Here is a 57,671-nt window from a genome sequence, read left to right on the forward strand (position 1 = left end):
TGGGTAGCTATATGCGGAAAGGATAATCGCTGAAGGCATCTAAGCGAGAAGCCTCCTTTAAGATGAATTTTCCCATTCGTAAGATGTAAGATCCCATGTAGACCACATGGTTGATAGGATGGATGTGTAAGCGCTGCGAGGCGTTAAGCTAACCATTACTAATAGATCGAGAGAATTTTAGAATAAAATCTATTACTCAACGCACATTTATATAAAACAATAAATTTTTCAATCTAGTATTCAGTTTTCAAAGAACAATCAAAAAACCAAGATCTGGTGATAATAGCATAGAGGTCACACCTGTTCCCATACCGAACACAGAAGTTAAGCTCTATTACGGCGACAATATTGCATTTGTGAGAAGATAGCGAGTTGCCAGTTCTAAAAAAAAGAAACCGTTAGGTTTCTTTTTTTATAAATGAAATATATTAGTTTAATCCTTTGTCGAAGTTACCGCAAAGTGATATTATTAAATTAAAAGAGGTAAAAATGAAATATATTGAAGTTGAAGATATCATAAATAAAGAGGTTTTTGGAAATTCATTTTCCATTGAAACTATCGTTGATATTGCAAAAAATTATAAAAGATTTTTTTCTGAATACAGAATTGTATCTTTTAAAAATAAACTTATACAAAACAAAACTCAGTCAATTGAAATTAAATTTGGTTATGCAATGGAAAAAATAGTTGAATTTTTTTTGATTGAAAATGGTTTTGAAAAGATTAACAATAAATTTAAAGATTTGGATTCAAATAAGGATTATGCAATTGATCAGTTTTTTCAAAATGAAAACTCAATTTATATAGTTGAGCAAAAAATGAGAGATGACCATGATTCTAGTAAAAAAGTGGGTCAATTTATAAATTTTCAAAGTAAAGTTAAGTATTTGTCAGAATATAGAACTGAAAAAGCAAAATATGCATATATATACTTTATAGACGAACAACATAAAAAAAATAAGAAATACTATAATGAACAAATTGAGCTATTAAAAGAGCAATACAAAGGTGTAAATATAGACATATTTTATGGAATTACTTTTTTTCAAAAAATTAAAAAAAGTAAAGAGTGAGAAGACTTATTTCACCATATCAAAATGTATAAAATGAAGTTTGAGGATAGCGACATATATGGAGCTGATTATTTTAAGCATGTTTCTGATAGTGATATAAAATTGGCAGCGAATGATAAAAAGTTCATTAGAAGTTTAGAGAAGTTGTTAATAAACGAAATTTCTAGAAAGGAAATCTATGATACTTTTTTCATTAATAATTCTTTTTTAAGTAGACTTTTAAATTATATTAAAAGTGATATTATAGAAAATATCATTACGGAAGGGACAAGTAAAAATGAAGAAAAATAATATTTATTTGGGAGATAACTTAGAACTTTTCAAATGTCTTGAAGACGAATCAATAGATATGATTTTTGCTGACCCACCTTATTTTATGCAAACTGAGGGTAAACTAATAAGAGTTGATGGTTCTGAATTTGATGGTGTTAAAGATGAATGAGATAAATTTGCCAATTATGAAGAGTATGATAAATATTGTGAGCAATGAATTAGTGAATGCAAAAGGGTTTTAAAATCGGATGGTGTTTTTTGAGTTATAGGGTCTTTTCAAAATATTTATAGAATAGGAAAGCTACTTCAAGATTTAGATTTTTGAATTATTAACGATATTGTGTGATCTAAGAGCAATCCTGTACCTAATTTTATGGGGACAAGATTTGTAAATTCTCATGAGACATTGTTGTGTGTTACAAAAAGCAAAAAATCTAAGTTTGTTTTCAATTATCAAACCATGAAAAGAATTAATAGCAATAAGCAGATGAAATCTGTATGAAATATTCCGATAACAAGCTCGTCAGAAAGATTGAAGGATGAAAAAAATAACAAAATTCATTCTACTCAAAAGCCTGAAAAGTTAATGGAGTATATCATTTTGTCTACAACAAATTCTGGAGATACGGTTTTAGACCCTTTTTCAGGTAGTGGTACAACCGCAGCTGTCGCTAAAAAGTTGGGAAGATCTTTTATTGGTTTTGAACTTGACAAAAAATATTATGAAGCGTCAATTAAAAGAATTGATTCTGCTGAATATATTCCAAATATTTATACCGAGGCTATTTTGGATATAAAAGCACCATTGGTTCCGTTTAGCAAACTTATTAAAGATGGATATATTAGTCTTCAAGGAACGCTTTTAGATATTAATGATTGTGAATATCGTTACGATGCGAATGGAAATGTAGAATATAATCAAAACTTTTTTTCCATTCATAAATTAGCTGCCTTGCTGAACAATAAGGTAGCTTTTAATGGTTGAGATTATTGAAGAATTAAAGATGAAAAAGGAATAAAAAGTATAAAAGAAATAAGAGATTTGTATAGAAAAGAAGTGCTAAATTTCGAGTTATTGAAGTAAAACAAATGTATAATTTATTTAAGTCAGAAAGGATGAACTTATGAGTTATAAGGGAAAAGCAATTATATTTTCAGATTTGGATTCAACATTGTTAAGAGATAATCATTATTTTTCTAAAAAAACTAAACAAGTTGTGAAAGACCTCCATGAACAAGGAATCATGTTAATTCCCATTACTGCAAGAGCTACTAAAGATATTTTAGATCAAGCAAGACGCTTAGGATTACATGAAATTGGCGGAATTTGTGCAGGTAACAATGGTTCACAAATTTTTGACTTTAAAACTAACCAATGAATATTAAATGAGTTTTTATCAAAGAAATTAGTAAAAGCAGTTTTTGATACTTTTTATCAAACATATAAAGCGAAAGTTCATTTCTATGGAGATGAAACTACTTACGTTTTTAATGAAGGTAAAATGTCAATGTATTGAGCCCAAATGATGGCAACTGATTATGTTGTGGCTGAAAGTGCTGAGGAAATAACTGAGGCAATTTCGCACTTAACAATCGTGCTTAAAAAGGGAACAACAACAGCAGAATCAGAAGCTGCAATAAAAGATATTCGTGATAAATTTTCTCAAGATGCCGATATTCATGTATATACAGAAAGAGTTATTGAAATATGTCCGAAAAATATCAGTAAAGGGTATGCCGTTAAAAAAATCACTAAATATTTAGAGTTAGATGATACAGTGAAAACTTATGCCTTTGGGGATGGACCTAATGATATTCCAATGTTTGAAACTGTGGATGCTGGAGTAGCAGTTAACAATGCAATTGATTCCTTAAAGATGATTGCTCAAGATGTTACTGAAGATACCAATGATAATGACGGAGTTGCTAACTATATTTATAAAAACATATTAAAATAATAAAAAAGGAGACTATTATGTCAAATATTATTAAAATTACATCAAAAGAACAATTTGATCAAATTATTGCAAGGGAAAAAAATGTCTTTGTTGACTTTAATGCTCAATGATGTGGGCCATGTAAAATGTTAGCCCCATTTGTGCATCAATTAGCTGAAGAAACTCAAGGAGTAACATTTTTAGATGTTGATGTTGATTCTAATTCAGATCTAGCATTGGAATACCAAATTATGTCAATTCCAGCTTTAATGATGTTTAAAGATGGAAAAATTGCTAATAAACATACAGGATTTATGGCTAAAAATCAATTAACTGAATTTGTTAAATAATATATACGTCAAAAACTTTGTAGCAATTTGCTACAAAGTTTTTTTTCTAAAAAAATGCATGTTAATATTTGCACTAGTACTGGAGCTTGCTCTTTGCACTATCCTAAAATAACTGTTTTTTTAAATGAATAATGCACTAAAATAAAACTTGTTCAAAATATTTTACAAGCGCAAAAAATGTGATATATTATTAGTGTGTTTATTTTATATTCTTATCGCCTACGGGCAGTCCCTTGGGGAAATAGATAAGTCTATATCCGACAAAGAGCTTATTTGGCTCTTTTTTTACGTCTAGTTTGGTATACTTAATTGTATAGAAGGGGCGTTGATTATTTAAAAATTTAATATTTTAATATTTTAATATTTTGATATCTCCTTTTATGTAGAAAGGAACAGTCATTATATGTTAAAAGAAAAAGTATTTATTATTGTTTCAGAAGATGGCAAATTTTCTTTAAAAGTCGAAGAAGGACTAAGTAAGCTTGTTAACTCTTCAGATGAAGAAAAGAAATTTGCTTCTAAGTCAATTAAACGTGAAACTAAAAAAGTAATCGATATGCTAAAGGTTGATAAAAATATGAATAACAAAAATTCAGATGAAATTTTGAGTATTTTAAAATCAATTCAGGCTGACATGGTTCAAGTTAAAGATGACATTGTTGAAATTAAAGCTGACATTGTTGAAATTAAAGATGACATTGTTGAAATTAAAGATGACATTGTTCAACTTAAAGCAGATGTTAAAGATTTGAAAGAACGTGTAACTATTATCGAAGAAAAATTAGAGCGTAACAATATTCAATAGTCAAACATCTGTCTACGGACAACTTCGGGAAATAACCTACGGGTTATTTTTTTATGTTCAATTTAGCAAAATTAAAATATAGGAAAAATATGAATTAAATATATAAATCTTAAACTTACAGAACTTTTGCGATAAACATATAAGAAATGTATATACCGTATATAATATGACAGGTAAAAAATATGAATGAGCAAAGTTTAATTGCGATCACAAAGATTTTGGTCAGAAAAAATTTGCTTATCAGAGAACTAAGTTCAAGGCTGTGTTTAGTAGATAATGTAATAATTGGGAGTATGCTGCGGCAAATGATTTAGACTATACAACACGAAATCTAATATCACAAGTATACAAATAAAATGCTAAGTAACAATGCTAAAAATTAAAAATAATTTTCACTATATCCTAAATGGCAAAATAAAGTTTTATTAATAAGAATTTTCAAGTAATTTACATAGCCTTATAGCTGCAAAATGCTTTTATAAAGAAAAGAGTACATTGATTGTTATTTCGCAGCGTAAAGCAAACAACCAGGAAAAAAAGCCTTTATTAGAATATGAAAGAGACTACTAAAAAACATAATTTTTTCAAAAAACTCTAAAGTTTTTTAAAGCTATTAAAACAATGTTTTACAAGCGCAAAAAATGTGATATATTATTAATGTGTATTTATTTTATATTCTTATCGCCTACGGGCTGCCCCTTGGGGAAATAGATAAGTCTATATCCGACAAAGAGCTTATTTGGCTCTTTTTTATTTAATTTGATATAATTGCTTTTATAGGAGGGAACGGTAACTATATGTTAAAAGAAAATGTATTTAGTATTGTTTTAAAAGATGGCAAATTTTCTTTAAAAGTTGAAGAAGGATTAAGTAGGCTTCTTAATGCTTCAGATGAGGAAAAGGAATTTGCCTTTAAGTCAATTGAGCGTGAAACTAAAAAAATAATTGATATGTTAGAGTCTGATAAAAATAATTAATAAATATAAAATAAACAAAATTTTAGAGGCTATCAAGAGCATGAATACGGCATTTGGTGTTATCCAAAAAAGAACGTGACAATACTCAATAATAAAGTATTTGTTTACGAACAACTTTGAAAAATAACCTTTAGGTTATTTTTTTATATTCACTTCGATTTAATCAGGGTAAATAATTAAAGTATTAATGCAATAAGCATAGATAATAGAGAAATATTATTTGACCTATATTTTTAAAGTAAATATTAATATAATTAAAATATAGGATAAACGAGTTTATGAAAGAAAGGAGAGACGAATGAAAAAAATACTTACACTGATTGGAGCGTTGAGTATAACTGCAGTCTCTTCTATTTCTGTAGTTAGTTGTACTCCCAAAAAAGAAAAATTTATAGTTGACGCTTCAAAATTTAAGCAAGAAGTTGATTATATTGTATATAAGCAAAAGTGAAAGTAAGTTTGTTACACCTAGAGTTGTAGCAACTAAAATGACACTAAGTGAAACTGAAATTGAAAATGAAATTGAAACTATGATTGAAAAAGGTTTGGTTAAAATTGTTGCCAAAAATATTGATTTTTCCCCATTGTTTATAAAATTAGCAATATCTTCAGAACAAGAATATTTAGCTCTTGAGGATAAAACTTTTATTGCAACAATTCAAGAACAATTATCATTTGAGCTTGAAGAAGAACAAATCAAAGAGTTAGAATCTGTTATAAATAAAATTGGTGAAATTAAAGATTTGCCTGATTTAAGCAGTGTTAACAAAAAATTGGAAAGCTTTAAAATTGAAGGAATTGAATCTCTAGTAGCTTCTCTTAAAGAATCAGAAGTTGATGTTACTGTTACCGTTAAAACTAAAGAAAACTACAAGTTAATTGGGGGAAACCAATTTGACATTATGGGCGCTATTATAAGTCTTCATAGTTTATTTTCTGAAAACGACTTAGGATACATATCTAAAAATACTGAAGACGTTATCAAGAAAGCCTTATGAATTAAAAACCAAGATGTTGATGAAGAATACATAAAAAGCTTAAATTATGATATCAAAGAATCAGAAGCAATAATCACTGATCCAACAGGTGAAAGAAAAGGTAACTTTAAAGTTTTATTTGATAATTCATTTGAAGAGGAATGACAAATTGACAAAAGCAGAATAATTAGCTCTCAAGATTTAGGATTAAATTCTTTAAATGGAGAGTTAAAACCAAAAGGAACTACTGGTTTAACTTTATTAAATAAAAAAGATAATCCTATTTTGGATTTAGATAATAAAGCAAGTTATAAAATAAATTCAATTCCTAAAGATTTCGCTTGAGTTAGAGAAGACTTGTATTTGGGTATTGATAATAATACTGATCAACTTAATTTATTTAAGTTTGTAGAAAAAGACCAAATTGAAATTGTAGATAGTGTGTCTTTATCGTACAATACTGAAAAGCCATCTTATAATTTTAAGTGAGACTTAATTGATAGAATTGATGAAAACAATTATTCACTAGTTAACGCAACAGAATGAAATGGAACAGCTGGAAGAACATCCACAAATGTGGTTACTAGAGTTAAAGTTGATTGAGATAAGTTAACTGGGAAAGCAAATATTGAAAAAACTATAGGAACTTTGCAGTATGGAGTTTATAAATCTTTTACTAGACCTGATCAGACTGTTAATAAAAATGCTTCTTACTATGGTACTTTGAGTACTGCTATTTTAAAGGGACAAAGAATTAGTGTTGGACAAAGTTTTATTTCAAATCCTTCGCCTTTGCCAAAAGACTTAATCTCAATAGCTGAAGCTAAAATGTACCGTGGTGAAAACACAATAACAGGGAAAAATAAGGGTGCTGGTTGGCAGGAAGATATTCATGCGTGTTTAAAACCCTGAAATGAACATTATTTGATAACTTTTGTACGAACAGGACAACTTGATGATGTATTAAATCCATTTGAAGGGGGAATTAAATCACCACCGTCTTCTCTTGTATGAAAAAGAATTAGGTAATCCCTTGTCTGTTGCACAATTAAAAAACGGGCAAATATGAGTAAACACAAGTGATAAAATGTACCCATTGGTATATTTTACAGAATAAAAAAGAGCAGACGGTTGTCTGCTCTTATAGAATCTTTTAACTTAACATTTTTATCTTTGATTTAGGTTTTGAAATCTATTGCATTTTTTTAAAAAAGTGATTAAATAAAAGTAAGAAGAGGTACTCTTCGAAAGGAGTTGATAGTATGACAAAAGTCTTATTATTAATGACAAGATTACGGGAACTTAAAGATTTAACTTAAAATGAAATTCTTTAGGAGAAAAGACCAATGTACACTTTAAAGCCTTAGTGCTTAACTTTTAAAACTGAATATTATTATTTGACCACAGAAATGAGGTTGATAGGATGGTACTAGTTACAAAAAATTTAATTATTAAAAATATGTTAATTGCCTTAATTGCCCAATGGAGTGATCCAACGATTTAATAGAGACTCATATAAAATAAGTCTCTATTAATTGATAAAATATTTTAGTTGTCTGCTACGGCATAGTTTGAAAGCTAATCATGGTAATCAGTCCAAAAATAGCTTCGTACCCTATTTATTAGTTATTCAATACTTCTAAAATATTTATCTAGAAAGCGTAGGTAATAATTATGAGAAAACTTATAATAACTTTATTACCACTGTGAAATCGAACACGGTAAAGATAGTATTTAATAAATATAATAAAATGTTATACTTATTCAAAAATTCTTAATACTTTAATACCGAAAGGAAAATAGCGAAATTTAATTAAAACTTAATATTTAAATAACGGTTCAAACCGTATCAAAACCATGAGTATGGTTTAAAAAAAGAGGAATTAATCCTCTTTTTTATTTTCTTAATTATTCGACTTCATCAAAAAAGCTGGTAAAAAATTCTAAAACTTGAAATCTAAAACTTTTAATGTCATCAACTGTTTCAGTTTCGACACCTTCTTCAAGTTCATAAACAGTTTCAAACTCGATGTAGTCATAAACTAATTTACTAGCGCTAAATCATAATGTGTCAATTGATTCTTCTTGTTTGTCTAGCTCTACTAAGAAAGTTTTAAATAGAGTTGCTAAATGTTGAACGTCTTCAATCGCCAATTCTTTAAATTCAGCATCACTTTCTTGGTCACTATTAATAATTTCAATTATATTAGTTTCACAGCTTTGAGCTGCAGCAATTAACTCTTTAAATTCCATAATTGTTCTCCTAGTCATATATAAATGATACTAAATAATACTTAAATTGTATATTTTTAATTTGTTATAATTAATTATGTAAAAGAATCGAGGTAGCTCAATGTACAAACTAATTGCAATCGATGTAGATGGAACTGTTTATCGTCATGGACGGGGAATTCACCCCTTGACAAAAGCAGCAATTGCTAAAGCTAAAGAATTAAAGATTCCAGTAGTAATTGCAACTGGAAGAAATATTTCAACAATAATTCCAATTGCCAAAGAATTAGAAATTATGGATCAAGCAATTCCTTTTGTAGCTCAAAATGGGGGGCAAGTTTTTAAATTTGAACCTAATGGAAAAATTAGTATTGAATATACTCGAAAGTTTAATGACCAAGAGTCCCACTGAGTTTTTGAAATGGCTAAAAAGTATAAAGCGAAAGTTTTTGCTTATACAGAAAATGAAAAAGTAGCTTATAAAAATGTTAGATTTTCTACTTTCAATATATTTATGTGATTTCGTAGTCATCGTAAGATGTATATCTATAAAACTAACCAAGCGCTAATATCTCCAATTACGAAATTTATTGCTTTTGGCAAGAAGGCGAACATGATTAAAATGCGTGCTGAAGCAGAGAATCAAGGATATCCAGTTTTTGCTTTTAGTTATGTGAGCGATGCTAAACAAAATATTGAAATTAATCCGATTGGAGTTAATAAAGCCGAAGGGTTAAAAACTGTAATTTCTCAACTTGGAATAACTTCTGAAGAAGTAATTTACTTTGGAGATGGTGAAAATGATCTTGAGGCAATTAAATGGGCTGGGCATGGAGTAGCTATGGGAAATGCCAACCAACATATTAAAGCATGTGCTGATGCGACAACATTACATTGTAATGAAGGTGGTGTTGGGCAATATTTATTTGATAATGTATTTAATTTAAAGGAGTCAAACAATGACAAAAACTAAAGAATTTGAAACTGACATCGAAAAATTGGAAAAAGAAATCAGAGAAGTATTACTAACTTGTAATTGTGCTGGAGAAGGTGTTACCGAAATCAACTCATTTAATTTAATGGGACCAACCGAAAATGAATTTATTCATGCGATGGCAAATGTGACATTGGAATCTAAAACAACAAATTTATTGTTAATTTATTCAACTGTTTTTAAAAAACTAATTTATGTAAAACATATTGATTAAAAGTAATGAAAGAAACAAGGTTTTCACAAAACCTTGTTTTTTTTTTTTTTTTGAGAAAATATAAATATTCGAAAGAGGTAAACATGTCAGAAAGAAATACAACGTATAACATAAGAAATATTTTAGGATATCAAAGAGCAAATAACAATGAATTTTACACTCCAGCAGAGCCAATCCAGGAGTTAATAAAAATGCTAAAAATCCCAAAAAATAAGATCATATGATGTCCTTTCGATACATCAGAAAGTGAATTCGTAAAAGAATTTCAAAAAAATGGATACAAGGTTATTTATTCCCATTTAGATTTTAATCAAGATTTTTATTTATATGAGCCAAGTGAAAAATGAGACTTAATAATTTCTAACCCGCCGTTTACAGCGAAAAGATTACTAATTGAGAGATGTGAAAGTTTTAAAAAGCCCTTTTGTTTATTATATGGAGCAACAATCTTTTCTCAATCAATGGGAAATACTTTAAATAGATGTGAATTTTATTTTTTGCAAAAAAATATCAAATTTATTCTTAAAGATGGAGGAACAAAATCTTTTCAATGTGCTTGAATATTTAGTAAGGAGTTTCCATGAAAATAGGTACTATAGTAGAGAAAAAGTGAAAATACGATACAAGTTATCAACGAAACATTGCTTGAGTTAAGAAGATTAGAAATATGCTGATTGATTCAATAATGAATGATTATCATATACCAGGAATAATTATTGCAAATAATGAAGTAGTTGATGGAAAACAACGACTAACAACAATTGAGGACTTTTTAAAAAATAAGTTTAAATGAAAAGATTCAACAACTAATGTAGAAAAATACTATAAAGACTTTGTTTGAAAAGAGCAGGAAAAATTTAATAATAAAGAAATTGTAGTTACAGACCTTGGAAATATTTCAAAAGAAAAAATATTGGAAACTTTTTTAAGAATTAACGAAGGAAGTATTAAATTGAATAAGGCTGAACTTAGACTAGCTAAAGCAGACCCAGACAATCGAATGATGGTTAAAGATATTGCAATGAATGAAAATATAAAAAAGATATCAAACAATAAAAAAAATGATAGCAGATTTAAAATTGAAGATTTGATAATACGATGTATAGCCATTTTAAATATGCCATTCAATAAAAAAGACGTAAGACAATTTATGAATGAAATTTTAACAAAACCATTAAATGTTGAAGAAATTAAAAAAACTGCAAATGAAACTATTGATACAATGTTTGCAATACTTGGAATTGAAACCATTCCAATTAAATCGTTTAATACCATTTTTGAAGCTATTTTTTGTGCCATTTATGTAAATATAAGCTCTAAATCAAATTTTTTGTACAATCGAAATGAAATAAAATCGCAAATTATTCAAAAAATTGAAGAAATTTCTGCTGATCAAATGGGTGGAGGAATTAAATTTGATAGCAAAGAACATATATACAAAAGGGTAGAAAAAATTGCGGTAATATTAAGCAAATTTTTAGTTTCTAAAAAAAGAATCTTTAGCTATGATGAAAGAGTAAAACTTTGAAATTCAAGTCCTCATATTTGTGGCATATGCAAAAAGAATATTCAATCTATAAATGATTTCGAAGCAGATCATGTTGAAGCATATGCTCTAGGGGGCGTAACTTCTTTACATAATGCTAGAATTTTATGTAAAAAATGCAATATTTATGAAGGAAGCAAAGTTAAAGAAAAAATTAAATTTGGTGTAAGTTAAATTAGTAGTACATTATTGTACTATTTTTTTATTTTTAAGTAAAAAATAATATAAAATAAATTAGATACAAAAAGGAGTCGGTTACTATGAAAAATTTAATTAAATCACAACAATTATCTAACTCAGAACAATACTTAATTTTAGAATGATTAGACGTAGTAATCACTCGTACTGAAAGACATGAAATTGTTTTAGAGACTGAAAGTCTCTCCCTTAAGTAGAAGTCAATTTAATAGGACTTCTATTTTGTCGTGCTTAAGCGATTTTAAATAATATAAATATGTTTTTTAAAAGGGAGAGAATAAAATGGAAAAAAATAATATTTTAGAGATAAGAAATATCACTAAAGATTATGATGGAAAAGTTGTATTAAGAGGAATTAACTTCAACGTTCATGAAGGAGAGTTTATTACTCTGTTAGGACCATCAGGGTGTGGTAAAACAACAACTTTAAGAATTATTGGGGGATTTGAAAAACCCAACAGTGGACAAATTCTGTTCGAAGGAAAAGATTTGTTAGCAATACCAATTAATAAACGTCAATTTAATACAATTTTTCAATCATATGCTTTATTTCCACATTTAGATGTATTTGAAAATATTGCGTTTGGATTACGCAACAAAAAAACTAAAAATGACATGGTTGAGCGTGAAGTTATGAAACAAATTCGCCAAGTTGGTTTAGAAGGTTTTGAAAATAAAAAAATTATGGATTTATCTGGAGGTCAAAAACAACGTGTGGCAATTGCGCGTGCGTTAGTGATGAAACCAAGAGTTTTACTTTTAGATGAACCAATGGCAGCATTAGATGTTCAATTGCGTAAAACAATGCAAGAAGAATTAAAACGTTTACAACGTGAAATTGGAATTACTTTCATCATGGTTTCACATGATCAAGAAGAAGCTTTATCAATGAGTGATCGTATTGTTGTTTTAAATAATGGAAGTATCCAACAAATTGGAACTCCAGAAGAAATCTACAATGAGCCTGAAAACTTATGAGTTGCCAAATTTGTTGGTTCATCAAATGTTATTCAAGATGGAAAATTTTTAGAAGACCGTAAAGTTAAATTTGATAGCAAAGTTTTTGAGTGTGTGGATACTAACTTTGGAGAAGACGAAGAAAATATTGACATTGTAATTCGTTCAGAAGATATTAAAATTAAAAAACCTAATAATGGGTTTTTCAATGGAACAGTTACAAATACAACTTTTAAAGGAGTTTATTCAGAAGTTATTGTTGAAACCAAAAAAGGACGTTTATGAAAAGTTCATACAACTGCTAGTCATGAAGTTGGAGAAGAAGTTTCAATCAAATGAGGAATTCAAGATATTCACGTAATGTGAAAAGAAATTGATAACTAATACGTTAACTAGATAGGAGAATTTTAATGAAACAAGATAAAAATCTTGACCTTGATGTTGCTACTGAAATAACTGCTTTTAATCAAGATGATTTAGATGAAGCAATTGATGATCAAATTGTTGCAGCTAAACGTAGTAAGTTAAAATCAAAGGTAACTGAAATTAACAAAACTTTAAGTAAAACTAAGTTATTTAATTTTGGAAAAGGAAAAGTTTGACCGATATTATTACCATTCTTTATTGTCATTACTGCTTTGGTAATTTTACCGTTAATTTCAATTGTAATTTATGCGATTGTTCAGCCAACTGGCGATGCAATTATGTTTAAGTTAACGATTGAAAAATTTATCAAAATGTTTACTGATAGTAATATTATGGTTGCCCTGCTGTTATCAATTGCTTACGCATTAGTAGCAGCATTATTATGTGTTTTAATCGGATATCCAATTGCTTTAATGATGGCACAAATTCGTTCAAAAATTTTAGCAAAAAATATGTGAGTTTTAATCACAATGCCAATTTGAATTTCAATGTTATTAAAAGTTTTAGGACTACAAACATTGTTTTACTTATTAATGCCAAATGCAATTGGAACTCCAATTGCCATTATTGTAGGTATGGTTTATATGTTTTTACCATTTGCGGTCACTCCAATTTATGATGCTTTAGAATCACGTGAAATTGATCTAGAAGAAGCATCATTGGATTTAGGAGCAACTCCAATGAAAACATTCTGAACAATTACTGTGAGATCATCAATGCCAGGAGTATTGACTGGATTTTCTTTAGTAATTGTTCAAGCAGCAACTTCACTAATTATTGTGCATTATATTGGAGATGGAAAAATCCAATTGATTTCTTCAGTAATTGAATCATATTTCTTAAAGGGAAATGATTTTGGTTATGGGGCTGCTATCTCAGTTGTTCTAGCAATTATGATTTTTGCTTTAATGCTGATTATTCGTGGAATTAGTAATAAATTTGAAATGAAAGGGAAGAAAAAATGAAAAGATTCTTCAAAAGTAGCTACTTTGCAATAGTAATCGCTTTCATCTATGTTCCGATTTTAGTAATGATTGCTTTTTCATTTAACAGTGGAGAAACAACAGCTTCATGAGTTGACTTTAGTTTTGACTGATACTTGAAGTTCTTTAATAATTCACCGTTTATTAAATCAATCGTTACTTCATTATTTGTTGCTGTTGTCTCAACAGTAATTTCAGTAATAATTGGAACAATGGCAGCTATTGGTTTAAGTAGAACTAAAAAAGTTACCCAAAGAAGTTGATTCGGAGTTGCAAATCTTCCGCTAATTAACGCTGATGTGGTAACTGCTGTATCATTAATGATCGTATTTTTAATGGCCGGACTAAAGTTTGGAATTTTGACTTTAATTTTAGCCCACGTTTCATTTAACGTGCCGTATGTTTTAATTACAGTTATGCCCCGTTTGCGTAAAATTGATAAATCGTTAATTGAAGCTTCATATGATTTAGGAGCAAAAAATACTCAAGTATTATTTAAAGTAATTTTGCCGATTTTAAAACCTGCAATTATTACAGCAACAGCAATTGCTTTTGCAATGAGTTTTGATGACTTTATTATCTCTTACTTTACTGGAGGAGATCAAACAAACGTTTCATCATTTATTTATACTGCTAAGAAAATTAAACCTTACATTTTTGCTTTTGGAACAATTTTGGTTTTAGTAATTGTTTTAGCAATTATTGGATGAAACGCCGTGACTATGACTAAACAACATCGTTTAGAAGTCCAAGAAAAAATTAAAAATGGATCATACAAAAATTCAAAAGTTCAAAGATTAACTCGTGAATTAAATAAGTTAGAAACTAACTTAAAAACTCAAAGTGAGATTACTCGAACATGGCGAATATCATTATGATGTCGTTATTACTTTTTAAGACTTAAAATTTGAATTGCCTCAACACAACAATACGATAAACGAATTTCTCGCTTGGAGTGGAAACAATATAAATTAAGATCAGAAATTAGTAAAGAAAAACGCTACTACTCACGTTTGAGCAAAGCTGAGAAAAAAATGCAGTCGTTATCTAATCAATTGTCATCAACTAAAGTTGATGTTAAGAAAGCTGCAAGGTTATCAATTCAGATTGAAAAGCTAGATTTAAAAATCGAATTTTTACGTGATGAAATTGAATGAATTGAGCATCGTGATGAAGTAGCTGAAAAGAAAGCTGCCAAAATTACCAAAGAAATTATGACTTATCAACAGGATTTAAAAGCTGAAGTTAATCCAAGTAAAAAAACTTTAGCATGATATGCTAAAAAAATTAAAGAATTAGAAGACTGAAAAATTGAAGTTGAAGAAGGTAAAAACCATTATCGTTTACGCATGGTTGTTGAGCAACTTAAAGAGTTGAAACAGAGAAATGCTTCATATATTTTAGAGTTAAATGAAAAATTAAAACTTTTAGAAGCAGCTGTTTTCACTAGAAAATCAATGACTTGAAAAATCGATAAACAACTTAAAAGAGCAAATTCTGCAGATAAAGCAGCATTTTTGACTGAAAAACGTGCAAATTACTTAGAAATGACAACTGCTAAATATGAGCAATTAATTTTAAACAAACAAAATTATATTGAAAAAGTTAAAGCTCATATTGAAGAAGTTCGTGAAAAACTATTCCCATCAAATCCTGATACAGTTTCGCACTCAAAAGGATTTTTAGCACGCAGCTGAAAAGTTATTTTGGTAGCATTTATTGGGACTTCAGCTTTTGCTGGATTAACAGTAGCTTATGTAATGAATAACATTTATGATTTAGTAGTTGCCAATTGAGGAGAATATATTGATCCAGCATTAATTGGAGAATTTGAAAAAGTAAATAATGTTAAAATTAATTATCAAGAATATGATTCTAATGAGACTTTATATAACAAACTGTACACCTTCAATTATGATGTAATGGTTCCAAGTGATTATATGGTTCAAAAAATGGCTGAAGAAGGTCGTTTATTAAAACTGGATTATTCAAAACTAAATGTTAGTGGTAAAGTTAATGGAAAAAATTTAAATCCAACACCAGTTGAAACAGATCAAACTTCAGAACGTAAAGAAATTGAAAGTTCATTATTGGATGTTATGTATCAGTCAAAAGTGGTTGAAACAGAATTTAATGAAGAAATCGTTTCAACAAACGAAAATGTTAAAGGCTCAATCTTAGAATATGCTTTGCCTTATTTCTGAGGAGATTTAGTAATTGTTGTTAACCCAACTTTAGAAAATATTAAATTCTTAGAAGACAATGGTGTTGAATTAGATCCAGAAACTAAACAAATCGATAATAATTCTTTGTCATGAGACATTTTATGAAAAGCTGCTAACGCCAATAAACGTGTTGCTTTAAATAGCGATCCAAAAAATATTTTTGCAGCAGCTGCACAAGTTGAATTTCAGAAAGTCAACTTAGATTCAAAAGAAGAAATTGACCAAGTTGCAGGAAAAGTTAAAGATTTAGTTCAAGCAAAATCAGTTTCATTAAATGGAGATGATCTAATTAATAAAGTTGCCTTAGGATTCTTTGACTTTGCAATGATGTACAATGGAGATGCCTCATTTGCTAATGCGGTTTATAATGGGGATGCTGAAATTGATGAAGATGACGACGCTGTTTTTGGAATCAATAACAGAGCCAATGATAACAAATTTGTAAGCTTTATTTATGGTCGTCCCAACGCTGAAACTAATGGTCGTAAAGAAGGAACTAACGTCTTTTCTGATAATGTTGTAATTTCAGCTGATACTAGAAATGTTGAATTATCTTACAAATTCTTGAACTTTTTGTTTGAAAACTCAACAAAACTGACAGATTATGCTGGAATCACTTCTCCGTTTGTAGAGTCAATGGAAGAAATGGTGAGTGAAGAAGGAACATATCAAAACTATGAAAATCTATATAAACCGATTACAGTTCAAACTGATGCTGGTTATGATCCAACCGATAAAAAATTAGCGTTCCAATATCATGGTCGCGTTGATGATTATTTAATTGATCGTTATAACAGCATTGTTGCCGGAAAAAGATAAAAAGAGTTATTAAAAACTGAATAAATGCCTAAATATTAAAAACAAGGGGTTTTACTTCGTGAAGTACAAACCTTGTTTTTTTTTTTTTTTGTTAATATTATTTTTGAACCTTAATTCGTATTCTGAATTTAAAACCAGAATTCACAATAACAGGGTATCAAAAACATGGAAAGTATTGAAAGGTTTTATTAAGTTATGAAGCAGAAGCAAAATGCTAAAAAGTATGCGGACAAGTATGCGGAACATATTAAACTTAAATGGTTTTACAGATTTAAAATTTTGAAGCCAAAAATCAAACGGGTTAAAGTAAAGACTGACTATGTAAAAAATGATATAAAAAATGATCGCAAAACTAGAAAATATTTTATTCTATTGTTACTAATATTTTTTATTGGAACGACATCAATAGCTGGTGTGACTGTTTATACTACTGTAGGGATTAAACAAGAAGAGCTTACAATTGCTAATTTAGTAGATCTTGAAAATAGAGTAAGTCGATTTGATAATCAAACTTATGCTTATAATGAATATTTTGAAAATGAATTTAAAAAAGAATTTCAAAATGATGAAAGTTTAAAAGAAATGCAACTACTGGTTATTAATGAATCACCAATTAAAGCTGAATCAGAAATCACTACAATTACTTATCAAGCAACGTTTACTTTAAATAAAGGTTATAAATGGTCTGATAATACTAAAGAAAATAAGGTGTTTAATATCACTATTTTAATAGATACGAAACTAATTATTGATAGTGACCAAGTTTTACAAGGTATTAAATCTAATTTAATTGACAAAACTTTTGAATCAACCGAAGATGTCATTAAGGAAATTTCTTTAGTAGTTCTTCCAGTAACTGGAGTTGCAATTCAAACAATTAAGTACAATGAAAAAATAGATGCTATTGAAGTTGAAATCATTAAAGAAACAAATTACTTCTGATCAGATAACTATGATAGTGATAGTAGAACTTTAACCTTAAATAATATAGATGATATGTTGATTAAATTTGTTAACTTCAATGATGTCAAAAATGAAATTGAAAAAGCGATAGCCAAGGCAAATTCAGAAGATCCAATTAAAAATGCAGAAGATTTGAAAGAACGTTTAAATGCAGCAAAAAAAGATTTTGAGGCTGTTGAGGCATTAACTGTAAATGATATGGGTAGTGATGAAAGTGAATTCTATTTCGAAATAAAAATACATTTAAAGTCAAACTACAAATTTGCCAATGAAATTTCACAAGATACGTTTGAAATATTTATTGAGAATAAAAATTAAAAAATAGAAAAACAAGAGGATAAAAAAATGGAAAAATGTTCAAAATGTTCAGTAGATAGTAAAGGATTAACAACTATCGCTGTTGGGACCGAAGATTTATATGTAAAAACTACAATGCTAGTTTGTTGAAAATGTTTTAGAAAAGAATTTAATAAGCATGAAAATAAAAACGTTTTTGTTTTTAAACGTGAATTGCCAAAAGCTAATGCTAAAAAATTAGATTCATCAAATGTCAAAGAAAAAAATAAAAAAGTAGATGTATCTACTAAAGAAATTGTTAAAGAAAAAAATAAAAAAGTTAAGGCTGAAATAAAAGTTAATGTTGAAAAAGAAACTAAAGCTGAGCAAAAAGCTAAAGCTAAAGAATTGGAAAAGAAAGCTAAAGCTGAAAAGAAATCTAAATCTGAAAAAAAATTCAAAGTGGGTAAAAAATCTAAGGTTAAAAAACCTGAAGTAATTGAAGTAAATAGTGACAGCAACAATTAGAAATTACTTTTGAAAGTTGCTTATCAGAATAGAAAACAAAAATTGCACGAATAAGTTTATTTGCAAAATATAAAGAGGATTAAAAATGAAAAAGATAGCTGCAGTATTAGGTGTGACTTCAATTGTTGGAATAGCAGCAGCTACTCCACAAGCAGTTAAAGTTGTTAATAAAAATGTTAACAACAAAGAATCTAATAGTATAAATCAAGATCAAAAAATTATTATCAAGTTTTCGGATGTTAGAAATGAAATTAGCAAAATATCAAAACATGTTTATGAAAACTTTGATCAAGCAAAACAAGCATTTGATGAATTAAAAAGTGATTTATATACTGTCAAAACAGAAATAAACCAAGCATCACTAGTAGAAAATACCAAAGCCAACGGTTATTACGTATGTGATATTAGCTTAACTCCTACAATTCAAGCCACTTGAGAAGATGGAACTTCTGAAGCAATTAAATTCACAACAACTGTCAATGTTGATGAACGTAGTTCTTTTAGTGAAGAAGAAGTAAAAGCAATCATCACTCAGCACTTAGGTCAGAGTTTCTTGAAAGAAGCTCCTAAAACAATTGCCGAAACTAAAAAGGCGATTTTAAAAACTTCAAGTCAGCTGCAAAACTATGAGTTATCTCAAGGACTAATTATCAATAAAGTTTCTAATAAAGAGTTAACAGAACAAGATCAAAATTTACCAGTTAATGAAATTGTTGAATTCGAAATTGCTGTTTCTTTAAAAAATGGCTACAAATGAAGTGACACTCAAGATGGTTCTTTAAAAATAATTGCCATTGAACAAAGAGTTGATGGAAGAGCAAATATTGATTTCAATAGTGAAGTTGAAACTATTAAGCAAATGATTCTTGAAAAGTCTTATATGTCTGTTGAAGAATTTGAACAATGAGTTCCTACTTTCAAAAATCAAGAAGCTAATGGAATATCTTTTGCAGTTGATAAGACTTCTGAAAATAACACTTCGGAACCAATCTGACTTGTTGATTCAACTATTACTGCTTCAATTGATAGCAAGAAATATCGATGATTAAATGAACCCGACAATAATGAAGCCAAGAGTTTTAACTTAAACTCGATAAAAATTGATAATCGTGAAGAAACTTCTTACAAGGAAGTTAAGGAAAGCTTAGACAAGTTTATTTTAGAAAATGCTAATAAGTATAATTCTTTAGCTGAAATGTATAAAGCGCTTAATGAAGAGTTATCTCTAGCAGATAAAGGAGCAGTAATTACTTCATTAGAATATGATCAACAAACTCATCAATTAAATGTTTCTGTTGCATTAGACAGAATGTTTAAGTGATCAGAGGCTGAAGAAAACTTAAATGGTAAAACTAAAATTGCTAAATTTACTATAAGTGATGTGAGTTTTATTAATAAAATTTTAGACCTTGAGCAATTAAATGAAGAATTTAAAAATTATATGCAAGACATGACAAACATTAATACTAATGCTGATATTGAAAACAAAGCTAAAGCATTTTTAGATTCATCGGAGCTTAAGGACAAAGTTGAAATAGTTGAAAACAGCATAACTATTGATGGAGATATTGAAACAGAGTCTGGGGTAATTGTAATTATTGAGTTTGTCTTAAAAGAAGGTTACACATGAGCAAATGGAACTGCTTCTAATACGCATGTACCACTTTCTGTAATTTTAGAAAAATAGAAAAAGGAGTTTATATGAAAAACCTATTAAGAATTTTATATTCAGGGATAGTGATAGCACCAGCATCTTTGGCATTAGTTTCAGTTAAGTATGATAATACAACTGTTGCTAATCCAAAAGAAACTAGTCAGGAAGTAAATTTTAATACTATTAGATCAGAGTTTATTGACAATTTCAATAATGATACCAAATTTGCCAATCTTGATGAAGCAATGAAAAGTATTGAAAATTTCCCTAATACAACAAACATGAAAAACAACATTTATGTAAAGCAAGTTACGGTTAATTCCAATGTAGCATCATCAACAAATATTAATAATTACGTTGCCTTTGACGTTAAAATAAGTTTAGTAGATGAAATTAATACAAGTTGAAATATTCCTGGAGTGGATCAAATATTCACTTTAACAACATATGTTGATAATCGCAACTTAATTGAAAAGAGCGCCTACCAAAAAAGTTTGGAAGAATACATTGTTGCTGATGATAATGACTTTTTCAAAAATCCTTTAGAAGTCAAAAAACGCATTTTGAAATATAATCAAATTCGTTCAGCTGATACTGTAATTACAAGTGTTATTGAGGGTGATATTGTTTCTAAAGAATCAGAAAAAGTTTATGAACAAAAGTATCAAGTTAATGTAATTGCGCTTGATACTTACAAATGATCAACTGATACAACAACTGAAGTAATAGAAGTTATTGTTCAAATTGATGGTAGAGGATATGTCAATTCACAAGAGGTTCTTGAAAACCTTCAAAGCAATGTTGCAAACACTTACTTCAATTCTGTTGCAAATGCACAACAAGCTATTGAAACTGCTGAAAAAGCTGATGGTGTCAAAGAAATTAAAGCTGTATTTGATAAAGAAGTTAAAACTGCTATTAATGGAAAAGTTTTATTCAATGTTACTGTTTCTATTGAAGAAAACTTTAAGTGAAAAGATGGAACAATAGCAGACAAAACATATTCAGTTGAAGCTTTTGTCGATGAAAGAAATGAAATTAATAAAAATGATATTGAAGTTGCAATGAAAAAATATATTAATGCTAAAGGTCATTTTGAAAATCCTCAAGCAATTATTGCAGCGATTAATGAATTTAAGTTTACAGGAATTAGCAATGTTAAGGGAGAACTTTCAAATAAACAACAAAGAGATTTAGCAACAGCTTCATTCAAAGTCACTTTTGATGTTGATGTTGATTACAAATTAAAAGATAGTTTAGAACCTGTTTTCTACTTTGACTATGAATATGCAGCATCATTGAATATCGAAGATGTTAAAAAACAATTAAGCGAGAGTCTAAAAGAAGTCGAAACTTATCAATCACCAGAAGAAGTAATTGCTAAATTGGAAAGTACAGAAATTTTGGGAATTAAAGAAATTAAGGTTCAAAATTCTACAAAAACAAGAGCAGCGATTAATGGAACTTTTGAAGTATCATTAGTAGCTGATGAAGGTTACCTATTTGAAGGACTTAAAAATACTGCGGAAATTAAAGTTTCTCAAAATTATGCAAAAATTATTAAGAATAATAGAGTTCAAGATGAACTTCAAAATTTCTTAGATCAAGCACATTATGAAAGTCCAAAAGACATTATTACAGCAATTGAAACTAAATTTGTTTTTGAAGGATTAAAAAACTTCAAGGTTGTAAATACTCGTGAAGCGATTATGGAATCATTTAATGTTTCATTTGAAACAGAAGCCGGATATGAAATGGCTAAAAATAATTCAACACAAGTTGTTGTTAAAAAAGAATATGCGATTCTTTTAAGAACTGCTGAAATTAAATCTGATTTGGAAAAACACTTAAAAGATATGCATTTTGATACTTCTGAAGCAATCGTTAAAGAAATTCAAACAAACTTTAAATATACTGGAATTAAAAATGTTTCAGTTGCTGAATCAAGAGCACCAATTACTAAACAATATGTCATAAGTTTTGAAACAGAACTTGGGTATGCTCTTGAAAAAGACAACGATTTTAAATTTGTTATTGAAAAAGATCACTCAATTATTTTAAAAACAGCGCCAATTCAAACAGAATTAAATAAATATTTAGGAGACAAGACTTTTGAAACAGCAGAGCAAATTGTTGATGCAATTCAAACTAATTTTTCTTATAAGGGAATTAAAAATATCAAAGCTAGTTATCCAAAGGGAAATGCAAGGGGAATTGCAAACAAAACCTTTACAATAACTTTTGACACAGCGGATGGTTATGATTTGGCTTCAGGAGAAATTAATAGCTTCACTGTTCAAAAATCTTATGTTAAATATATCAAAACTCAAGAAGTTATTGATTCAGTTAAAGGACATATCGGAACTCAAGAGTTTGGAAGTCAAAAAGAATTTATCGACTTCCTTGTTGAATTGGGTGATCCAATGTATAACATTTCTAGTGTAAAACAAAAATCAGAAGGTGGAGATGTCTACACTATAACATTTACTGCCGGAGATGGTTTTCAATTATTTGCCAATGAGAAGTATTCATTTGAATTAAATACAAGCATTCGTTACACATACGATGACATTATAGATAACGAATATTCAAATGACTTTTCAACTAATTTTAATGATTTACTTTACATTTTTTCTAATCAAGGAAGCAAGACTATTGTACACACATTAAATGCCAACAGGGATTATGTAAAAGTTACTGAATTAGATGAAGCAACAACTGCTTTGGAAATTTACAATAATAAAATTTACGTTGGGACAGCATTAGGAAATATCATAACCATTGATAGTAATAATAATGTTAAAAAGATTGAACTTAAAAATAATGGTAAGCCAATTGCCGCAATAGCAAAATATAATAATAGGCTATTTGTTTTAGGATTAAATCAAAAATTATATCGCTCTGACGGAAACGATGAGTTTAGAAATCCCGTTTACAGTACAAGTGGTTCAGGAACAGTATACAATATTTTACCTACTCATAGATTTTTTTACTACAGAATAGATAATAATGCTATTAGATATATGGCTCTTGATCGAACTATGGGTGCCTATGAAACAACAAATATTAGTGGTCTATCTGCAACAACAAATATTAGAGACCAGTTTGCAGCATTTGCAAGATATGGAAATTATACTATTTATTCTACGGGATTTAATGACGAAAAAATGCGATATATAAATACTAATGGTTATTATGATGATCCAAACTTACAAACGGCCTATGCTATGACTAATAGTCCTGATGGGACAGTTTCAAAATTTGCTGAGATGGGATCAAGTTTATTCTTTACAATGATAAATTCTGGTAAAGTTTACAGAATTGATAAAGGTGCTGAAAAAATTGTTCAGAGTGACTTCTTTGAGACAAATAAAAATCTTAAGTCAGTTGATAAGCTAAATGGTGAATTATACTTTACTGGTAATAAATTTATTGGAATCAGAAATTCAAATATTAAATTAAAGTAATAAGTTTAACTAAAACTATAAAATAAAAAACAAAATGCAAAATTTTTAAAAGTCTAGTTGGCATGAAGATATAATTACTATTTAAATTGGAATCGAATTGGAATCGAAGTTTTCAATTAAAACACAGATGCCAATAAATTATAGATATTTCCAAAAAAATAGCAATATAAAGCCTAAATATTTTGGTTTTAAACATGAACATGAATCATCAAAAACAAATGCTAAAAAAGTTGGTGCTTGCTCAAATAAAACTTAATGTTAAACTTAAACAAGTTTATTTTAGAAAATGTAATGAGTATAGTTTTTTAGCTGAAATATGTAAAGGAATTAGTAAATAATTATTTCCAGCAAATAAAAGAATGGTAATTACTTCACTAAAATATGGTCGGCAAGCTCAACAATTAAATATTTTTATTGCACTAGATAGAATGTTCAAGTGATCAGAGGTTGAAGAAAATCTAAATGGCAAAACTAAAATTGCCAAATTTACTATAAGTAATGTGAGTTTTGTTAATAGAATTTTAGACCTTGAGCAATTAGAGCAAGAGTTTAGAAATTATATGCAGGACATAGCAAACATTAATACTAATATTGATATTGAAAATAAGGTCAAAGCGCTTTTAGATTTATCGGAGTTTAACGAAAAAGTCGAAATAGTCGAAAACAGTGTAATTGTTGATGGAAATATTGAAACAGAATCTGGACTAGTTGTAATAATTGAGCTTGTCTTAAAAGAAGGTTATACATAAGCAAATGGAATTGCTTTTAATACTTGTGTACCACTTTTAGTAATTTTAGAAAAGTAGAAAAAGGAGTTTATATGAAAAACCTATTAAGAATTCTATATTCGGGGATAGTGATAGCGCCAGCATCTTTGGCATTGGTTTCAGTTAAGTATGATAATACAACTGTTGCTAATCCGAAAGAAACTACTCAGGAAGTGAATTTCAATAATATTAGATCAGAGTTTATTAATAATTTTAATGACGAAAGTTTTGCCAATCTTGATGAGGCAATGAAAAGTATTAGGGTTTTCCCTAACAAAACTAACATGAAAAGTATTTATGTAAAGCAAGTTACGGTTAATTCTAATGTATCAGCATCAACAAATATCAATAATTACGTTGCCTTTGATGTTAAATTAAGTTTAGTGGATGAAATTAATACAACCTGAAATATTCCTGGAGTGGATCAAATATTCACTTTAACAACATATATTGATAATCGTAACTTAATTGAAAAGAGCGCCTACCAACAAAACTTGGAAGAATACATTGTCGCAGATGGTAATGAATTTTTTAAAAATTCATTAGAAGTTAAAAAACGTATTTTAAAATATAATCAAATTCGTTCAAATGATACAGTAATTACAAGTGTTACTGAAAGTGATATTGTTTCTAAAGAATCAGATAAAGTTTATAAACAAAAGTATCAAGTTAATGTAATTGCACTTGACACTTACAAGTGATCAACTGATAAAACATCTGAAGTCATAGAAGTTATTGTTCAAATTGATAATAGAGGATATGTAGACCCACAAGAGGTTGCTGAAAGCATTCAAAGCAGCGTGGCAAATATGCAATTTAATTCTGTTGCCAATGCACAAAAAGCTATCGAAACTGCCGAAAAAGTTGATGGTATCAAAGAAATTAAAGCAGTATTTGATAAAGAGGCTAAAACTACTATTAATGGAAAAGTTTTGTTTAATGTTACTGTTTCTGTTGAAGAAGACTTCAAATGAAAAGATGGAACAGCAGCTGACAAAAGTTTTTCAGTTGAAGCGTTTGTAGATGCAAGAAATGAAATTAATAAAAATGATATTGAAGTTGCAATGAATAAGCATATTGAAGCTAAAGGTCATTTTGAAAATCCTCAAGCAATTATTGCAGCGATTAATGAATTTAAGTTTACAGGAATTAGTAATGTTAAGGGAGAACTTGCAAATAAACAACAGAAAGATTTAGTAACAACTTCATTTAAAGTCAGTTTTGATGTTGATATTGATTACAAGCTAAAAGATAACGTAGAACCGGCGTTTTATTTTGATTATGAATATGCAGCTCTACTAAATATTAAAGATGTTGAAACTCAACTGAATAATAGTTTAAAAGAAGTTGAAATTTACCAAAAACCCGAAGAAGTAATTGCTAAATTAGAAAGAACTGAAATTTTAGGAATTAAAGAAATTAAGGTTCAAGAATTAGCAAAAACGAGAACTGCAATTAATGGAACTTTTGAAGTATCTCTAGTGGCTGATGAAGGTTATTTATTTGAAGATCTTAAAAACACAACCCAAATTAATATATCTCAAAACTATGCCAAAATAATTAAGAATAGTGACGTTCAAACTGAACTACAAAGTTTCTTGAACGAAGCTCACTACGAAAGTGAAAAAGATATTGTCACAGCCATTGAAACCAAATTTGTCTTCAGTGGATTAAAAAACTTTAAGGTTATAAGCAGTCGTAGTTCTATTATGAAAGCATTTACTGTTTCATTTGATACAGAACCAGGTTATGAAATGGCTAAAAATGATCCGACACAAGTTGTCGTTCAAAAAGATTATGCTATTTTACTAAAAACTGCCGAAATTAAGGCTAATTTAGAAGCATATTTAGAAGATAAGCATTTTGAATCATCGCAAGCGATTATCAATGATATTCAGTCAAACTTTGAATACGAAGGAATTGAAAAAATTACAGTGGCTGAAGCAAAATCTCCAATCACTAAACAGTATATTGTAACGTTTGAGACAAGAACTGGATATGCTCTTGAAAAAGATGATGATAATAAATTTAGTATTCAAAAGGATTACGCGATTCTTTTAAAAACTGCCCTAATTCAAACTGAATTGAACAAATACTTAGGCAACAAATCTTTTGAAACAGCAGATGAAATTGTTAATACAATCGAGACTAAATTTTCATATACGGGAGTTAAAAATATTAAAGTAACTTATCCAAAAGGAAATGCAAAAGGAATTGTAACTAAAACTTTCACAGTAACTTTTGATACAGCAGATGGATATGCTTTAGCTCCAGGAGAAAGTAACAGTTTTACTGTTCAAAAATCATATGTAAAATATATTAAAACACAGTTGGTTATTGATTCAATTAAAGCCCATATTGGAACTCAAGAATTTGATAGCCAAAAAGAATTTATTGATTTCATTGTTCAACTTGATGATCCAATGTATCAAGTAACAAATGTAAGTTTAAAAGTTGAAGGTGGAAATGTCTTTATTATCGACTTTGAAGTAAAAGATGGCTTTGAACTTAATGCTAATGAGAAAAAAACTTTTGAGCTAAATACTGAAGTTCGCTATTCATATGGTGAAGTTATGACAACTGAGCATTCAAATGATTTTTCAGTAAGCTTTAACAACTTGCTTTATCTATTCACAAATGAAGGAACTAAAACTATTGTGCATACTTTAAATGCTGATAGAGAATATACCAAAGTATTAGAATTAGATGAGAATATTTCAACAGTATACACGTATGAAGATTGAATTTATGTAGGAACCATGAAAGGGAATATTATAATTATCCACAAAGACAATAAAGTTGAAAAAGTGACTCTTGCAAGTAATGGAAAACCGATTGGTACAATTACTTCATATGCAAGAAGAATATATATTCTAGGTTTAAATTTAAAAGTATACAGAGCGACAACAACAGGTTCTAACCAGTACACTTATAACAAGTTTGACACTTATCAACCTACAATTAGTGGTGCTGGTAAAGCATATACAATGTTTCAAAGTGGTAGATTCTTATTTTACTCTATAGATAATATAAATGTACCGTTCATTGGTATAGATCCATCCCATTCTTATAGCACACTTTACAATATGCCGGGTGTATCTAATAATGATCTTAAACAACCAATGTCTGCTTTTATAACCTTTGGTCAATATGACAGATATGGAGTTTATTCAACAGGATATAGTGATGATCTAATCAGATACGTAGATGGTGAAGAATATACTAACGTTCAAAATCAACAATCAATGTCTATTCCAAATGCTCCTAGTGGAACAGCAACAAAATTCGTTAAGATGGGTGAAAATGTATTCTTTACAATGAAAAGTTCTGGAAAAGTTTACTCAATGAGCTCTAGCGCTCGACCTTCAGTAAAGTCAGGAAACTTTGACACTAAAAAAGATTTAAAATCATTTGATAAACTGAATGGTGAATTATACTTCACTGGTAACAATTTTATTGGAATTAGAAACTCACATATCAAACTAAAATAATTAATTTTTAGGTAAAACCAAAAAAATAGAAACGAGAAAATAAAATGCAAAAATGTTCAAAATGTTCAGTCGATGATAAAGGTTTAACTACTGTATCAATTGGAACTGAAGACTTATATGTAAAAACAACAATGTTAGTATGTACTAAATGCTTCAAAAAAGAGTTTCAAAAACATGAAACTAAAAATGTTTATATCTTTAAACGTGACGAACCAAAAACTTCTGTTAAAAAGAAAGATTAGTAGTATTGCAAAGTTTACTGCTTATTAATCAAAACAATCAAAACAATTTAACAAAGTTTTTTAAAAAAAATTAAAAAATTTTATCAGACAGCTGATAAAATTTTGCTTATCAAAATATATCTTTAAAAGATATTATTACCTCATTAGTGTCAGCTCATTAATAAGAAATATCAAAAAGCAAGTTCAAAACTGGCTTTAAATAGAAAAGAGAATCTAAGTTATGCAAAAATGTTCAAAATGTTCAGCAGAAGATAAAGGATTGACAAATATCGCAATTGGTACTGAAGATTTATATGTCAAAATATCAATGCTGTTATGCTGAAAATGCTTCAGAAAAGAGTTTCAAAAACATGAAACTAAAAATGTTTATATTTTTAAACGTGAAGAGCCAAAAGTGACTGTAAAAAAGATTAATTCAAAAAAATAATTTGGATATAAGTAGCAAAACTACTTAGTAAAGGAAAATAAAGATGAAAAAGAAAAGAACCTGATTTCTATTAATAATAATTTTTATTTTATTGTTTAGTGTTACGCTTTTTTATGGTTTACAAAATCGACCAGATATTAAAATTAATCTTGAACAATTTCAAGCTAAATTAGAAACCAATTTTGGTGAAAAAATTTATAAGTCTAAAGAAGGAGAAAGCTCTCCAGTTAATGAAATTGAAAGAGCTAATTGAAAAGAAGTTACAATGACAGCTAAATATGATGATCAACTTATTGGTAAGTTTGAAAATTCTTTAGAACCAGATTTATCACAAGTTGTAATTGTTAAAGCAACTCCTAAAGAAAATTATGCTTGAGAAAAAAGTGACAATGTTCATGAAACACTGGCTTTTAAAATAACTACTACAATTGATGAACGTGAAGTTTTATCAAAAGTAGAGTTTATAAATAGTTTTAAAAATGAAGCAAGCATTAAGGAATTTAATGATACTGATTCATTTGATAACTTTATTGAAAATCAAAATAACCTTGCTGATAAAGTAAGTTATCAGTATGAAACTTTAGTTCCAGCTAATAACGCAACACTAACAAGCAAAGTTAAGGTTTCAATTGAAATTAAAGATATCAAAAAATATGTTTGAGATGATGGTAAAACAGGAAGCATTAGTTTTGAAATGGAAATTACTGTCGATAATCGATCAATCATTACTGTAGACGAAGTACACCAAGCACTACTTGATTCAAATGAATCAGAGTACGAAAATGTGGCAACAGCAGTTAAACATTACACTCAAGAAATTACTTTATTAGACAATAAAGCAAATGTAACAACAGTCAGTTCAAACAAAGAACAAACAAAACTTAAAATAAGCGTTGTTTTGGCTGTGGATTACAAATGAGATCAAGACCCTAAAGTTAGAATCAAGGAATTTGAAGTTGATGTAAAAATTAATACTTTAACATTCTCACTTGAGGCTTTAGATAACATGATAGAAGATATTATTAACAAACAATTGTCAGAAGAACAAACAATTAACGAGCTTGAAATATTATTAAAATCTCAAACTTATCTAGACCAAAGTTCAATCGCCGTTCAAGAACAAGAGGAAGGTATTTTATTGATTAAGTTTAAATTACAAGACCAATTTAAATGATCAAATCGAGAAGAAAACGAAGTTGAGTTAGAAAAAGCTTTATAAAAAGTTTAAATATCTGAGCTTATAACAAGAAAGTATTTGCAGCCATTAAATTAGAAAATATTAAATTAGAAATAGCAAAATGTTTATATAAGAAAACAAATAAAAGGATTTAGAATGAAAAAATTAATAGCCCTATTAGGGATTGCTTCAATTGCTGGAGCAGCAGCAGTAACCCCGATTGTAATTAAAAGCGTAAATGCCCCAATCAATAACAAGGACAATAATTCTGAAAATGAAGTAGGAGACAAAACTCTTATTAAGTTTTTAGAAGTTAAAGAGAAAATTAAAGAAATTTCTCAACCAACTTATGCTAATTTTGATAAAGCTGTCAAAGCTTTTGAAGAATTAAATAATGATTTATACAAAGTCAAAACAGAAATTAACCAAGAATCACTAACAGAAAACACTAAAGCTAATGGATACTATATTTGTGACATTAGTGTAACACCATCTTCACAAGCAGCTTGAGAAGATGAAACTATTGAAACAATTAAATTTACCACAACAGTAAGTGTTGATGAACGTGAAAGTTTTTCTGAACAAGAAGTTAAACAAATCATTGAAGCTCATTTAAAAACAAGCTTTACTAAAGAAGCACCTAAAACAATTTTAGAAACAAAAAAAACAATTTTAGCAACTGCTAACCAACCGCAAAACTTTGCAGTTTCTGAAGGAATTTTAATTAACAAAGTTGCTAATGAAGAGTTAACTCAAAAAGATCAAACTGTTAATGAAGTTGTTAAATTTACAGTGTCAGTATCACTAAAAAACAATTACAAATGAGGTGATACTAATGATGGTTCAGTTAAAACAATTACGATTGAACAAAGAGTTGATGGAAGACAAGATATTGATTTTGATAAAGAAGTTGCAGCTATTAAAAAAGCTTTAACTAAAAAGAATTATGATACAGTTAAAGAATTTGAAAGCGAAGTTAATAAATTTAAAAGTTTGGGAGATGACGGAATCAAATTCACTGTTGAGGAAAGTTCAAAAAACGATGAAGGAGTTCCAATTTTCAAAATTGACTCAAAAGTAGTTGCTTCAATTGACAGCAAAAACTATCGTTGATTAGGTCAACCAGATGATAATGCTGATAAAACTTTTGATATTAGTTCAATTAGTATCGATAACCGTACCGAAATTTCTTATGAAGAAGTTGAAGACTTCGTAAAAGACTTCATTTCAAAAAGCGCTAATAACTCAGAAAACTCAGCACAATTATTTAAAATCATCAACGATGAATTAGACTTAAGTGCTTTTGGTGCAGTAGTTACAACATTGGAATATAATGAAAAAACAAATGTTTTAAAAATCTATATCGGTTTAGAACGTATGTACAAATGAACAGATGCTAGAGAAGAGCATCTAAATGGAACTACTCAAATTGCCGCATTTACAATCGGTGATGTAGCGTTTGTCAATAAAACTATTAATTACGATCGTTTCTACAGTGAATTTAAAGAATATATGTCTGATATGTCAGAAATTACAACAAATGCTGAGATTGAATCTAAAGCAAATGCCTTTTTAGAGTCATCAGACTTTAAAGATAAAGTTGAAATTATTGAAAACAGCTTATTAATTCAAGGAGATCTAGTAGCAGACGGTGAAGTATTGTTCAACATTGCCTTTAAAGCAAAAGAAGGTTATAAATGATCAAATGGTACTTCAGCAAATGGTGAAATACCAATTATGTTAGTGTTAACAAAATAAGCTATATAACCTGCTTATTTAATATTTAAAAACAAGAGAGAAAATTCAAATTTTCAATCTTGTTTTTTTTGCTGTATTACTGGAGTTATAACAAATATAAGGAAAAATAAAATAACGAAAGGATTAAATAGCTATTTAGTCTCAATGGTTTTGACATCAAGAAAAACGTTAAATCTTAGAAATTCTTTATAATATTATAAAGATATAAAATTTGCTTACTTTTTAAAGTCAAAATTTGGTCCTAAAATGCAAAATAATGGTAAATTTTAAAGTTTTATTAAGCTAGACGCTTGGAATATGCCGATTATTTAATTATACTTATATAGTAAATATATATGGCACCATGGCCAAGTGGCTAAGGCATGGGTCTGCAACACCCTGATCGTCGGTTCGAATCCGACTGGTGCCTCCAAATTGATAAAAATATTAAATAGCAGTAAAGAGCTATTTTCTTTTTTATTAATGAAAAAAAATTCAATATTTTGTAAAAAAACTATTGTATTTATTCGAAATGTTTTGCTATAATATAAAAGTCGCTAATAGTGGAATTAGTGACCAATAACAATTAAAGGCTTGTATATGCGCCCGTAGATCAATTGGATAGATCGTTTGACTACGGATCAAAAGGTTAGGGGTTCGAGTCCCTTCGGGCGCACCATTTTATTAGAAACGCCAATTGATGTTGTTATTGTACATTTAAATATTTATGATAACACCATTGTTATCGGGAAGTGGCTCAGCTTGGTAGAGCATTCGGTTTGGGACCGAAGGGTCGCAGGTTCGAATCCTGTCTTCCCGACCATTTAAATGGGCCCTTAGCTCAGCTGGGAGAGCACCTGCCTTGCACGCAGGGGGTCGACGGTTCGATCCCGTTAGGGTCCACCATTTTTATTATTATTTTTGGCGGGATAGCTCAGTTGGTTAGAGCGTTCGGTTCATACCCGAAAGGTCCCGAGTTCAAGTCTCGGTCCCGCTACCATTAATTTATAAGGACCTTTAGCTCAGTTGGTTAGAGCATCCGGCTCATAACCGGACGGTCATTGGTTCAAGTCCAATAAGGTCCACCATCATTGAATACAAATATGTTGGTGATGTGGATACCGGACAAAATAATCACGGAAGATTACCCAAGTCCGGCTGAAGGGATCGGTCTTGAAAACCGAGAGTCGGGGAAACCCGAGCGGGGGTTCGAATCCCTCATCTTCCGCCATTTTAAAAACAAACAAAGGTAACGCGGGGTGGAGCAGTTGGTAGCTCGTCGGGCTCATAACCCGAAGGTCGCAGGTTCAAGTCCTGTCCCCGCAACCATTTGGCCCCATAGCGAAGTTGGTTATCGCGCCTCCCTGTCACGGAGGAGATCACGAGTTCGAGTCTCGTTGGGGTCGCCATTATTGGTCGTGTAGCTCAGTTGGTAGAGCAGCAGATTGAAGCTCTGCGTGTCGGCGGTTCAACTCCGTCCACGACCACCATCGAAAATAAAACTAGTAGTGACTTAGGTCACTTTTTATTTACAAAGAAGATATTTTAAAACGTCCTTTTTTAAGGACGTTTTTTAATTTACAGTTAAGGAGTTTTGTTTTCACGATATCTTTTAATACTAGCTGCTAATAAAATAACCGGATTTAAACTTACAACTCCAAGAATAAACAACTGCTTACTAGTTTTTAAAAAGCATGCAATTGAAAAACAAAGCATTTGATAAATTCCTAATATAATCATTGCCGACATAACTAAAAGGTTATGTCAAACATAGCCATTAAAGATTAGTAAGTTCTCAGCTATTACATAATCACTTAGGTTATATTTGAAAAGAATTCAAATTGACGAACAAACTAAAGCGACTGTAGCAATCATTGCTAAAAAGCTTAAGTATTTCATAAGACTACAACTATTAAATTTTGTCATAAATTCTTCAAAACTGAGGCTTAGCTTTTTAAAAGAAAAGTAAATAATTATGGTATCAATAATCAAAGCCAAAGTTATTTGAATTATTAAGGCATAATTAAACTTTATTAATGAATAATTAATATCAGCAATGATCTTTAGACAAGTCAGGGTAAGCACTAAAAGAATAAGTAAATCAAAAATAATTATGTATTTAATCGTCTTTTTAGAGTTAAATTGTGATGGGTTACGTTTATAAAAATAGTTCATAATCTTTAAGATCACTAAATTAAATCCAAAAGACATTAAACCTACTAAAAAAGGTAAAACGATTTTTAGCCAAACCGCTGAATCATAAACCATAGTTGATATTAATAGACTCAAAAAGTTCAGTCCTGCCAAGCAGGTAATAACAAACATTTGTTTTGATATATATCTATTGTTCATAGCAACCTTTCATTACACTAATTTGAAGTACTATAATCATACGCGATCTTATTTTCGCAAGCTTTTTGGTGAACAGACATCTAGCATTTCGGCAATAAAAGCCTTTATAGAAAAACTGTTAAAAACATTACTCCCTCCCGACCACCCAGTTTTAAGTAATGTATCTATAAATATTATTTATTCTTAGCAATTGAATTAAAAACTTTTTAAAGAATATAAAACTTATTTAAAAACTTAAAATTAGGATAGATAATCATTTTTCTATTTTTGAATTTAAAAAATGGAAAAAATTACTTATCTTGATATGATATATACATAGATAAAAAAATGGAGAAAATACATGAACATTATTATTGTTAAAGACAACCAAGAAGCGGGAGAAATAGCAGCTGAAATGATAGCTGAAAAGATTTCGAAAAATCCTAAACTTGTTTTAGGATTAGCAACTGGTTCGACGCCAGTTTCAACTTATGAAACTTTAATTAAAATGTATAAGAATAAGAAAGTTGATTTTAGCCAAGTTAAAAGTTTTAACTTGGATGAGTACAAAGATTTGCAACCAACTCATGAACAGTCATATCGATATTTTATGAATACTAAATTGTTTGATCACATAAATATTAATCACAACTGAACATTTGTACCATCAGGGACTGACACCAAAAACCCTGAAACATATGATTTAGAGATTGAAAAAGCCGGAGGAATTGACTTGCAACTATTAGGGCTAGGAGTTAATGGGCATATCGGCTTTAATGAACCAGGAACAAAATTTGATTCAAAAACTGCAGTTGTTGATTTAACACCATCAACAATTCAAATTAATGCAAGATTTTTTGATAGTCCAGCTGAAGTACCCACACAAGCAGTTTCAATGGGACTTGCTTCAATTATGAATTCTAAAGAAATTATTTTGATTGCAACAGGAGCAAATAAGGCTGAAGCAATTTATCATTTAGTTCATGGAAAAGTATCAGAACAATGACCTTGTTCAATTTTACAAAACCATGAGAATGTGACAATTATTGTTGATCAAGAAGCTGCAAAGCTTTTGGAAAGTAATTAAAATTGCAACAATTTTAAAAAGGGTTAATCACGATGGCATTAAGTAAGCGAAAAGAACAATTATATCTTAATTATTTTGCAACACCATTAGGGAAGATGGCAAGTCTTAGTGACCATCATCATTTATATTTCTTAAAATTTATTGATAATGATTTTGAGGGTAATGAGCTTATCAAAGTTCAATCTAAGTATCAAAACAAATTTCTTAAGCAACCGACCAAAATTTCCGAGTTAATTGAAACAGAAGTTCACAGTTACTTTTTGAATAGCAAATTTATTTTTACCACTCCAACAAAATTTTTTGGAACATCTTTTCAAGAACAAATTTGAAAAGAACTAGTATCAGTTAATTCTGGACAAACAACTACTTACCAAAAACTAGCGTTAAAAGTTAACCGCTTAAAATCACAAAGAGCAATTGGCAATTGTGTAGGACAAAATTGCTTAGCAATTATTATTCCATGTCATCGGGTAATTCTTAGTAACGGCCAACTTGGTGGTTATAATGGAGGAATTGTTCGGAAACAATGATTGCTTAAACATGAACAAATAAAATAAAGAAAGACGAATTATCAGGTTCGTCTTTCTTTTGCCTAATTGATTTCCAAAACACTGCTATAAGTTATATAATCATTAAGAAAGTCAAAATATAGAGGGAAGATATTATGAGAAAAAAAGTTATTTTTGGAAATTGAAAAATGAATGGAACAAATGCTGCAGTTAAAGAATTTTTAGCAGCAGTTGATGCTAATGCAAATAACTCTGAAGTTGTTGCAGGATTAGGATTACCCTTTACAGCTTTAGCTACAGGAATCGCTAATGCTAAAAATGTAAAGATTGCTGCACAAAATGTTCACTTTGAAAAAAATGGAGCATTTACTGGAGAAGTTTCAATTGCAATGTTACAAGAAATTGGAGTAGAATATGTAATTATTGGGCACTCAGAAAGACGCGAAATGTTTAATGAAACTGATGCAACAGTTAACGCAAAAGCAAAAGCAATTTTAGCCGCTAATATGACACCATTAGTATGTTGTGGAGAAACACTAGCAACTAAAGAAGCTGGGAAAACAATTGAATGAGTTAATGGGCAAATCAAAGCTGCTTACGAAGGAATCTCAGCTGTTGATGCAATTAAAACAATTATTGCTTATGAGCCAATTTGAGCAATCGGAACAGGGAAAACTGCAACTAGTCAAGATGCTGAAGAAGTATGTAAAGCAATTCGTGAAAATTTAGCAAAAATTTATGATCAAGCAACAGCTGATGAAATTACAATTCAATATGGGGGATCAGTAAAACCTGACAACATTAAAGAATTAATGTCAATGCCAAACATTGATGGAGCTTTAGTTGGTGGAGCATCATTATTAGCAAACGATTATTTAGCATTAGTTAACTACAATAAATAATCTAGTTAGGAAAACTTTAATGAATGATATTAAATTACTAGTATTAGATATGGACGGAACTAGTTACTTCAAAATGGGAGAAATTGTTCCTGATAATATTAATCCAATTAAAAAGGCTCAAGACCAAGGAGTTGGGGTAATGTTTGTAACTGGCCGTCCAGTATTAGCAAAACAAAATAATTTAGAAGGTCATGGTTTAGTGCGCAATCATGCAATTATTGCCGGATGTAATGGAGCATGTATTTATGATTTGCAAACACAAAAAGTTTTAGCTTCTAATCCAATTGATACTGAAGCAGCAAAGTTTGTTTATGAATTAGCTAGTCAACCAGAATTTGAGGGAACTCAAATTTGGGGTTACATTGATGATTTGCAAACAGTTGTAGTTAAGCATCGTAATGACAAAATGTATTTTGGTGAAGCAGAATTTTTTGATGGGACAATTCATCAATATGATGAAGTTGCTGATAACTTTAATTTTAAATTTTTTAAGTTGTTAGCATTAGGAGCTAAACCAGGATTTATTCAAGCCTTAAGAGAACAAACTAATTTGGAAATTGCTTCAGGAGATGAAATTGTTGCTGAAATCAATGCTCCAGGGATTAATAAACGTTTTGCTTTAGATTGATTTAGTGAATATTTAAATATTCCAGTGGACAACATGATGGCAGTTGGAGATGGAATGAATGATTATTCAATGATTAAACATGCCGGAATTGGAGTTGCAATGTCAAATTCAGTTTCAGCTGTTAAAGAAATTGCCGATGTATATGTTGATGTTCATGGGCATGATGGTGCAGTTAAACATATTATTGAAAAATATATTTTAAAATAGAAGAGAGAAATACAATGCAAGTAAAAAAACCCGTAATCTTAGCAATCTTAGATGGATGAGGAATTGAATCTCAAACACCGGGAAATGCTATTGCCAATGCTGATATGAAATTTGTTAAAGAAATGTTAGCAAAATATCCGCATGTTCAAGCTCATGCTTCAGGAGAATGAGTTGGACTACCAGAAGGTCAAATGGGAAATTCTGAAGTCGGACACATTCATTTAGGAGCAGGAAGAATCAATTTTGAATCACTAGCAAAATTAAATAATGAAGTAAAAACTAATAACATTGCTGCAAATCCAGAATTTGTTGCAGCCTTTAAATATGCTCAAACTAATAATGGAGCATTACACTTAATGGGATTATTTTCAGATGGTGGAGTTCATGCACACATGAATCACATGATTGCAATATACCAAGCAGCAGTTGCTTTTGGATTAACTAATATTAAATTTGATTTAATTACTGATGGGCGCGATACTGCTCCAACAGTTGTTAAAGAATATGTTGGAAAATTATTAAATGTAATTAAAGCAAATAATGGGATTGGAGTAATTTCTTCAATCAATGGACGTTATTACGCAATGGACCGTGATAAACGTTTCGAACGTAGTGCTGAAGCTTATAAAGCAATCGTAACTCGTGATAATATTAAATCATTTACTGACCCAATCGCTTATATTGAATCACAATATGCATTAGGTAAAGATGATGAAATGATTGATCCCGCATTTAACAGTAATGATATTGATGGACAGTTGAAAGCAGGAGATGCGATGATCTTTACTAACTTCCGTCCTGATCGTGCAATTCAAATGGCATCAATTATGACAAATCCTGGATATGATGCTTGAAATGATGAAGCATTTGCAGCATTACCATTTATTGGTAATTCAATTCACTTTGTTTCAACAATGAAATATGCTGATTCAGTTATATCACCGTTTATTGCTTATCCACCACATCCATTAGATAATACTTTAGGACAATATATTTCTAAATTGGGATTAAAACAATTACGTATTGCTGAAACTGAAAAAATTGCTCATGTTACATTCTTTTTTGATGGGGGAAATGATTACTTTAAAAATGGAATTGCTGCTCCAGAAGAAGTGACTTTGCCAGGAGCAAGTATTGATTTAATTGCTTCTCCAAAAGTAGCAACTTATGATTTAAAACCAGAAATGGCGGCAGTTGAAATTACTGATAAGTTATTAGAAGAAGTGGCAACAAATGAATTTGATTTAATTGTTTTAAACTTTGCCAACTGTGACATGGTAGGACATACCGGAAACAATGAAGCTACTGTTGAAGCAGTTAAAGTTTTAGATACTCAACTAAAACGTATTCATGATGAATTTGTTTTAAAACATAATGGAGTAATGGTAATTACAGCTGACCATGGTAATGCTGAAATCATGTTAGACGCTCAAGGTGGACCTAACAAAAAACATACAACATCTTTAGTACCAATTATTGTAACTGATTCAACAATTGAATTAATTCAAGAAGATGCTGCAATTGCAAAAGTTGCACCGACAATTTTAGAAATTATGGGATTAGAAATTCCAGTCGAAATGACACAACCGTCAATGATTAAAAAATAAAATTAACTAATAAAAATACTCATGATCTTTCATGAGTATTTTTATTGCAAAATCCTAAAGATTATTCAGGAATTAGGTTATCACAAGTACCGGTCTCAACTAATTGTTGAAGATTAGCAAAAGAAACTTCTGCCATATTTTTGACAGCTTCATCAGTTAAGTATGCAATATGAGGAGTTATTAAAATACGTGGATAAAGATCAATAACCTCATCTAAAACTGGACTTATTTCTTTTAACTGGTCACTGCTGAAATTTTTATGAATTAGACGTTCTTCATAATCAAAGACGTCAGCGGCATATCCTCACAATTTATTGGTTTTTATACTTTCGCAAATAGCTTCAAGATCAACTAAATTTTTACGAGCAACGTTAATTAAAGTTGCCCCATCTTTCATTTTACTGATTAGTTTGTTATCAACAAATTTATCATTTTGGCCTTTGATATAAGGAATATGAATTGACACCAAATCTGACTTTGCTAGTAGCGTATCTAAATCGGTATAAATTAAATATTCTTTAGATTTATCATTTTCATAGATATCGTATCCTAAAACATTGGCTCCAACACTAGATCAATATTTTGCAGTTTCATAACCAATTTTTCCAGTTCCAATAATTCCGATTGTTGAATTTTTAAATTCTTTTGCCAACATTGCTTTATCAATTTTAAAGTTTCGATTAGCAGTTTGATTGCAAATATAAGCAGTCTTTCTTAACATTGAAACTCCAGTTGCAAATCCAAGGGAAGCAACAGCTGTTGGTGAATAAGCTGGAACTCGACCAATTGTATAGCCAAGATTTTTAGCCGCTTCCAAATCAATATGGTCAAATCCCGCTGTTCGAGTAACAATATATTTAACGCCTTTGTCTTTAAATATTTGTAAGTTTCTAGCACTAGCATCACAATTTACAAATAAAATAATTGCGTCAAGACCTTCAGGAAGATCATTAGCATTTTCGTCAGTTAATAATTCCGATCTAAAGATTAATTCATTGTTGTAAGGCTTATTAGCTTTTGTAAAAATTGGAATTTCTGATTCAATGATTCCATAACATAGTATTTTCATATTATCTCCTTTGTTTGTACATTAAAATATTACTTCCAAATAATTAATCAAGGATTAAGGACAATAGTTTTTGAATTTCAAACACTAAATAGTTTTTAAAATAAGATTTTTAGTAAATAAAATATTATTTAAGGTTAAAAAAGCATAAGATATTAATAACCAAGGAAGGTGAAAAACAATGAAAAATTTTCAATTATTAACTAATCAACAAAAAACAGTAACATTAAAAGAACTTACAGGAGATAAGGGAATTGTGATTTTCTTTTACCCAAAAGCAAAAACTGGATTATGTTCTTTAGAAGTTCAACAGTATCAAAAACATCTAGCTGTTTTTGAAAGTTTAGGGTTTAATGTTATCGGTGTTAGCCAAGATGAAGCAAATTACAACAATGAATTTTGTGGAGAATTTGCCCTAGAATATCCATTAATTTCTGATCAAAATCAAGAGCTAATTAAAGCCTTTAATTTATCAAGTGAAGTTATTGATTTAAATGGTGAACCATTTGAAAAATTTGAACGTTCATCATTTGTGTTAAATAATAAATTAGAAATTATTAAAGAGTTTAGAAATGTTGAACCGACCCAACATGTTCGTGAAATTATTGAGTTTATTGAAACTTTGTAATTAATAATAAAGATTTAACTTAACCAACTTGTTTGGTTATTTTTTGTTTAAAAATTTTTTAGTGGTTTTTTAAGCAATTTCCAAGTTATAATAAATTAAGAAAGAAAGAGGTGATATTTTATGGCATCAAGTCCTTTACCGGTTTCCGATAGTCCGGAGTCCCGTACCAGTCTAAATAAATTATTGAGTGAAGCTATAAATTATCTATTGTCTTTCATAACTCTAAATAATTTTTAATTTCGTTCAATTCTTAATAAATACAAGGAGAGAAAATGATTAAAAATAAATCAAAAAGAACTCCCGATAAAATCAAAAATGTTTTTCCAAATGAGAAAGTATTACACAACTTTTCAACTCTAGATCAAACTCAAATTTTAAAAGAGTTTAATTTAGTTAACTTTGGATTAACTAATGAAGAGTATAAAAATCGCTTGGAAAAATATGGTAAGAATGAATTAGATAAATCACGTTTCAGCTGATTTTCAGAATTTATGAAAGCTTTTTTTGGACCATTCAACATTATCTTAATGCTAATTTTGGCATTTAATGTTGTTAGTTTTTCAACTGGAAATTTTGGAACTGAAGAAGGTGGACCAGAAATTTTTGATTATATCGGAGTAGTTATTATTGCTACAATGATTATTAGTAGTGGGACTATGTCACTAGTCCAATCAGCAAAAAGTTTTTTTATTACTAAAAAACTAGGAAATATTGTCAATAATAAGGCAACTATTATTCGTCATCAAAACGATGATGATTTACTAACTTATACAACTGTTAGTCAAACAAACCAATTAGGATTAATTAAATTGGGAGAAGAAATTGATGTTCGTGAATTAGTTCCCGGAGATTTAATTTATTTATCAAGTGGAGATATGGTACCAGCTGATGTGCGAATTGTTCGTTCAACAGACTTATTTATTAACCAGTCTTCGTTAACTGGAGAATCAATGCCAGTTGAAAAACATGCAAATAATTCTATTGATACAGAAAACATTTTAGATTTAGAAAATATCTGCTTTACAGGAACTAGTGTGATTTCAGGATCAGCAATTGCAATTGTAGTTGGAACTGGATCAAATACTTATTTCTCAACAATTAGTAAATCAATTATGGAAAAACGCCCGGTATCTTCTTTTGAAAAAGGGGTAAAAAATGTTACTAGAATGTTAATCATTTTTATGTTGATTATGATTCCAATTGTTTTAACAATTAATGGAATTACTTGAACTTTAAATGGAAAAGACGCTAGTGATGCGTGAGTTACTGCAACTTTATTTGCTGCTTCAGTAGCAGTTGGATTGACTCCAGAAATGTTACCAATGATTGTAACTACTAACTTGGCAAGCGGGGCGGCACGTATGGCCAAAAACAAAGTTGTTGTTAAAAAACTTGAATCAATTCAGTCATTAGGATCAATTGATATTTTATGTACTGATAAAACTGGAACTTTAACAAACGATAAAATTGAGTTAATTGATTTTGTCACTACTGATAAAAAACGTGATGAACGTTTATTGAAACTGTTATACATCAATAGTTATTTCCAAACAGGATTAAAAAATCCGATGGATAAAGCGGTTATTGATTACATTTCTAACAATAGTCAAATTAGTTCAAACTTTTTAGATTCAGTAACTAAAATTGATGAAATTCCATTTGACTTTAACCGTCGTAAGTTAACAATTGTTTTTAAAACTGATGAAGTTGGAACTACAATGGTAACTAAAGGATCAGTTGAAGAAGTAATTGATTCATGTACAAAGGTTTATTATCAAGGAAAAGTTGTTGAATTAGATGATGATTTAAAACGCCAAATGTTAGCTTATAATGATTCAATAAATGAAGAAGGAAAACGTTTATTAGGAATAGCTTATAAAGATATTACTGATGGTAAATCTACTTTTAAAGTTGAAGATGAAGCAGACCTAATTTTCTTTGGATTTGCGTCATTCTTAGATACTCCAAAACCATCAGCTAAAAAAATGATCAAGTTACTTGATAAATATGGAGTTCAGCTAAAAATCTTAACTGGAGATAATGAACACATTACTCGTTCAATTTGTAAAATGGTTGATTTAAAAATTACTGGATTAGTAACTGGAAAAGAAATTGACGAAGCTAATGAAGTTCAATTACGTCGAATGGTTGAAGAGAATAATATTTTTGTTAAATTAAATCCACTACAAAAAGTTAAGATCATTAAAGTTCTAAAACAAAATGATCATATTGTAGGATTTATGGGAGATGGAATTAACGATGCTCCAGTACTTCGTCAATCAGATGTTGCTATTTCAGTAAACAACGCAACAGATATTGCCAAAGATGCTTCTGATATTATTTTGTTAGAAAAGTCATTATTAGTTTTAGAAAAAGGAATTGTTCAAGGACGTACAATCTTTGGAAACATTCTTAAATATATGAAGATTACAACTGCTTCAAATTTTGGAAATGTATTATCAATGTTAATTGTAGCGCCATTGCTAGCCTTTTCACCAATGGAACCAATTCAGTTATTGTTCCAAAACTTATTGTATGACCTATCACAATTTGCGATTGCATTAGATAGAGTTGATGATACTTTTGTGGCAAAACCTCAACGCTGGAATGCCAAATCATTAGTACCATTTACTTTAATTAATGGACCAGTAAGCTCTGTTTTTGACTTACTAACATTCGTAATTGCTGGATTCGGATTAGGATATATTCCAGATTACAACAATGCTGCTAATGCTGCTAATTCAGAATTAATGGCTCAAGCAAAAGCACAATTTAATGCTTCATGATTCGTAGTTGGATTGTTAACACAAGCATGAGTAGTTCAAATTATGCGTACTGAAAAAATTCCGTTTATTCAATCACGTGCGCCATGACCAGTGATGCTATCAACAGGAGTTGTTACTGGTTGTGCATTTATATTTGCCTTTACTCCAGCAGCAACATTACTGAAAATGCAATCACCACCACTATGATACGCACCAATCGTTTTAGGTATCTTATTAGGATATGTAGGACTAGCACAAGCTGTCAAAGTAGGGTATATCAAAATTTATCACAGCTGATTATAAAATAGAAAGCAGGTTTCACACCTTGCTTTTTTGCTTTATAATATAACTAACTATGGAGGTAGTAAAATGAGATTGAATAATATTATTATCAAATCTACTCCGTTGTATTATTTTTTTGACTGTGTGGATTATCTAGCAAAAAAACTTTGATTGGAAGGTAACACTGGAAGTGTTACAGCAATCTTAGATTATGAAGATATCTATCCTTATTTTGAAGATCATTACAATAGCAAAGAGTATAAGTTAGGTTATGAGGTACCTAATTTAAGTGACCAGTATATTTTGGTTACCGGGAACAATATTCCTTTAAGAAATTTACAAAAGTTTAAATTTAAAATTCATAAAATGATTGGAATTATTCGTATTAATTATAAAGGAGATGGCTATAAAATTTTATGAGGGTTTAAAGACAATGAAGTTGAACCAACTCGTTATTTAGAATTACATTTGAAAGCACATAATCATGCCATTTCTAAAAATGAAATGCATCGAATTGTTACACATGCGCATCCAACTAACTTAATTATGAAAACAATGACTGATCATATGAATGATGAAAAAGTTTTGTCTTATGATTTTTGAGATGCAATGCCACACATTATGGAATTTATGCCACAAGGTGTAGGTTTAGTTGACAAGTATTTTTCAAAAGAATCATGAGATAGTGTGGCTGAACAATTTTTAACTAAGGATTTAATAGTTTTAAAACACCATGGATTAATGGCAGCAGCAAAAGACTTTGATGAAATTATTGGAGTTTATGAAATTATTGACAAAGCTGCAAATATTTCAATGAAAGTTCGTAAAGAACCATGAGCCTACACACCAGAATTTTTAGCCGAACGAGCAAAAAACTCTAACTGAGATATAAGTCCAGAAATTCTTGCTGTTGGTCATCAACCAAAACCTAAAGAGTAGGAAAAAAATATGGAAACAATTATTCTTAAAGATTTATTGGCAACAAAAACTTTTGCTGCTAAGATTGCCCAAGAATTTAAAGACTCTAAAAGATTTGAATATCTTTTATTGAGCGGAGGTTTGGGGGCTGGTAAAACAACTTTTTCAAAATTTTTGTTAGCTGAGTTAGGCGTTACTGAAAGAGTTACTTCACCAACTTTTGTGATCATGAATCAGTATCAAGGCAATAATAATTTGAAAATTAATCATGTGGATGCTTATCGTCTAACTAACGATGCTGAATTAGAAATGTATTTAGAAGAATTTGAGGATGCTTTGAATATTATTGAATGATATGAAAACTTAAGTTTAGATTTGAATGCTGTAAAGTATTTAAAAATTGATATTCAAATGATTGATGAAAATAGCCGTAAAGTTATTTTAGAAAGGAATTAGATTATGAATTTGTTTATAGATACAACAAATTGAAGTTTAATTTATTTATTAGAAAAAGATAATCAAATCATTGCAAGTTACGAAAAACGTGAAATTAAAAAAATTTCTGATATTGCTGTTGAAGAACTAAAACTTTTTTTAGCAAATCAAAAGTTAAATATTCGTGATATTAAGAATATTTATGTAACTACAGGGCCAGGAAGTTATACTGGGGTAAGAATTGGTTTGGCAGTAGCTAAAACGCTAAAAGCGTTAAATAATGATTATAATGTTTTTGTGGCGAACTCTTTGATGTTTCAAGCAGGCGATCAAGCCGCAATTTCGTTATTGGATGCTCGAGGGAATAAAAGTTATTTAGGAGTTTATGAAAACTCTCAACCTTTAATTTCTGAAACAGTGATCGAAAATGACCAAATACCATTATTGGTTCAACAATATCCAAATATGAAGATTATCAAAGATTATGAAGATATTTCATTTAGCGAAAACTATTTGAAGTTGAAAACTAAATTTAAAGAAATTAAAAATCTTGCTGACTTAAACCCAGTATATATTAAAAGTTTTATTTAAGTAGAAAAGGGGAATAAGCATGGAACTAACAACTAATAAACATCAAAAACTATGAGCTTATTTACCCGTAGCAATTCTTTTTATATTTTCTTTAACAGTATTCATAGGTGCAACTTTTTTTGACCAAATAATTAGTGCTTTTTTTGCTAAAGGAATTGAATATGAAGCTGTTAAATGATGAATCGGAGTTTTTGATGAATTTGGATTATTTCAACCAATTGTCTTAATGTTTATTCCAATTTCAGTAATCTTAGAAACAAGAGTCTATTACAAAAAAATGCGTAGCAAGAAAAAACAACAATCGTATCAATCTTGAATTGGTATTTGATATGGATGTTTTTTTCTAATTTGATTTAGCGTTTCTGCAATAGCTTTATGATTAATTTATGGTACTAACATGGATATGGGTGCTGGTCCAGGAATTGATCCTAAAATTATGGGAACATGAATCTATCGATTTACAGGACGAGCAATTGCTTTGGGAACAATCTCAATTGTAATGATTAGTGTAATGATTTATTTACGAGTAGGTTTTAGTAAACGTCGAGATGTTTTAGCAGGAGAATATTGAGTTGATAGTATTAAAATTATTGTGATAGTTGTAACTCTTTTTGTTCTAACTTTTTTGATTAAACAAACTACAGGAAGACCATTTTATTACAATACAATATTTGATAATGAAGTTAAAGATAAGTTAATAGAATTAATGCAAGAAAATGGAATTGGTAATGCTCAAGAAATTTTAGAAAAAAATTCTGATCGCTGATCGCAAGCAACTTACTTGCCATGATACAAAATTAATGGAAACTTTTTCAAAAACTTTAAATATTGAGGACCTTGAGGAAATCATCTAGCAGGACCAAATCATTGAGGAGATCGAGATTTTCCTTCGGGACATACGGTTTCAATGTTTTCTCTAATTTCATTAATGGTCTATTTTGTTGGAAAAAATAAACCGAAAATGAGTTTAATAAAATACTTTTTTATAAGTTTTTGACTCTTAAATTTAGTAGCAATGAATTTTATGTTAGTTGTTTATCGTTTTCATTGAGTCACTGATACAACATTTTCAGTAATGTTAGGAATTGTTGTATTGTTTACAGTTAATAAACTTATTGATAAGTCAATTCGTAAGCCAATTGTGAAACATGGACATAAGAATGATAATTTGGTCTCATCAATTTTAGTAGAATTTAAAAAAGATAAAGCTTATTTATATGTAATAACTTATGGGAAACCACATTTAGTTAAACGATTTAAGCCACATTTGAAAGTACGTCGTGGAGCACCGCGAGTAATTATGGCAAAGATTGTTAAATACTCAAATGATAAATACAAATTAGGTCACGATAAAATTCAGTTCACATATTTTAATGAGACTTTTAAGGACCATCAATATAAAGAATGAATTAACGAATTTAAGAAAATTACGTTTGTCTAATGAGGGATAATTAGTTTTAATAAAAAATTAGATTAAAGACAGAATATGATAAAATAAAATTGCTTATATATTAAGCAATTTTTTTAAATATCGAGGTGTCTATGAAGACAATTATTATAGGTGGAGCTGCTACCGGAATGGGAGTTGCAGCAAAGTTGAGACGCTTGGATCCAGCAATGGAGATAGTCGTAATTCAAAAAGAAGATTATGTATCATTAGGAGCTTGTGGAATTCCATATTATATTGGGAATCATTTTGAAAATGCACAAACTTTAATTGCTCGAACTGTTGAAAAATTTAAGGAACAAAAAGTTGAAGTTATAATTAATACTGTTGTTGAATCAGTTGATTTTAAAAATAAGAAAGTTCAATATAATGGAAGTTTTCAAACTTATGATAACTTGGTTATTGCCACAGGAGCAAAACCAATTATTCCGCCAATTAAAAACATTAACGGTAAGAATATTTTTACAGTAAGTACTAAACAAGATGGTGAAATCATCAAAGATAAATTGCAGTCAACAAAAAACGTGTTGGTAGTTGGTTCAGGATTAATTGGTTTAGAAATGATTGAGAATATCAAACATGCTAGCAAAGAAATTAATATTTCAGTAATTGAAAAAGCTGAACGAGTTGTGAAAAATTTATTTGATAAGGAATTTACTGATGCTATTGAATCTAAAATGGTTGAAAAAGGTATCAACTTAATTAAAGACAATGAAGTAGTTGAATTTGTATTAAACGAAAATAACGAAGTCCAACAAGCTATTTTAAAATCTGGAGAAACAATCACTTGTGATTTGGTAGTTTTAGCAATTGGATTTACTCCGAACACAGGTTTTTTAGAAAACTCTGGGTTAGAAATGAATTCTCGTGGATCAATTATTGTTGATGAATATTGCCAAACAAACTTTGCAAATGTTTATGCTGGTGGAGATTGTGCACAAACTTTTGGTTTTTTATACAACGACCCAAAAATTTTATATTTAGCAACAATTGCTAATAAGCATGCGAAGATTATTGCTAATAATATTTATCAACCAAAGTCAGCAAAATTTGTAGGTTCTTTGGGAACAGCAATCGTTCGTTTTTTTGATTTAGAATTAGCTCGAAGTGGGGAAACTAAAGAGTTTTTAGAGGCTAATAAAATTTTAACAAAGAGTGTATTAATAAGTGACAAAGATCATACTAACTATGTTGAGAATCAAAATGATTTAGTCTTAAAAATTATGGTTGATCAAGAAACTAACCAAATTGTTAATGTGCAAATTTTAGGTAAGGATAAATCTGTGATGAGAATTTATGGGTTGATTGGATTAATGTGAGCAAAAGCACCAATTGATGAGTATCTAGAGCAAATTGACTTGCCATATTCACCACCATTTTCAAGAACAACAGATATTATTCAAATTGCAATAAGTAAGTTAGTTTAATCAAGAACTAGAAAAGGAATTAAATATGATAATGAGCGGTTTTAGAGAAACCTTTTTGGAAGGTTTTTTAAGTATCAGTATGTGACAATCATTCTTAACGATTTTTATTTTCTTTGGAGTAATGGGAGGATTCTATTACGGATTAAGAAAAATCAAAATTAAGTTTGTATATCGAGTGTTAATCGGAATGAGTTTAGGTTTAACAGCGGGAATAATTATTCAAGCGATAATTGGTTTTCCGGTTGGAGAATGATTTGCTCACAGCGGAGAAGCAGTATGAGCTAAGGTTGATGGTAATTGAGTCAATTTATCAGGGTACTATATAAATGATGGTGATAAATTAGTTCATATTACTTCAACCAATATGGAACAAATTTCTCAAAATTGAAACTTAGTTTTAAATTCACTAGGAGATCAAGTTTTTCAAGGAGTTCAATCATGAAATGTTGACCTTAAAAATGGTATTAAATGAGTTGGAGAATTTAATATCTGAGCTAGCATGTTAAAACAAGTTTTTATTAACGGAATTTTATTAATCACAATTCCTGTTGTTTTCATTGCAATTTTCAGAGTTGTAGCGAAACCGGGTTCTAATCGTTTAGGAAGTATATCAGCTAAGGGAATAGCTATTTTGCTATTGTTTGTAGCAATTGCATTTACAATTACTTTTTGAATTGGTTATTTCCTAAATATTGGAGGGAAATTAAATTTTGATAATCAAGTAGGAAGTTCAGGAAGAACTGATTCTAAACCATTACCAGAAATTATTTGAGGTTACTTGCCATCTAACATTATTGCTACATTTTCAGGAGTAGCAATTATTCCAGTAATTGTTTTGGCCGCTTTGTTTGGGCAAGCAACAAAATATGTTCGTAAGAAACATCCTGAATCAATGGATAATTTAAATAATTTTATGGATCGTAGTTGAGATATTATTATGTCAATCTTAATGACTTTCTTAAAAATTATGCCGTTGGCAGTAATGTCAATGTTTGCAACAGCAATTACAACTAGACCGATTGGAGCCTTACAGTCAATTGGAATGATCTTATTAGTAGGTTATTTAGGTTTAATCATAATGTTAGGTGTTATGACTTTTGTATTGTTTGTTAATAAAGTTAATATCAAAGTTTGATGAAAGCACGCTTGAAAACCACTTGTACAAGGATTTTCAACACAATCATCAAATGCAACGTTACCAGTTACAATAGATACTTTGACAAACGAGATGAAAATCAAACCCGAAGTAGCCAGTGTGGTAGCTTCAATTTCAACATCAATGGGACTAGTAGCATGTGCTGGAGTTCAGGCGGGGTTAATTACTTCAGTACTATATACAGGTTCAGTTTCAGTTGCTGCTGATATGAATTTATTTGCATTCTTTATTTTAGCGTTGTTTACAACAGTTGTAGCCAGCATTGGAATTGCCGGAATTCCTGGAACAGCAACTGTGGTTACTTCTGCAGTTTTAAATGGAATGGGATTTGGAATTTACTTTGCTCCAGTTTATGCAATCTTTGGAGCAATTGATGGATTGTTTGATATGGGAAGAACAGCTACTAATGTTACTGGAGGAGTCTTTGCTTCAACGTTGGTTGCCAAAAATGAAAATATGTTTGAAGAAGACACGGAATTAATTACTAAAGAACAATACTCTAAAAAGCAAGCAAAACTTCTAAAACGCCAAGAAAATAAAGCAAATAAAAAAACTCAACAAACTGCAAAAAGATAATTTTTTAAGGTTTAAAAATCAGAGTAATTTTAAAGATGGCTTGCCATCTTTTTTTGTTGCAAGACTTTAATGGAATTCAAAGTCTCTTCCAAAGGGTTAGCCTCTTTAGTAAAATCAAATTTTTATTTGTAGTTTGGTCTCTTAAACAACTTAATGCATAAAAAAATAAAGAATGACATAAAGCAGTTTTTATTAAAACTAAAATTATGTATAATATTAAAGTATTGATGGGTCAATACTCAAGTTGGTGAAGAGGTCACCCTGCTAAGGTGATAGGTCGGTTTCCGGCGCAAGAGTTCGAGTCTCTTTTGACCCGCCAGTTTAAAAATAACAAGGTGCTTATTTTAAGCACTTTTTTATATTATTGGTGGGTAAATCTATATATAATTATATAAGACAAGAAATAGGGTGAATCATAATGGAAAAAGAAGCAAATTTTAAAACGAAGTTTAAAAAGTTCTTTCGCCGATTAATGTTTTGAAAACCAATTGATGATTCTCTACAATCAGGATATTTTGACAGTATTTTGAATTCTTTGTTAGTTTTAAATAAATCAGAAAAGAAAAAGGTTTTGACAATTATTGAAAAACATAATGTTCAAAATTTATTGTTCTATACTGATTTACGTAATATTCCGAATATTTTAAATCAAGGAATTAGAATGCTTAAAGACATTAATCTTCAAGAAGAAGAAGCATATTATGTATGAAGTTATTTACAACACGATGATTCAATTGACCTTGAATTTGATTTATCAACTCGAGGAAATTTCTGAAAATGAACTAGTGATATTAACTTCAATCCTAAAAAGATGGCAGTAATCGGAATTGACCCAGATGTTTTAAATCGCTTAACAGAACGGGACTGAATTTTTGATCAATCAGCAAACTTAGTTAATATTACTGAAAACATTCAACCCGAAGCAATCAGCTGAGTTATGGTTAGAGATGAAACAGCATACAATAAGTTAAAAACTTTCATTAAAGATGAAGATCTTAAAATTGATATTTATTTAGGAAATGAAGGTTTAGTAAGAAAAGGAATAGGAGACCATAACAATGGCAAAACAATTAGATAAAATTACCCCAAGAGCGATTGACTTTTCTCAGTGATATACTGATACTGTGTTAAATGCTAAACTTGTAGAATATGGGCCAGTTAAAGGAACAACAATTTTTCGTCCTTATGGATATGCAATTTGAGAATTAATGCAAAAATATTTAGACACAGAATTTAAAAAGATTGGTGTGCAAAATGTTTATTTCCCGTTATTAATTCCGCAATCATTATTTAATAAAGAAAAAGATCACATTGAAGGATTTTCTCCAGAAATTGCAACAGTAACTCGTGTCGGAGATAAAGAATTAGAAGAACCACTATATATTCGCCCAACAAGTGAAGTTTTAATGGCTAACTTTTTTCAAAATGAAGTTCGTTCATACCGTGACTTACCATTAATTTATAATCAATGAGTTAATGTAATGCGTTGAGAAAAAACTACTCGACCATTTTTAAGAACTTCTGAATTTTTGTGACAAGAAGGGCATACTGTTCATAATAATCCGGCTGAAGCTAAAAAACTAACTTTAAAAATTTTAGACATCTATGCAAGATTTGCTAGAGAAATTTTGTTGCTTCCAGTCGTAACTGGGCGTAAAACCGAAAAAGAAAAATTTGCTGGAGCTCAAGAAACATATACAATTGAATCTCTAATGCATGATGGGCAAGCTTTACAATGTGGAACTTCACATTACTTTGGTGATAATTTTTCTAAAGTTTATGATATTAAATTTCAAAATAAAGAGGGTAAACTAGAAAATGCTTACTCAACTTCATGAGGAGTTTCAACTCGTTTAATTGGAGCAATTATTATGACTCACTCTGATGATAATGGTTTAGTCTTGCCAAGTGCAATTTCGCCAGTTCAAGTTCGTTTGATTCAAATTAAGGATACTGAAGAAGTAAATGCTGCGACAATTCAAATTCAAGAGCAATTAAAAGATTTAAGAGTAGATATTGATAAAACCGACAAATCATTTGGCTTTAAAATTTCTGAAGCGGAAATTAAAGGAATTCCTGTACGTATTGAAATTGGACCTCGTGATTTGGAAAACGGTCAGGTAACCATCTCACGTCGAGATACAAGAGAAAAATTAACAGTAGCATTAAAAGATGTAGCTACGACTGTTGAAACAATGATTTCTGATTATGATAGAGCATTATATTCAAATGCATTAGCAAATCGTAAGGCAAGAACTTCAACTGCTTCAACACTTGAAGAATATGTTGAAAAGTTACAAAGCAATCAAGGATTTGTGTTAGTGCCATTTTGTGGTCGTGTAGAATGTGAAACAGAAGTTAAACAAAAGACATCATCAAATTCACGTTGTATTCCATTTGATGTTGAACAACAATGTGCGAAATGTTTTAACTGTGGAATGGATTCAACATTAAAAGTTTATTTTGCAAGAGCATATTAAAATAAAACTTTAAGAAAGTAGGTGGTTAAGATGGCAAAGAAATTTTATGCTGTAAAGCGAGGATATAAAACTGGTGTTTTTGAAACATGAGATGAATGTTTTAAAAATGTAAATGGATATTCTGGAGCAATTTATAAGTCTTTTACAAATCCCAAAGATGCTTGAGACTTTTTAAGAAAGCCCAAACCTTTACCGTCTACAAATTCGTCTTCTTCAAAAACTGTAGCCTCGCAACCACAAATTCTTGGTTTAGAAGATTTAGTTTCAGCAGTGGCGTATACTGATGGTAGTTATAATACTGAAGAACAAACTTATTCATATGGAGCAGCAATTATGTGGCAAGGGAAAACTTACACTTTTTCACAAAGGTTTAATAATAAAGCCTTGGCAGCGATGAGAAATGTTGCTGGTGAATTGGAAGGTGCCAAAAAAGCTATGGAATTTGCTCGGGATCATAAAATTCAATATTTGACATTGTTTCATGATTACCAAGGAATTGCTGCTTGGGCGTTAGGAACTTGAAAAGCAAATCTTGAGGGAACAAAAAATTACCAAAAATTTTATCAAGAAATTTCTAAGACAGTAAATGTTACTTTTAAATGAGTTAAAGGACATAGTGGTGATTATGGTAATGAACTTGCTGATCAATTAGCTGCAAATGCAACTGAAGAATTGTACGAAGGAGAACTATAATATGCGTGAATTTCAATTACAAATGGTTGATGGAAAAGAATTAACAACTTATGAATGAACTGAAGTAAAAAACCCTGTCGCGGTGATTCAATTAGTTCATGGTTCAGCAGAACGTGCAATTCGCTATGATGATTTTGCTAAACGTATGAATGAGCAAGGTATTATTGTTGTTGCTGAAGATCATCGTGGGCATGGAAAAACTGCTGTTTTAGAAAATCAAGAGTTAGGATTTTTTGCAAAAAAAGATGGTTGAAATTTGATTGTTGATGACCTAAAAGTTGTTAATGCCTATATTAAACGAAATTGACAGGGGTTACCAATTTTTATGTTGGGTCACTCAATGGGAAGTTTTATGGCGAGAACTTATGCGATTAAATATTCCGAATCAATTACTGGATTAATTTTGTCGGGAACAGCAGAAATGCCAAAACCTTTAATTAAATTGGCTAAAGATTTGTCAACAGTTGAAATGTTATTTAAAGGGTCTAAGCACCCAGCCAAATTTATTTGAAACATGAGTTATCGAAATTTAAATAAAAATTGAGATAGTGAAATTAGTAATGGTAGTGAATGACAGTGTCAAGATCCTACAATTCAAGGGTGATTTGTAAATGATGAACTATGTGGTCAAGTCTTTAGTACTTCAGCATTCCGTGATATGTTTAAAGGAATGTTATTTAATTCAAAAACAAAGAATATTAAATATATGCGTAACGATTTACCAATTTTAATAATTTCAGGAGAAGAAGATGTTGTTGGAGATTTTGGAAAAACTCCAGAAAAGTTACATAATAAATTAACAAGTTTAGGTTATGATAGTGAACTAATTATTTATCCTAAATTACGTCACGAAATTTTATTTGAATTAGAAAAAAATCTTGTAGAGCAAGATATCTTGAAGTTTATCAATCAAAATAAAGAAAATCATTTTTAGAAGGAGTTAAAATGGATAAATCGAAAATAAGGAATTTTAGTATTATTGCCCATATTGATCATGGTAAGTCAACTTTGGCTGATCGAATTTTAGAATTAACAAAAACGGTCACTAAGCGTGAAATGCAAGAACAACTATTAGATTCAATGGATATTGAGCGTGAACGTGGAATTACAATTAAACTAAATTCGGTGCAATTAGAATATAAAGCAAAAGATGGGCAAGAATATGTTTTTCATTTAATTGATACTCCTGGCCACGTAGATTTTAGCTATGAAGTTTCAAGAAGTTTAGCTGCTTGTGAAGGGGCAATTTTAGTAGTTGATGCAACTCAAGGAGTTGAAGCTCAAACTTTGGCTAATGTTTACTTAGCAATTGATAATAATTTAGAGATTATTCCAGTAATTAATAAAATTGACTTGGCGAGTGCTGATGTTGACCGTGTTAAAGAACAAATTGAAGAAATCATTGGACTAGATTGTAGTGATGCTCCGTTAATTTCAGCAAAAACTGGATTAAACATTGAAGATGTTTTAGAAGCAATCGTTAATAAAATTCCTGCTCCTAGTGATGCTGATGATCAAGCACCGTTAAGAGCCCTAATTTTTGACAGTTATTATGATAAATATTTGGGTGTCGTAATGTCAATTCGAGTACGTGAAGGGGTTATTAAGGTTGGAGATAAACTTCGTTTAATGGCAACAGGAGCTGAATATGAGGTAACTGAGGTTGGGGTGAAAACTCCAAAAATTGTCAAAACTGGAAGTTTAGAAGCAGGAGAAGTTGGGTGAATTGCAGCATCAATTAAAACAATTAAAGATATTAACGTTGGAGATACAATCACAAACGCTGCTAATCCGGCTCTTGAACCATTAGCAGGTTATAAAAAAATGAAACCAATGGTCTACTGTGGAATTTATCCAGTCGATACAAATAAGTATCAAGATTTTAAAGAAGCCCTGGAAAAAATTGAGTTATCAGATTCTTCACTTGTATATGAACCAGAAACTTCACAAGCATTAGGTTTTGGTTTTCGTTGTGGATTTTTAGGGTTACTCCACATGGAAGTAATTCAAGAACGTTTAGAACGAGAATATAATTTAAATTTAATCGCAACAGCACCATCAGTAATTTATAAAGTCTTTTTAACTAATGGAGAAGATATCGTTATTGATAATCCGGCTAAGCTACCAGACCCGCAAAAAATCTTGAGAATTGAAGAACCATTTGTTAATGTAAAAATTACTACTCCTGAAGAGTACATTGGAGATTTAATGAATTTATGTCAAACAAAAATGGGAGTTTACAAAGACCTAGAATTTATTGACAATCAGCGTCGTGTCTTAGTTTATGATATGCCATTAGCAGAAATTATTTTTGATTTCTTTAATAAATTAAAATCAATCTCTCGTGGATATGCATCATTTGAATACGAGTTAATTGGCTACAAAGAATCAAAATTAGTAAAAATGGATATTTTACTTAATGGAGATATGGTTGACGCGTTTTCAATGATTGTAAACACTAAGTTTGCCTATAATCGTGGTTCGCAGTTAACAAAAAAATTGAAAGAGCTTATTCCGCGTCAAAACTTTGAAGTTCCAATTCAAGCAGCAATTGGAAATAAAATTGTGGCTCGTGAAACAATTAAAGCTTATCGTAAAGATGTTATTTGAAAACTACATGCAGCCGATATTTCACGTAAGAAAAAGCTTTTTGAAAAACAAAAAGAAGGTAAAAAACGTATGAAAGAAATTGGGTCTGTAGAAGTACCCCAAGAGGCATTTATTGCGGTTTTAAAATTAGACGATTAAAAGCGGATCATTTATATTATTTTTCCCTAATACTTTATGAGGAAACAGGAGGTCGCATATGAAAAATGCTTTTAGATATGAAAAAGAATTATGAGACATATTGGATGACGAGGTTTTTTTAATCGAGTATTATCCGGATTTTAAAACTGAAATGATCGCTAAAATTGCGGGAGAAGAATGACGTAAGTGTCAAACAATTGAAAATTATTTAGAATGAACTTTGCAGATGTTTGTTAATATTAGACCAATTTTTATTGGACCTGATGATAAACCACTGCCAGAAGGAATTGGCGAAATGATTATCATTCGTCTTCAATCTTTAGCAACAGTTTTAACAAATTTCAAAATGATTTATCAACATGAAACTAAAAAAAATCAAGAAGTGAGCGTTAATGATTTGGGAATTGATCCTTTAATAAAACGCTCGCACTTTAAATTAAGCAAGCAATATTTACAAATGTTTATTGAGCGTTTTGAAAGATTAGAACCAATCAAAGTGTTTTTAGATGTTTATAAAAAGATTGCCTTAATACTTGTTAAATTACAAAAAGTTGAAAGTATTGATGATTATTTTGATCAGTTATACCAATTTCAGGAATTTCTTTCAGATTATATTGATGATTTAGATGAACTAAATTTTGACGTTGTTCCTGAGGAAATGACAAAGGCTAATGAGATTTTAAAATATATTACAATTGTTGAGACACAATTATATTACTTATTACTTGTTCATGAAACACTAGAATATAATGAATTAGTTAAAATTGGTATTAATGATATTGATTCAAAACCCTTAGTTTTAGAACGCGATGAGCGTATTCAAATGGTAGAAGCCTTAAATAATGCTCGTATTAAGAGTTAAGTTCACTTAAAAAACTTTGTCCAAACATCAATATTGAAATTAATTAGAAAAAGGTTACTTTTTCTAATTTTTTTATTAGTTAAAAAGTGGTATTATTTATAAGTTATATAAATTATTAAAAGGAGTAAGAAATGTCAAATCAAAAAATTATTAACATTGCTGTAATTGCTCACGTTGATGCAGGAAAATCTACTTTAGTAGATGCCTTATTACAACAAGGTGGGGCTTTTAGAGATAATCAAGAAGTAGCAGCCCAAATTATGGATTCAAACGATCAAGAAAGAGAACGTGGAATTACAATTTATTCAAAAAACTGTTCAATCGAATATAAGGGAATTAAGATCAATATTGTTGATACTCCTGGACATGCTGATTTCTCATCAGAAGTTGAACGTATTATGAAAACTGTTGATACAGTTATTTTATTAGTTGATTCAAGTGAAGGGCCAATGCCTCAAACTCGTTTCGTATTGTCAAAAGCGTTAGAATTAAAATTGAAACCAATTTTAATGATTAACAAAATTGATAAAAAAGATCAAAGAGCTGAAGAAGTTTTAGATGAAGTTTTAGAATTGTTTATGGAATTAGATGCCAACGATGATCAAATGAA

The 57,671-nt window shown here is 29.7% G+C and carries 49 protein-coding genes, 11 tRNA genes and 2 rRNA genes (1 of these 62 running past the window's edge); 59 read left to right on the forward strand and 3 right to left on the reverse strand.

Features of this window, described 5'->3' with window-relative positions; genetic code table 4:
• From L872_RS0100060 to L872_RS0100105, 10 genes are all read left to right on the forward strand, one after another.
• Positions 1-183 (forward strand): 23S ribosomal RNA (locus tag L872_RS0100060); the annotation flags it as partial.
• Between the two features lie 89 nt (positions 184-272).
• Positions 273-381, forward strand: a 5S ribosomal RNA gene (rrf, locus tag L872_RS0100065).
• A gap of 108 nt (positions 382-489) precedes the next feature.
• On the forward strand, positions 490-1,365 hold the full coding sequence (locus L872_RS0100070; RefSeq protein WP_027062894.1) for an HpyAIV family type II restriction enzyme: 876 nt from the start codon (positions 490-492) through the stop codon (positions 1,363-1,365).
• Complete coding sequence (locus L872_RS0100075; RefSeq protein WP_027062895.1) at positions 1,352-2,431, forward strand: site-specific DNA-methyltransferase; 1,080 nt, start codon at positions 1,352-1,354, stop codon at positions 2,429-2,431. Before L872_RS0100070 ends, L872_RS0100075 begins: the two co-directional genes overlap by 14 nt.
• Before the next feature lie 40 nt (positions 2,432-2,471).
• Positions 2,472-3,305: a Cof-type HAD-IIB family hydrolase gene (locus tag L872_RS0100080; protein ID WP_027062896.1), complete on the forward strand. Its 834-nt coding sequence runs from the start codon at positions 2,472-2,474 to the stop codon at positions 3,303-3,305.
• 17 nt (positions 3,306-3,322) lie between these two features.
• Complete coding sequence (trxA, locus tag L872_RS0100085) at positions 3,323-3,634, forward strand: thioredoxin (RefSeq protein ID WP_027062897.1); 312 nt, start codon at positions 3,323-3,325, stop codon at positions 3,632-3,634.
• A gap of 403 nt (positions 3,635-4,037) precedes the next feature.
• Complete coding sequence (locus L872_RS0100090) at positions 4,038-4,439, forward strand: hypothetical protein (RefSeq protein ID WP_027062898.1); 402 nt, start codon at positions 4,038-4,040, stop codon at positions 4,437-4,439.
• A 797-nt stretch (positions 4,440-5,236) separates the two neighbouring features.
• Entirely contained in the window at positions 5,237-5,416 is a 180-nt protein-coding gene (locus tag L872_RS0100095) for a hypothetical protein (protein ID WP_027062899.1), read from the forward strand.
• 298 nt (positions 5,417-5,714) lie between these two features.
• Positions 5,715-5,873 (forward strand): lipoprotein, encoded by a 159-nt coding sequence (locus tag L872_RS05080; RefSeq protein WP_169729883.1) that lies wholly within the window; start codon positions 5,715-5,717, stop codon positions 5,871-5,873.
• A complete protein-coding gene (locus tag L872_RS0100105; RefSeq protein WP_027062900.1) occupies positions 5,848-7,422 on the forward strand; it encodes a DnaD family protein in 1,575 nt (524 codons plus the stop codon). The genes L872_RS05080 and L872_RS0100105 overlap by 26 nt, the downstream gene beginning before the upstream one ends.
• 879 nt (positions 7,423-8,301) lie before the next feature.
• On the opposite strand, the gene L872_RS0100110 is transcribed toward L872_RS0100105, so the two are convergent.
• Entirely contained in the window at positions 8,302-8,646 is a 345-nt protein-coding gene (locus L872_RS0100110) for a protein kinase family protein (RefSeq protein ID WP_027062901.1), read from the reverse strand.
• 100 nt (positions 8,647-8,746) lie between these two features.
• On the opposite strand from L872_RS0100110, the gene L872_RS0100115 reads away from it, so the two are divergent.
• From L872_RS0100115 to L872_RS0100255, 28 genes are all read left to right on the forward strand, one after another.
• Positions 8,747-9,598, forward strand: a complete 852-nt coding sequence (locus L872_RS0100115; protein ID WP_027062902.1) for a Cof-type HAD-IIB family hydrolase — start codon at positions 8,747-8,749, stop codon at positions 9,596-9,598.
• Positions 9,585-9,833 (forward strand): hypothetical protein, encoded by a 249-nt coding sequence (locus L872_RS0100120; RefSeq protein WP_027062903.1) that lies wholly within the window; start codon positions 9,585-9,587, stop codon positions 9,831-9,833. Before L872_RS0100115 ends, L872_RS0100120 begins: the two co-directional genes overlap by 14 nt.
• 83 nt (positions 9,834-9,916) lie before the next feature.
• A complete protein-coding gene (locus L872_RS04385) occupies positions 9,917-10,423 on the forward strand; it encodes a DNA methyltransferase family protein (protein ID WP_051418392.1) in 507 nt (168 codons plus the stop codon).
• Positions 10,414-11,553: a GmrSD restriction endonuclease domain-containing protein gene (locus tag L872_RS04390; RefSeq protein WP_036268763.1), complete on the forward strand. Its 1,140-nt coding sequence runs from the start codon at positions 10,414-10,416 to the stop codon at positions 11,551-11,553. The genes L872_RS04385 and L872_RS04390 overlap by 10 nt, the downstream gene beginning before the upstream one ends.
• Before the next feature lie 86 nt (positions 11,554-11,639).
• Positions 11,640-11,774, forward strand: a complete 135-nt coding sequence (locus L872_RS05210) for a hypothetical protein (RefSeq protein WP_279306699.1) — start codon at positions 11,640-11,642, stop codon at positions 11,772-11,774.
• Positions 11,775-11,859: 85 nt separating this feature from the next.
• Positions 11,860-12,918 carry a spermidine/putrescine ABC transporter ATP-binding protein gene (potA, locus tag L872_RS0100140; protein ID WP_027062904.1) on the forward strand — a complete coding sequence of 353 codons (1,059 nt, stop codon included), beginning with the start codon at positions 11,860-11,862 and terminating at the stop codon, positions 12,916-12,918.
• A 26-nt stretch (positions 12,919-12,944) separates the two neighbouring features.
• A complete protein-coding gene (potB, locus tag L872_RS0100145) occupies positions 12,945-13,958 on the forward strand; it encodes a spermidine/putrescine ABC transporter permease (protein ID WP_036268766.1) in 1,014 nt (337 codons plus the stop codon).
• A complete protein-coding gene (gene potCD, locus L872_RS0100150) occupies positions 13,922-16,987 on the forward strand; it encodes a spermidine/putrescine ABC transporter permease/substrate-binding protein (RefSeq protein ID WP_027062906.1) in 3,066 nt (1,021 codons plus the stop codon). The genes potB and potCD overlap by 37 nt, the downstream gene beginning before the upstream one ends.
• Before the next feature lie 195 nt (positions 16,988-17,182).
• Entirely contained in the window at positions 17,183-18,268 is a 1,086-nt protein-coding gene (locus L872_RS0100155; RefSeq protein ID WP_027062907.1) for a hypothetical protein, read from the forward strand.
• Between the two features lie 27 nt (positions 18,269-18,295).
• Entirely contained in the window at positions 18,296-18,754 is a 459-nt protein-coding gene (locus L872_RS05030) for a hypothetical protein (RefSeq protein ID WP_027062908.1), read from the forward strand.
• An 85-nt stretch (positions 18,755-18,839) separates the two neighbouring features.
• Positions 18,840-20,441, forward strand: a complete 1,602-nt coding sequence (locus tag L872_RS0100165) for a hypothetical protein (RefSeq protein WP_027062909.1) — start codon at positions 18,840-18,842, stop codon at positions 20,439-20,441.
• A gap of 14 nt (positions 20,442-20,455) precedes the next feature.
• A complete protein-coding gene (locus L872_RS0100170) occupies positions 20,456-23,875 on the forward strand; it encodes a hypothetical protein (protein ID WP_027062910.1) in 3,420 nt (1,139 codons plus the stop codon).
• 359 nt (positions 23,876-24,234) lie between these two features.
• On the forward strand, positions 24,235-24,624 hold the full coding sequence (locus tag L872_RS0100180) for a hypothetical protein (protein ID WP_027062911.1): 390 nt from the start codon (positions 24,235-24,237) through the stop codon (positions 24,622-24,624).
• Positions 24,625-24,695: 71 nt separating this feature from the next.
• The gene (locus L872_RS0100185) at positions 24,696-28,133 is read left to right on the forward strand and encodes a hypothetical protein (protein ID WP_027062912.1); all 3,438 of its coding nucleotides are present in this window, start codon (positions 24,696-24,698) and stop codon (positions 28,131-28,133) included.
• A 44-nt stretch (positions 28,134-28,177) separates the two neighbouring features.
• Positions 28,178-28,375 (forward strand): hypothetical protein, encoded by a 198-nt coding sequence (locus L872_RS0100190; protein ID WP_027062913.1) that lies wholly within the window; start codon positions 28,178-28,180, stop codon positions 28,373-28,375.
• Between the two features lie 220 nt (positions 28,376-28,595).
• On the forward strand, positions 28,596-28,802 hold the full coding sequence (locus L872_RS0100195; RefSeq protein ID WP_027062914.1) for a hypothetical protein: 207 nt from the start codon (positions 28,596-28,598) through the stop codon (positions 28,800-28,802).
• Positions 28,803-28,845: 43 nt separating this feature from the next.
• Positions 28,846-30,021, forward strand: a complete 1,176-nt coding sequence (locus tag L872_RS0100200) for a hypothetical protein (RefSeq protein WP_027062915.1) — start codon at positions 28,846-28,848, stop codon at positions 30,019-30,021.
• Positions 30,022-30,135: 114 nt separating this feature from the next.
• Positions 30,136-31,737 carry a hypothetical protein gene (locus tag L872_RS0100205; RefSeq protein WP_027062916.1) on the forward strand — a complete coding sequence of 534 codons (1,602 nt, stop codon included), beginning with the start codon at positions 30,136-30,138 and terminating at the stop codon, positions 31,735-31,737.
• A 337-nt stretch (positions 31,738-32,074) separates the two neighbouring features.
• Positions 32,075-32,149, forward strand: a tRNA-Cys gene (locus L872_RS0100210).
• 169 nt (positions 32,150-32,318) lie between these two features.
• Positions 32,319-32,395, forward strand: a tRNA-Arg gene (locus L872_RS0100215).
• A gap of 67 nt (positions 32,396-32,462) precedes the next feature.
• A tRNA-Pro gene (locus L872_RS0100220) sits at positions 32,463-32,539 on the forward strand.
• 7 nt (positions 32,540-32,546) lie between these two features.
• Positions 32,547-32,622, forward strand: a tRNA-Ala gene (locus L872_RS0100225).
• A gap of 17 nt (positions 32,623-32,639) precedes the next feature.
• Positions 32,640-32,716, forward strand: a tRNA-Met gene (locus L872_RS0100230).
• An 11-nt stretch (positions 32,717-32,727) separates the two neighbouring features.
• Positions 32,728-32,804, forward strand: a tRNA-Ile gene (locus L872_RS0100235).
• Between the two features lie 50 nt (positions 32,805-32,854).
• A tRNA-Ser gene (locus L872_RS0100240) sits at positions 32,855-32,947 on the forward strand.
• Positions 32,948-32,969: 22 nt separating this feature from the next.
• A tRNA-Met gene (locus L872_RS0100245) sits at positions 32,970-33,045 on the forward strand.
• 3 nt (positions 33,046-33,048) lie between these two features.
• Positions 33,049-33,125: transfer RNA gene (locus L872_RS0100250), tRNA-Asp, on the forward strand.
• Between the two features lie 5 nt (positions 33,126-33,130).
• Positions 33,131-33,206 (forward strand) — tRNA-Phe (locus tag L872_RS0100255).
• Between the two features lie 94 nt (positions 33,207-33,300).
• On the opposite strand, the gene L872_RS0100260 is transcribed toward L872_RS0100255, so the two are convergent.
• Positions 33,301-34,068 (reverse strand): hypothetical protein, encoded by a 768-nt coding sequence (locus L872_RS0100260; protein ID WP_027062917.1) that lies wholly within the window; start codon positions 34,066-34,068, stop codon positions 33,301-33,303.
• Between the two features lie 340 nt (positions 34,069-34,408).
• On the opposite strand from L872_RS0100260, the gene nagB reads away from it, so the two are divergent.
• The 5 genes from nagB (at position 34,409) to gpmI (ending at position 38,987) form a co-directional block, all read left to right on the forward strand.
• Complete coding sequence (gene nagB / locus L872_RS0100265; RefSeq protein WP_027062918.1) at positions 34,409-35,134, forward strand: glucosamine-6-phosphate deaminase; 726 nt, start codon at positions 34,409-34,411, stop codon at positions 35,132-35,134.
• Positions 35,135-35,166: 32 nt separating this feature from the next.
• Positions 35,167-35,691, forward strand: coding sequence for a methylated-DNA--[protein]-cysteine S-methyltransferase (locus tag L872_RS04395; RefSeq protein ID WP_036268769.1), 525 nt, complete (start codon positions 35,167-35,169; stop codon positions 35,689-35,691).
• A 107-nt stretch (positions 35,692-35,798) separates the two neighbouring features.
• Positions 35,799-36,545, forward strand: a complete 747-nt coding sequence (gene tpiA / locus L872_RS0100275; protein ID WP_027062919.1) for a triose-phosphate isomerase — start codon at positions 35,799-35,801, stop codon at positions 36,543-36,545.
• A gap of 19 nt (positions 36,546-36,564) precedes the next feature.
• Entirely contained in the window at positions 36,565-37,380 is an 816-nt protein-coding gene (locus L872_RS0100280; protein ID WP_027062920.1) for a Cof-type HAD-IIB family hydrolase, read from the forward strand.
• A 14-nt stretch (positions 37,381-37,394) separates the two neighbouring features.
• Positions 37,395-38,987, forward strand: coding sequence for a 2,3-bisphosphoglycerate-independent phosphoglycerate mutase (gene gpmI, locus L872_RS0100285; protein WP_027062921.1), 1,593 nt, complete (start codon positions 37,395-37,397; stop codon positions 38,985-38,987).
• Between the two features lie 61 nt (positions 38,988-39,048).
• Here gpmI and L872_RS0100290 read toward each other — a convergent pair whose 3' ends face one another.
• On the reverse strand, positions 39,049-40,056 hold the full coding sequence (locus tag L872_RS0100290) for an NAD(P)-dependent oxidoreductase (protein WP_027062922.1): 1,008 nt from the start codon (positions 40,054-40,056) through the stop codon (positions 39,049-39,051).
• A 178-nt stretch (positions 40,057-40,234) separates the two neighbouring features.
• Here L872_RS0100290 and L872_RS0100295 point away from each other — a divergent pair, with 178 nt between their 5' ends.
• From L872_RS0100295 to typA, 16 genes are all read left to right on the forward strand, one after another.
• The gene (locus tag L872_RS0100295; RefSeq protein WP_027062923.1) at positions 40,235-40,681 is read left to right on the forward strand and encodes a peroxiredoxin; all 447 of its coding nucleotides are present in this window, start codon (positions 40,235-40,237) and stop codon (positions 40,679-40,681) included.
• Between the two features lie 272 nt (positions 40,682-40,953).
• Positions 40,954-43,749: a magnesium-translocating P-type ATPase gene (gene mgtA, locus L872_RS0100300; protein ID WP_027062924.1), complete on the forward strand. Its 2,796-nt coding sequence runs from the start codon at positions 40,954-40,956 to the stop codon at positions 43,747-43,749.
• 66 nt (positions 43,750-43,815) lie between these two features.
• Complete coding sequence (locus L872_RS0100305; protein WP_027062925.1) at positions 43,816-44,667, forward strand: class II aldolase/adducin family protein; 852 nt, start codon at positions 43,816-43,818, stop codon at positions 44,665-44,667.
• Positions 44,668-44,676: 9 nt separating this feature from the next.
• Positions 44,677-45,102, forward strand: coding sequence for a tRNA (adenosine(37)-N6)-threonylcarbamoyltransferase complex ATPase subunit type 1 TsaE (tsaE, locus tag L872_RS0100310; protein ID WP_027062926.1), 426 nt, complete (start codon positions 44,677-44,679; stop codon positions 45,100-45,102).
• Between the two features lie 3 nt (positions 45,103-45,105).
• Positions 45,106-45,672 (forward strand): tRNA (adenosine(37)-N6)-threonylcarbamoyltransferase complex dimerization subunit type 1 TsaB, encoded by a 567-nt coding sequence (gene tsaB / locus L872_RS0100315; protein ID WP_027062927.1) that lies wholly within the window; start codon positions 45,106-45,108, stop codon positions 45,670-45,672.
• 19 nt (positions 45,673-45,691) lie between these two features.
• Entirely contained in the window at positions 45,692-47,113 is a 1,422-nt protein-coding gene (locus tag L872_RS0100320; RefSeq protein WP_027062928.1) for a phosphatase PAP2 family protein, read from the forward strand.
• A 101-nt stretch (positions 47,114-47,214) separates the two neighbouring features.
• Positions 47,215-48,546 carry an FAD-dependent oxidoreductase gene (locus L872_RS0100325; protein WP_027062929.1) on the forward strand — a complete coding sequence of 444 codons (1,332 nt, stop codon included), beginning with the start codon at positions 47,215-47,217 and terminating at the stop codon, positions 48,544-48,546.
• 31 nt (positions 48,547-48,577) lie between these two features.
• Complete coding sequence (locus tag L872_RS0100330; protein WP_027062930.1) at positions 48,578-50,278, forward strand: dicarboxylate/amino acid:cation symporter; 1,701 nt, start codon at positions 48,578-48,580, stop codon at positions 50,276-50,278.
• A 229-nt stretch (positions 50,279-50,507) separates the two neighbouring features.
• Positions 50,508-50,597 (forward strand) — tRNA-Ser (locus L872_RS0100335).
• A gap of 99 nt (positions 50,598-50,696) precedes the next feature.
• A complete protein-coding gene (locus L872_RS0100340) occupies positions 50,697-51,356 on the forward strand; it encodes a hypothetical protein (protein ID WP_036268772.1) in 660 nt (219 codons plus the stop codon).
• Positions 51,337-52,758 carry a proline--tRNA ligase gene (gene proS / locus L872_RS0100345; protein WP_027062932.1) on the forward strand — a complete coding sequence of 474 codons (1,422 nt, stop codon included), beginning with the start codon at positions 51,337-51,339 and terminating at the stop codon, positions 52,756-52,758. The genes L872_RS0100340 and proS overlap by 20 nt, the downstream gene beginning before the upstream one ends.
• Before the next feature lie 30 nt (positions 52,759-52,788).
• The gene (locus L872_RS0100350; RefSeq protein WP_027062933.1) at positions 52,789-53,451 is read left to right on the forward strand and encodes a ribonuclease H1 domain-containing protein; all 663 of its coding nucleotides are present in this window, start codon (positions 52,789-52,791) and stop codon (positions 53,449-53,451) included.
• Between the two features lies 1 nt (position 53,452).
• On the forward strand, positions 53,453-54,385 hold the full coding sequence (locus L872_RS0100355) for an alpha/beta fold hydrolase (RefSeq protein ID WP_027062934.1): 933 nt from the start codon (positions 53,453-53,455) through the stop codon (positions 54,383-54,385).
• An 11-nt stretch (positions 54,386-54,396) separates the two neighbouring features.
• Positions 54,397-56,199, forward strand: coding sequence for a translation elongation factor 4 (gene lepA, locus L872_RS0100360; protein WP_027062935.1), 1,803 nt, complete (start codon positions 54,397-54,399; stop codon positions 56,197-56,199).
• 58 nt (positions 56,200-56,257) lie between these two features.
• On the forward strand, positions 56,258-57,061 hold the full coding sequence (locus L872_RS0100365; protein ID WP_027062936.1) for a hypothetical protein: 804 nt from the start codon (positions 56,258-56,260) through the stop codon (positions 57,059-57,061).
• Between the two features lie 131 nt (positions 57,062-57,192).
• Positions 57,193-57,671 carry the beginning of a translational GTPase TypA gene (typA, locus tag L872_RS0100370; protein ID WP_027062937.1) on the forward strand. It continues 1,363 nt past the right edge of the window, so the window shows 479 of its 1,842 coding nt (coding positions 1-479); it begins with the start codon at positions 57,193-57,195; the stop codon falls past the right edge of the window.

Source organism: Mesoplasma seiffertii ATCC 49495 (genome assembly GCF_000518725.1).
Lineage (GTDB): Bacteria > Bacillota_I > Bacilli_A > Mycoplasmatales > Mycoplasmataceae > Tullyiplasma > Tullyiplasma seiffertii.